The organism is Methylophaga sp. UBA2012 (assembly GCF_002335235.1).
Taxonomy (GTDB): domain Bacteria; phylum Pseudomonadota; class Gammaproteobacteria; order Nitrosococcales; family Methylophagaceae; genus Methylophaga; species Methylophaga thalassica.
The window spans coordinates 1-47192 of sequence record NZ_DDCG01000012.1 but is presented as its reverse complement, the minus strand read 5'-3'; the positions used below and the strand labels follow the sequence as shown (position 1 = coordinate 47192).

Below are 47192 nucleotides of genomic sequence, written 5' to 3'. Positions count from 1 at the left end.
GTGACAACCTTACTTCCCCTAGTGAGGTATTTATGCCCTCGATTCAGCTCTACCCACATATCGTAATTCTTACTACCAATACCAAAATATCATTTATTACCCAGGCCTTTATTGTCATGCCGAATGACCGGGTAAAACAGAGTGTCCTCTGAAGGAAGGTTTGCTGATATGGAACTGATTTTCGCAACCGAGGATTTTAAGTTAAACGCGATCAGCTATCCCGGATTTCCAATCCTGCTGGATCAAAATATGGAATTCATAGAGGAAACGCATCAATTTCTTCTTCATGAATGCATTAAACGAGGTCGCGTCCAAAGCCCTCGTAGCTGGGCTGTTTATGGGCAATCCTTATATGACTATTTCGGTTTTTTAGAGGGTAATAGGTTCGATTGGAGAGAGTTTAATTATCATCGTAACCACACTATTTTGGCTGCATATCGCGACTGGTCATTAGGTGAGCTTGGACTGAATGCATCGACTGTCAATAGCCGGTTGAGGATCATCATCCGGTTTTATATCTTTGGTGTAAAGCAGGGGTGGATTGATTCACTGCCATATGACATGGAAACAATCCGGGTGCGACAGTCGAAAGGATTTCTTGCTCATACGGATGCTTCCGGTGGGCTGAAAGTGTCCCCAGACGTTATGCTTAAGACTCAGCCTACGGAAATACGAGTATTGTCTCGACAACAGGTGACGGTGCTTCTGAAAAGGATCAAAAACCCCACTCTCCTCTTAATTACGCGTCTGGCTCTAGTGACTGGTATGCGAAAAGAGGAGTTGGCGACATTCCCAGTTTCTTATGTAATTGAAACAGCTCAACATGAGATTTTCAAAGAGTTCGTTCGGGTGAAATTAGATCCCAAAACCATGAAAACAAAAGGTGGTAAAGGACGAGGGATTGATATACCGATTCGCATGATTGAAGACCTTCGTCAGTACGTGATTCACCGTCGAAGCGCTCTGGAAATTCTCAGTGGGCAAATGCAGCAGTCTTTATTTCTCAATAAACAAGGTCAACCTTGGGCAGATGGGGGCCGCGGATTTAACAACCTGTATAGGCGTTTAGGTCTTCCATTCAAAGTAACTCCGCACATACTCCGACATACCTATGCAACTCATACGCTATATGGGTTACGTGAGCGGCAAAGCCGTTTTGATCCGCTGCTCTATGTCCGCGATCGACTTGGTCATAGCTCGGTCACCACAACAGAAAAATATCTGCACCTGTTATCAGAAGTTGAAGATGATCTTATGACGAACTACCAGCAAGAAATTGACGCTCTTTTTACGTAAATGAGGACAATATAAATGCGAAAGAAGCAGTTCAAGCCTGCTTTTACTGAAACCGTGGTTCAGGATCGAGTGACAATTGATAAAGATACTCTGGAAAAGCGTCCAGCGCAGACCTTAATTGAATTTGGAGAAAGTACAATCAGTTTGCGCTACTTTGACTTTGCCTTGTTTTACGAAAAGGGTTGTGACGACATAGTATCGGCGTGCCAGCAGGTGATTGAAAGCATGGTGATCGCGAGCCGAAAAACACACGGACAAACCCTTTCAATGACGAGCATTATCACCTACTGCAATCGCGGTATGGCAACCTTCTTACCTTTCTGTTCTGCAGTGGCTCATTCACTTGAGTGCGATCTCACTTTGAAAGATATAACGCGTAACCTCATCCAAAGATTTATTCGACATCTAGCCAGCACAGAGCGCAGTGTGATCTCGCAGAGAAACATCTACACCTTCACTAAATCCGTACTGATGGAACTGAGTCGCCAAAATCTTATATCACCTGATATTTTCCCTGCTAATCCATATCCAAAAATTAATCATCAAAAAAAGGGAGAACGAGCGCTGTCAAAAAGTGAGCGGGCGCAGGTTTTCAAAGCACTCGGATTTGAACTGCAATATATTGCCAGTGGAGAAGGCTCAATGTCATTTTATGAGCTTGGCATATGCGCGTTGGCAATTGCTGCGCGGACGGGGTTGAATCCTAGCCCACTGCTAGAGTTACCTATTGACTGTCTTCAACAACACCCATTGAAACCGTCACACCGTCTTCTGGTCAGTTTCAAACGCCGTGGTAAAAATACCCATATCCAGAGCATTCGTAAAAGCGAGACCTTAGAGTTCATAGTGCCTGTCAAGGCGACTCAGGTTTCTGTAATTATCGATCTGGTACTAACACGCAACAAAGAAATTCGTAAGCAGAGTAAATATTCTCAATTTTTGTTTGTAGGTAAAAGTCGTGGAGGAAGTTCTCGTGGAGAGAACCGGCGACTTACTAACAGACTTCTGAGCTTAGCCGCCGATGAACTAATGAATAAATACAAATTGGAAGACGATGATGGAAATCCTATCAATTTGAATGTGATGCGCTTGAGGAAAACTTTTGCAAATCACATTTGGGAACTCTCAGGCCAAGATCCATTTGTTAGTGCCGCAGTGTTAGGGCATGGCATGCGTGCACACAATGATCACTATCTGGAAGCCCCGCTAGAAGCAGAGAAGCATTGGAATTTTATGGGCCAGGTGCTCGTTGAGTCTCTTTTACAGGCTGGCAATGCGACTGAGGTGGTTAAAGAGAATACCCCCGTGGCGGGATGTAGCGACAACCTGAATGGAGACCGCGCCCCCAAAAATGGTAGTCACTGTACAAGCTTCTTAAACTGTTTTATCTGTAAGAACTTCGTGGTGACAGGTGATGATCTGTATCGAGTCTATTCGCTTTACTGGTTACTTGTTCGTGAGCGTGAGCGGATTGGACTGCATAACTGGAGTCGATATTATGCACATATTATCAGGATTGTTGATCGGCAGATTGCTCCACAATTTGACGAAACGGAAGTTTTACAGGCTCGTGTAGATGCTAAGAATACCCCTCATCCATTCTGGCGAGATCCTCAGATGCTTCAGTTTGGCCTATGACGTTAGACGAAGCAAGAATTCATTGTGAAGTAACAGACTTCCTCCAGCGAGCAGACAAAGATGAGCCTGACGCTAACATGGTAGTTACTGCGAGGAGTCTAGAAGATGGGAGTCACATCCCGCTGAGCTGTTTTGGAAGCAATATCTGGGTGCTTCCTAATGCACTGTTTCCCCACTACGCTGCAGATCACGAAAAGAGGATGAATTTCGATAGAGTCCCTCTAATTTTCCAGCGTATTTTGAAAATTATGGTGCTCCGTTTTTACTTCTATGGAATAGAAGGTAGTGTTCGCCCAAGAGGGAGTACTGTTATACAGTTTTTCTCTAATGCGAGCATATTTCTCAGGTTCCTTGAGCAGCAAGGTTTTGACCGTCTCGACAGAGTGAATACACTGCTGGCTCGCCAGTATGTGGAAACCTGTCGCTCAAAAATCAACCCCCAATCGGGCAAGCCCTTGCGTCCAAACACTTTATCCAATAGGTTTTTGGCTCTCGAGATGATTCATCAACTCAGCCGCCACAGCTTTGACGTAATGGCTCATCCTTGGCCGGAATCGTCTGCTGCTTTACATTCTGGAGTTCTCGACGAAAACAGGTGGGTGGGAAAGACCCTCATTATCCCTGATGAAGTTCTATCAAACTTGTTCAGCCAAGCTTATAACTGGTTAGAAAATGCAGAAGAATTACTAGAGCATCGTAATGCTGCACATCAATTGCAGCAGGTAGGATTGTTTTCCACAAAGCTTAATATCAAACTTGCTCAGCGAGGCTATGGGGGTGGTCTTCAATCCCTTAATAAGGATATTGCCAGGCTTCTGGATGCATGCATGTTAATAATACTCATTACCAGCGGTATCCGTCTTAGTGAGTTAGCCAGCTTACGGTTTGGGTGTGCCTCCACCACAGTTGGTGATGATGGCGAACGCCATCACTGGATCAATGGTTATAGTGACAAAACTCATGAAGGTGAAACCAGTTGGCTTGTTCCGGCGATCGCGCATACTGCAATTAACCTAGCTGAGCGGATAACTAAGCCACTGTCAGAGGTGATTCAGGCCGAAATATATAGGCTTTCTGAGCATAACAAGCATTGCCCTGAATTGTCTGTGTTGAAGCAACATCAAGATATTCTGTTACTTGGGCACTCACACAAACACGATCGTATCAAAACCCTTTCCGGAGCAGGCATTCGAAGCAGACTAAACAAATTTGCCGAAATACACGGAATCGACTGGCGTTTTACCCCTCATCAGTTCAGGCGCACTTTTGCCGTTTATGCCGCTCACTCAGCGTATGGTGATTTGCGCTATTTGAGAGAGCATTTCAAACACTGGAGCCTCGACATGACTGCACTTTATGCCATTAACGAGCACCAGGATGCTGAAATTTATGATGAAATACTTGCTTCCGTGCGAAACATTAAAATCGATGTTTTAGATCATTGGCTGAATCAGGACACCCCAATCAGTGGAGGTATGGCTGAGCCAATCAAAAACTTCCGTAATCGTCAGGAAGTGCTCACAACTTATAGTGGGCGACGAGAAATGGCAGAGAAACTTTCCGGGCAGATCTCAATCCGAAGTACAGGCGTTGCGTGGTGTACGGCCGATTTCAGCGGTTGTAATGGCGGCCAAAGCGTCGATACAACACGTTGCGCGGATTGCAAACAATCAGTTATCGACGATACGAGACAGACCATATGGGAAAGCATCTATGCGCAACAGGTGGAATTACGTCAGATAGATGATATTGGCCCATCTGGACAGGAACGGGTTGAGCGTGACATCAATCGCTGTAAAAAAGTGCTCTCTGATTTAGGCGCTAACCCCGAGAGGTTAAGCCGCCATGGCTGAGTCATCTAAAGGAGAACAAACCCGAAATATCATACGCCAGGCAATTACTCGTATTGAAAAAGGTCGCCCTAAAGTTGTAAGTAAAGAGCGCAAAATGTCTGTTGCTGCCGTGGCAGAGGAAGCAGGAGTAAGTCGGGCAACCATTCATAACAACTATCCCGATATGGCAGACCGTATCCGGACAATGCTAGGTAAACAAAATCGCATACAACGCGATAAAAAACATGAAGCACTGCGATTGGAAAAGGCAAAAAATCGGCAGCTACGCACCGAAAATGCTGAGCTTCGCACTAAGATTAATGTCTTGGTTTCTAAAAATCGAGCTCTGACTGATGAACTCCACGAGACTCTTGCGATAGCAGGTTCAGCAAATGTGAGAATTTTAAAACCAAATAGCTCTACATAGCGTCAGCAGTAACGAGGCAATCCAGTTAAATAAAACGCGTTTTATGATTAGCTGCTTAATTTCGTAAAGGACAATGAAGCGACAAGATAGAAGCCTCATTGTAAGGCCCTGGTTGGTTTAAATGGTAGTAATCGTTACAAAATAGTAGTACACTTTACACTATGTCGTGGTTATTACTAATACTCTCCCTCCCCACTGAAAACGCAACGGTGCGTATGCGGGCATGGCGTGCTATTAAAGCGTTGGGGGCCGCGTCGCTGCGCGACGGTGTCTATCTATTGCCAGCTCACCCAGATCATTTAAACAAATTGGAGGCAATAGCCCACGATGTTCGCGAGACTGGTGGTGTTGCCCATGTTCTCACTACTGACGACGCGGAAGCGCATGACTTCCCATTATTATTCGATCGTTCGGATGACTATGAGACTTTGCACTCGACCATTGCAGAGCTACGGGCAACCTTGTCGCCAGAATCAGCTTTAGAAATCATGAAGGAGATGCGTAAACTGCGTAAAGGCTTCGGACGACTTTCACAGATTGACTTCTTCCCAGGCACTGCCCGTGATCGAGTTGACCGGGCGTTACAGGAACTGGAAACCGATGCCAACCGGGTTTTATCGCCTGATGAACCATTACCCGCTTCAGGCATTATCGATGTTCTCGACCCAGCCGATTACCAGAGCAGGCTCTGGGCAACGCGTCGTCGGCCTTGGGTGGACCGCCTGGCCAGCGCTTGGTTGATTAAGCAATTCATCGATCCGCAAGCGCACTTTGTGTGGTTGAACTCTCCAGACGACTGCCCCGATAACGCGCTGGGTTTCGATTTCGATGGGGCCACCTTCACCCATGTGGCTGAAAAAGTCACCTTCGAGACTTTACTGGCGAGCTTTGACCTGCGTCATGTGGCTCTACAAAGGATTGGGAAACTGGTGCACTACCTTGATGTAGGCGGCTATCAGCCACGGGAAGCCGCCGGGGTTGAGTACATATTGATGGGCCTTCGTGAGACTCTCAACGACGATGACCAACTGTTGCTGGCTGCCAAGCAGGTGTTCGACAGCCTGTACACGGCCCACACAAAAGGGGAATAGAGTATGCAGGAACATTCATCTCCTCCTGACTTGGTGGATCAAAACACCAGAGAAACAACGACAAGTAATCTCAACAAATTCGGCCACCATATTTCGTTCAGGGAAGCCGTGCACGTTTGGTTACGCATTGCCATGCTGAGCTTTGGTGGTCCTGCAGGCCAAATCGCAGTCATGCACCGCATTCTGGTGGATGAGAAACGATGGGTCAGTGAAAACAGGTTTCTTCATGCGCTCAATTACTGCATGGTTCTACCCGGCCCAGAAGCCCAACAACTCGCTACCTACATTGGCTGGCTGCTGCATGGTGTCCGGGGAGGTTTAGTCGCCGGTGGTCTATTTATACTGCCGGGCTTTTTAAGCATTCTGGTGCTCAGCGTTCTCTATGCCGGGTTTCAGGATGCAACCTGGGTGCAAGCACTGTTTTTTGGTATCAAGGCAGCCGTACTGGCGATCGTCATTCAAGCGGTTATTCGTATCGGCAAACGTGCCCTCAAAAATGCCTATATGTACACACTGGCGTCCACCGCGTTTATTGCGATCTTCTTTTTTGCAGTGCCATTTCCGATAGTGATACTGACGGCTGCTTTTATTGGTTTGTTGGGGAGGTATATAGACCCAGAACGTTTTACGATTATCAAGGGCCACGATGCCCCGGAAGAGGCTGATCGTGCGATCGACAATATGATCGATAGCGGGCAAGCAAACCATACCAAGGCAACACGTAATCGGGCATTTAAAGTGCTCGCGGTCTGGCTGCCGTTATGGTTCGCACCGCTAATTGTTTTGCTTATGACACTGGGGTATGACGATGTCTTTACTCAGATAGGACTTTTTTTCAGTAAGCTGGCAGTCGTCACCTTTGGTGGCGCATACTCAGTCTTAGCTTACATGGCGCAAGAGGCTGTACAGAATTACGGCTGGTTATCGCCTGGAGAAATGCTGGATGGCCTTGGCATGGCAGAAACGACGCCCGGTCCCCTTATTCAAGTAGTTCAATTTGTCGGTTTTATGGGTGCTTTCAGAGATGCAGGACTGCTTGATCCCATTACCGCGGGTATTCTCGCATCGCTCCTGGCGACCTGGGTCACCTTTGTTCCTTGTTTTTTGTGGATATTTCTGGGGGCACCCTATGTGGAAACGCTGCGCGGAAATAAAGCAGTTAGCGCAGCCCTGTCGGCGGTGACCGCTGCAGTAGTTGGCGTCATGCTTAATCTGGCCATCTGGTTCGCTGTACATGTGGCTTTCGATGAGGTTAATACAGTTCAGACCTTTGGTATACAGTGGTTATTACCAACATGGAACACCATTCAGATTTCCAGCATTGTGCTGGCTCTGGGAGCTTTTATTGCAATGCTGCGTTTCAAGGTGGGCATGTTGCCGGTGATTTTTGTCACTGCGCTGCTGGGTATCATTTATTACCTGTTATTTGGAGGCGCTCCAGCACCGTAAAAGGCTAACCGATGCGGTGAGTATCCGGTTCGTCAGGTTGAATCTCAAACAATTTAAAACCCAATCGAAAAACTTAATAATGGAGGATCATTATGAAAACCCATCCGCTTAAAATATTTATTATCACCGCTCTGCTGATGCAGGCACCAGTTGCTTTCGCTGATGCGCCCGGCAGTCTAGATCCAGAAATCATCAGTAAGGCTGCGGACACACAGGCGACGGTCAAACCGGACGGCGTAGTTCGCATCGGCTGGCAACGCGACGATGTGCCGGTCTTGGTAGATGGAATACGGCTCCCGACACCAGCAGGTTTGGGCAGTTGGGCTGCGTTCAAGACAGTTCCGGATGGCGGCGTGATGCTGATGGGTGACACAGTGGTATTTGAGGATGAAATCACTCCGGCAATGGATGCGGCTTTCGCCCATGGTCTCGAAATCACTGCGCTGCATAACCATTTTATATTTGATCGACCTCCTGTTTATTTTATGCATATCGGTGGTCACGAACAGAGCGCTGAAAAGCTTGCCGGAGGCGTCAAGGCCATGTGGGACGCCATAAAGAAGGTCCGCAAAAAACACGCCACACCGGTAGAGCGCTTTCCTGGCAGTGTGCCCGAAATCACCGGGGAGTATGACACAGCGTCGCTGGAAACCATATTGGGTGCCGAAGGCAGTCTCAATGGTCAGGTACTAAAATTTACTTTTGGCCGCAGTGCCACCATGCATGGCACGGAGTTTGGCGCATCAATGGGATTGGCGACCTGGGCGGCCTTCACTGGCAATAAAGATCATGCGGTCGTCGATGGGGATTTCGCCATGACCGCTGGCGAGGTTCAACCTGTTATGCATGCTCTACGCGACGCCGGTATCCATATCGTTGCTTTGCATAATCACATGATTGGCGAAACGCCGCCCTATTATTTCTTGCACTACTGGGGTAACGGCGATCCTGAGGTATTGGCACGGGGGCTTCATGCTGCATTAGAAGCTCAAAAAAACGCCGGCACAAGCCATTAAAGGAGCAAAACATCGACTTACGAATGTTTTAGCTATTAGATTCCTGATGGCATCCACGGTGTGCGGGTCATCCCTTGGCTCGTTCTGTTGCCAATACACCTGTCAGTCATGCAAGTGGTGTTCAGGCCCCAGTTACGGGGGATAGTGGATGGCTTTCTGTGTGAAGTTGCGCATAGATGATAAGTACATGGAGAAGGAATCTTCCCCCCTTTCTTGTACCTGCGCGACTGCACAGACTGGCTTGGACGAGAATACGTTGCGAGACATCTTCAATACTCGCACCGATTCTCGTAGCTGCTGAAACCGCTTCGAGACGCCTCGCATTATAAGTATCGACAAGCTTAACTTGAATTAGAAATAGTTATATGAGCATATATGTATATAAAGCAGTCAGTTAATCATATATAACATGTTGCTAAGTCAACATAAAACATGTTCATACTCAATTCTGTCGCCACGAATTTTCTGTTTCCTTACCTGGTACCCACATTCCCTAGCATCAACAACTCCACCGGAACGTCCACGCCAATTCCACTCACAACCACAGTAAAGTGTGCCCATGGAACCGTTGTGATTCTGATCGTAATAAACAAAGTTTTTAAGTTCAGACTTCGCTTCTTCAAACGTCTCTGGAGCAGCGAGTGCCTGAAAAGATAAAATTATGCCGGCAAGGAGCCAAGTGATTTTTGTTTTCATTGAATTTTCTAAATTGGTTTTCTTGTTCATGCGATAACTGTCACAACGCGACTTACTGTTGGGTTTCTGACAATTACAATTTCGATCGCCGGGGTATTATCGCGGATTAGAGCCCAAGTTTCTGTGGTCCGGTTTGGCTTTCCTTCACGTAATGGACGTTGTGGTCTTTTAATTGTCCACCTCGATGAGGTCAACATTTTTGAAAGACGACGCCAGGCTTTATCGATTGAACAAATAGACATTCGTTCACAAAATCGTTCAACGGCATGGCGCGTCAGGTGAATGTCCCCGATATGTGTTTTTATTGGTGGATCTAGGCAATCATTTGGTGAAATATCCTCCACTTCACCGTTGAATGCCTTTATCCAATCTGAACGTCTCCCAACCTTAATGGTCGCTTCTGCAAAGCGTGTTTGGAGAAAACGAGCATGAAGATGCATGTCACTATTAGTAGTTTGTAATTTTTGAGCTTTACGAATTGAACCTGAAGAGACATTCAGCTGTAGTCCCTTACCGGTTCGATTCATTCCTACATATGTTTTATGCAGCAGTACATATTTGATAGCCAGTAACTCAGCTAGCTTATATGGCTCATCGTTAAAAGCGATTACTGAAACATCTATGGCTCTCACTGGTGAAAACCTATCACCATGTTGGGTCCGGAAAAATACGCGATATTGATTTTGTGAAATTGGCTCACGTTGAACTGAAGTTTCTAGAATTGTTAGTGACATTGTTGGTTCTCCTGGTTATGGTTTTTTTGTCGAAGAGACAAAACCATCAAAACATGGATTTTCAACCAGGCAAGCATGGCTAAGGTACAGAATGAGGGTACTTGCGTGAATCAACTTCTATGTCATTCTTGTATTAAAACAGGAGAATTATATGTTCGATTTCATTCAAAACATGTCTGTATCACCAATGACAGGTGCATGGTATTACCTTATTGCCGGCATTGTATTATTTGATGATATGAAACGCATAAGATGGTACTCAATGAGTCTGTTGTGGCTTACTCTCGGTAGTTTTGACAGAGGCTTCTTAATAGAGACATCTATGCTTGGCTTTACTTTTATGCTTTCTGAGTGTTTTTTCAACACTTATTATCAACACGAAAAGGCAAAAAAGATTGCCAAGAAAATCAATAATAAGAACTGATTTTATAAATATCGAACCTTGTAACAGTATTGGTTTGTCACTAAAATATTTTTTAAAGGTTAACGTCATAAACTGATACACATTCATTATGTGACCAAGAATTAATATACGATAATCACCTATGGATAGATTTTAAATATCGCTAGCATGTAGAAGCTTGTGATTTAACGGTAACGCTATGGGTACTCCTCATGAAAGCCTACGCGCCAATTCATAGTAAGTCTTACCTAATTCAGTAATTGTGATGTATTTGTTAATGTAACTCGATGTGAAGAATGATAAAAACAAAAAAATGCCCCGTATGCGAAATGCTATTACTAAAGAGTGATAATATTGTTCAGTTTAAGGGAATAAACTTTTGGTTATGCTCTGAGCAATGCCGGGACAGATTCAATCAAAGACCAAGTTTGTACATTGGTGATCCTAAGCATGGTAAATCAGTCAAACAGCATGGTGTAAAAGTAGAGAAAAAACACACCATAAAGCTTGTATTGCCAGACAATCATGAATCTATAGATCTACTAATTCAGTATTTGAACTCGTTAATGGGGGTCATACAGGCAAGAATTAATCAAGGACAACTTGAGATTGAATACGACCTGATTCAGGTGTCTTTAGGAGAAATAGAGTCTTTCATTAAATCAACGGGCATCGCCATCGAACAATCTTGGATAGATAAAGTCCATAATGCCTTGATTCATTACAATGAGGACGGAGAACTAGATAATTTAGGCCATCCTTATAAAGACAACTGAACATTTCATTCGACAGTTTCTTTCCAAGTCAGATGTTCATATAAGCCAGTCCAGTAATAGCCAAAACTCGCTGCAAAAAGTAATTCCTCAATCGGAATATGGAGAACGAACAACCCGCTGAGTGCATCCAGATTCCAGACGCGCTCAATATACCCTGGTGAGAGACTCTCAAGCCCAAGAACAAACACCGAATAATAAATAAGAAAAAGTGCACTTCCCCATATGCTTTTTAGCGCTAGATCGGTTCTGCATAAACTATTGGCGATACCTCCCGCAACCATAGCTATTATAGCGGGGTAAATCGGATTCCACTCCCAGAGCATTAAGATTGGAAACAAAATAAATGGTGTCGTGACGGCCAGAATATGATGAGCGTGTCTCTTAGATAAACGAATAGCTAGTGGCATAGTTTGCAACTTCTGACCCGTGATTACGTTGTAAGCCACAGCACCAATTCCACCGATACCAAAACAAAAAATCAAACTTTCAATATCAAACCCCGTTTTGAGAGCTAAATTGAACATGCTCGGTGGACTCCAGTAGTCTGGAACAAATAATGGTTCGGTAAAACCAAAAAGCATTGTGATTGAGCTTGCTTTTAACATGACCGAGCGATATGTAGGTGTAATTAGGTATACAGCCAGCCATGGTATAAGAAATGCCAAAGACCAGACTAACCATACGTACTGTTCATCCATTCTGAGATAACTCCTAGAGAATAAGTCACCACGATGTATCACTTTCGAGTGATAATTTATGTGTGAAAGAAGAAATACTAATAAATAAAATTCTTTCTTACATTACAATTTTGTCAGAATTTGTGTGAATCATTACAAGTTCATTACATTGCTTCTTTTTTCTTAAGGCTGAGGTTAGTATCACACTATTAGTTGCTGGTGTATAAATGGATGTTTAGAGTTTCAAACTTATTATTTCTAATCCTTATCGTGATGGCTTACTTAGGTCAGCCGCTAATTGCTTTATCTTCCCCATGTAAAGATATGGAAATGCGTACAATGACAGAATCTTACTCAATGGGCTCTGTCCATGATGGCCATATTCAGCAAGTTCGCAGTAAAAATTTGACATCTGAATGTTGTATTATTTCCACTTGCGGCATGAACTCTTGTCTGCATCATAGTCAAGAGGCTATTACATTCTCACTTTCCCCCCAAGCGTTCAAAGTGCAAAATGCAGTCAGCCTTGCTCTTAACTTAACGAGCTTCTACTCAAACTTTGAAACAAACTCATTGTTTCGTCCTCCGATTTCACTCATTACAGTATAGATGTAGCCACTCTAGACAACTGTATAGGTCAACACTGAAATGTGTGCCACACATGTCATCATTCGTTAAAGTTTTACATATTAAGAATAGCACTTTTGGCATTTTGCCTATTAATGAATGACCTACATTAGAGCTCAATGAGTGAGATTCTTATTAATAGTAATTGATACTGCGTTAAATGAGCCTAATTCGGAATATGAGCAATGAGTAATAACAAATATTTTTTTAGTACAGAACCACTGAAAGCTTTAGTTTTGATGGCTCTGATGTTCAATTCTTTGTCTTTGACAGCCCAAGAGTTGTCTCTTGAAAAAGCGATCGAGCTTGCTCATCAGAGTGATCCTTGGATAAAAGGAAGTTATCAGAAAGAACAGGCAAATATTGCTCAGAGTATAGCAGCTGGACAGTTACCGGATCCTGTCATATCACTCGGATTAGCAAATATGCCTCTTGACAGTTTGAACTTTAATCAGGAGCCAATGACACAACTCATGGCTGGTGTCTCCCAAGTTTTCCCTCGAGGTCAAACTCTCGAGTTACAAAGACAAAAATTGGAAGATATAAGCCGACAACATCCTTTTATGCGTCAAGATAGGTATGCAAAAGTGAAACTGACAGTCACTCAATTATGGCTCGACTTGTATGAGAGCCAAGAGTCTATTCGTCTGATTGAGAACGACAGATCATTGTTTGAATACCTTGTTGAAGTTGCCGAGGTTAGTTACAGCAGTGCTTTTGGTAGAAGTCGTCAACAGGATCTAGTTAGAGCTCAACTTGAGCTGACACGCATTGAAGACCGCCTTACAGTACTCGATAAAAAAAGAAGCGAAACCCAAGAAAAACTTGCTGAATGGCTTTATGACACAGGGGCACACTGGCAAGAGATGGGCGTTTCCCAAATACTGCCAGAAATAGAACTTAAAAGTATTCACGAAGCAATCAACAATCAAGTGCAGTACGAGGCGCCTGATTTCACTGATCACCCAATGATTAGAAGCCTTGACCAGCAGATCATGGCTTCAGAAACAAATATTGTTCTGACAAAACAAAAATACAAACCGCAATTTGGCATCAATGCAAGCTATGGTTTCCGTGACGATGCACCAGGGGGGCAAGATCGCAGTGATCTATTTTCTGTTGGTATTAGCTTTGATTTACCGATTTTTACGGAAAAACGGCAAGACAAGGAAGTAGAAGCGGCAGTAAGTAGTAAGGAAGCCTTAAAAACAGATAAAACACTCGCATTACGTGCTATGAACGCTCGTTTTAATGAGGCCAGTGAAAGACTAAGTTGGCTGGAAAAACGCCAGAAACTCTACAGCGATCGTCTGTTGAAAGAGATGAACGATCAGGCTGAAGCCTCCTTAAACGCTTACACCAATGATGATGGTGACTTTGCCGAAGTCGTCCGCGCTCGTATTGCAGAACTCAATGCCAACATCGACTACCTAAATATCAACGTAGACAGGCTAAAAACAATTGCCGCATTGAATTATTTCTCAAGTTCATCTGAATACATGACATCTATTAACGGGAAACAACATGACTAGCTCATACAAAACTTTATTATTGATGCTGTTTGCAATACTGCTTACCGCAGTAATTACATACAGTGTGACGCGTGTATATTTTGAAAATAATACCGTTAGTAATAGTGAAGCCGAACAAAAGCAACCACTGTATTGGGTTGCACCGATGGATCCCAACTACCGTCGAGACAAGGCTGGTAAATCACCAATGGGTATGGATTTGATTCCTGTGTATGAAGAAAATGAAACCTCTCAGAATTCTGGTCCAGGAACAATTACCATCTCTCCAGATGTTGTGAATAATATCGGGGTTAGAATTGTTAAAGCTGAGTATGGCCCAATTCATTCAGAAATAAATACAGTCGGTTATGTTCAATATGATGAAGACAAGCTAGTTCATATTCATCCACGAGTCGAGGGTTGGGTTGACAAGCTATATGTCAAAGCAGCCGGTGATCCCATTAAAAAAGGACAACCACTTTATAAACTCTATTCACCTGAACTTGTAAACGCTCAAGAAGAGCTTGTCTTAGCGCTCAATCGAAACAATGTTCGCTTAATTAAAGCAGCTGAGGACCGCTTGAAAGCATTACAAATAGCCAACTCTGTTATTAATCAAATAAAACAAACTCGCAAGGTTCAGCAAGCCATTACGTTTTATGCTCCACAGAGCGGAGTCATCGATAACCTTAATGTGCGTGAAGGATTTTATGTCAAGCCAGGAATGAATTTAATGTCAGTAGGTGATCTCAGTACAGTCTGGGTTGAAGCTGAAATCTTTGAACGTCAAGCAGAGTTAGTCAAAGCAGGGCAAGCGGTTACCATGACCCTAGATTATATGCCTGGAACAAAGTGGATTGGAAAAGTCGACTATGTTTATCCCACATTGAATGACGAGACAAGAACAGTTCGAGTTCGTCTTCGTTTTGATAACGAAGATTATGCCCTCAAACCAAATATGTTTGCCCAAGTAACAATAGCGACCGGTGAGGAGAAAGAAAAACTAATGATCCCAATGGAGGCGCTTATCCGAACTGGCGATCAAGATCGTGTTGTTCTAGCTCTTGGGGAGGGTCAGTTTAAGTCGATTACTGTTATCGCCGGCAACATTGGCGAAAGTCATGTAGAAATCATCAATGGTCTCGAACCGGGAGAGGAAGTGGTCAGTTCTGCACAGTTTCTTCTTGACTCAGAATCCAGCAAAACTTCAGATTTCAAGCGTATGCATCATGAAGACTCAAAACCACGATCTGTGTGGGTTGAGGCCAAGATTGAGTCTGTTATGACAGAACATCATATGATCACAGCCGCTCATTCAGCAATCAGCGAGTGGGATTGGCCTGCTATGACTATGGATTTCAGTGTCAGTGAAAATATTGATCTGAGTACTCTCTCAAAAGGTACTCAATTGCACATGGAAATTACCAACTCAGATACTGAATACTACGAAATTACCGGAATTCACATTAAAGAAAGTGGTACTAGCACTGTGAATGAGGAGTCTGCCACAGAGGGTGACGTCAAATTACAATCTATAGATGATGAAAGTATGAACCATAACAAGCATCAAGAAAAAAATACTCAAATGGATAGTTCCGAAAGTTCTGAGCATTCACATCATCAACACTCAGGCATGTAGAAAGGAATACTTATGGTTGAGTCAATAATTCGCTGGTCTGTCAGTAATCGTTTTTTTGTAGTGCTTGCCACTTTGATTTTGGTCGGCGTTGGTGTGTTCTCCTTAAAAAACACACCGGTAGATGCGATTCCTGATCTTTCTGATGTTCAGGTCATTATCAAGACAAACTATCCGGGACAGGCGCCACAAGTTGTTGAGGATCAGGTCACCTACCCATTAACGACAGCAATGTTATCAGTACCGGGTGCCGTTACAGTAAGAGGGTATTCATTTTTTGGTGACTCCTATGTCTACGTAATTTTCGATGAAGATACAGATCTATACTGGGCACGCAGCCGGGTATTGGAATACCTGAGTCAGGTGGCACCTTCACTACCCGAAAATGCCAGACCACAACTGGGCCCTGATGCTACAGGTGTTGGATGGGTTTATCTTTATGCACTAATAGATAGAACCGGTCAACACGACATCAGCGAATTACGCTCATTGCAGGACTGGTTCCTGAAATACGAACTACAAACAGTACCTGGGGTATCTGAAGTTGCGGCTGTTGGTGGTATGGTCAAGCAATATCAGGTAACTGTGAATCCTGAAAAAATTCGCGCTTTTGGCATCCCTATGTCACATATCCAGACTGCCATCAAACGAGCTAATCAGGAGGTAGGTGCCTCCGTAGTAGAAATGGCTGAAGCTGAATATATGGTAAGAGCGACAGGCTATATTCAGTCCAAAACGGACTTGGCTCAAGTCCCATTGGGCGTCAATAGCCGGGGCACACCTCTTACGCTTGGTGATGTTGCAGAAATCAAGCTTGGACCACAAATGCGGAGAGGTATCGCAGAGTTTAATGGCCTCGGAGAAACTGTCGGTGGTGTAGTTGTAATGCGTTTTGGCGAGAACGCACAAAAAACCATTGAAGGTGTTAAAGATAAATTGCAGGAACTCCAGAAAGGCCTGCCAGAGGGTGTTGAACTTGTGACGGTATATGACCGTTCGGGGCTTATTGGACGTGCGGTTGATAATCTTTGGCACAAATTATTAGAAGAGTTTGCTGTTGTTGCACTGGTTTGTATGCTCTTTTTGTTCCATATCCGGTCATCACTCGTAGCTATTGTCAGTCTCCCTGTCGGTATTCTAACTGCATTTACTGTCATGCATATGCAAGGTATTAATGCCAATATTATGTCTCTGGGAGGTATTGCTATAGCCATCGGTGCGATGATCGACGGCGCTATAGTGATGATTGAGAACATGCACAAACACATGGAAAAAACGCCTCTAACCAAGGAAAACAGATGGCAAGTGGTGGCTGAGTCTGCTTCTGAAGTCGGCCCAGCATTATTCTTCAGTCTGCTAATCATTACTGTCAGCTTTGTGCCAGTCTTTACATTGGAAGCCCAAGAAGGTCGTATGTTTTCTCCGCTGGCCTTTACTAAAACCTATGCGATGGCTGCATCTGCAGCATTGGCGATTACATTAGTTCCTGTGTTGATGGGCTACTTTATTCGTGGAAAAGTGTTGCCAGAACATAGAAACCCCATTAATCGATTACTGGTAGCTTCTTACATGCCTGTTTTGAAAATGGTTTTGGCGTTTCCCAAAACGGCCATTTTCATTGCGCTACTTGCCTTGGGTTCTACCTACTGGCCTTTGCAGAACATCGGTAGTGAGTTTATCCCTCCACTTGATGAAGGCGATCTCATGTATATGCCTACTACATATCCCAGCATATCTATTGGTAATGCCCGAGAAATTCTTCAGCAAACCGACAAGTTGATTATGACCGTACCTGAAGTAGAAACTGTTTTTGGCAAAATTGGTCGAGCTGAAACAGCAACCGATCCAGCGCCACTGACCATGATTGAAACATTCATTCAGTTAAAAGACCGAAGCGAATGGCGTGAAGGTATGACAACAGAATTGCTGAAAAAAGAGCTTGATGATCTGGTCAAATTGCCCGGTCTCACCAATGCTTGGGTTATGCCGATAAAAACCCGGATTGATATGTTGGCAACAGGAATAAAAACACCGGTGGGGATCAAAGTTGCTGGCGCAGATATTTCAGTTATCCAGCAAATAGGTCAACAACTCGAAACAATATTGGCTGAGGTGCCCGGCACCGCCTCGGTCTATTCTGAACGTGTTGCCGGAGGACGTTATATTAAAGTTGATATTGATCGAGGAAAAGCCTCCCGTTTCGGCCTAAATATTGCTGATGTGCAACAGGTTGTTGCATCTGCCATTGGTGGAGTCAATGTTACCCAGACAGTAGAGGGACTTGAACGTTATCCCGTGAATATACGATACCCACAATCATATCGCGACTCTCCAGAGCAGATGGCATTATTGCCGATAGTCACAGCAAAAGGGCAAAGGATTGCTCTGGGTGATGTAGCAGAAATAAAAATTGAAAATGGTCCCCCAGCTATCAAAAGTGAGAATTCCCGCATTAATGGCTGGACATTTGTTGATATAGAAGGCGTTGATATCGGCTCCTATGTCGAGAACGCTATGGAAAAAGTTCGCGCAGAATTGGACTTGCCTGCGGGATATTCAATTCATTGGTCAGGCCAATATGAATACATGCTGCGAGCTAAAGAAAAGCTTACTTATGTTGTTCCCTTGACATTAGCGATCATTGCCATTCTCTTATTCATAAATTTTAGGAATTTTACAGAAGTAGCACTGTTAATGGGGACACTGCCTTTTGCCTTGATTGGCAGCATTTGGTTGCTTGACTTGCTGAACTTCAACTTCTCTATCGCTGTTGGAGTTGGTTTTATTGCTCTGGCGGGCGTTGCTGTTGAAATCAGCGTCATTATGTTGGTCTACCTAAATCAAGCTTGGCGAGAAGAACTTACAAAGAACTCAATTAGCACATTAAGTAACTCACTGAGTAAGACCCAGTTGAGACAAGCTGTGATCACTGGGGCGGGTCTGCGTGTGCGACCAGTAATGATGACAGCGGCGGCGGTCATCATAGGTTTGATACCCATACTATTTGGTACAGGAACTGGCTCTGAAGTAATGAGCCGAATTGCAGCGCCTATGGTGGGCGGTATGGTGAGTTCAGTAATTCTGACTTTATTGGTGCTGCCAGTCGTATTTTACTTATGGAAAGTGAGGGCTAAATGAAATCTCACGATTCACACTCGACCTTCTTTGGGCCTACAAGTAACACGAGGAGGAGTTAAATAACACTCAGGTTCAGATTTCCATTTCTATTAAATCATTTGGTCAGAGGAATATGAATATTGATTGAAGATATGAGTAAGCGAATCATTAAGTCTATGTTTCTTAATTTACTTCTCATTTGTTGACCTATGTCAAGGACACAGGTTTATAGTTTAACTAGCATGACAGTTAAACCGAAATTTAAAAGCAGCTTTGACGCTTGATAGTCAGGCAATAGGAGTAGGTCATGCTTGTTAATGAAGTGGCGAAAACATTGAACATAGGTCCTGAAACTGTACGGTTTTACACACGTATAAAATTGCTACAGCCTCAAAAGAACCGGTTTAACGGTTATCGAGAATATGACAATAAAGATATCAATCGGTTGAAGTTTATATTAGCCGCAAGACAGCTTGGTTTCTCGGTCGATGATATTCAGCAGATACTGGCCGACGCCGACAAGAAAAGGTCCCCTTGTCCCGGGGTAAGGCGTCTACTGGCTAAGCGACTGCAGGAAACAGAGCTACGTTTCAGGGAAATGCAGCAATTAAGGAAAAAGATGAAAAAAGCGCTCGCTCAATGGAAACAAATGCCCGATATGGAGCCTACAGGTCAAATGATTTGCCATTTGATAGAAGAATTTACTGTCCCATTTACGACGGAGGAAAAGTAATGAAAATACATTCAACACATCAAAGTGAAACAGCTAAGCAAGGTTGCTGCTGTACAAACAATTCCACCGTCATAACGAAGGTAGGCATTGAACAATTAGTCAGTGACTTACCAGTCAAACAATTAAAAGTTGAAGGTGCTAACTGTGGTGGCTGTGTACAGAGCATTGAAAAAGCCCTTCAATCTCTGAACGGTGTAAGCAATGCCAGCATGGATCTGGCTAGTAGTGTCGTATCAGTGTGCGGAATAGTTCAGACAGATGAACTAATTGCAACCCTGGAAAAAGCGGGATACCCAGCGACTGTTTTAGACTAACTCGGGATTTACACATGAACACACAGAATACAGAAGCCTCAGACAAGCCTGGCCAACATAGTGCTAAAAAAGATACAACCTATGTTTGTCCGATGCACCCGGAAGTAAGGTCCGAACAGCCGGGAGATTGCCCAAAATGTGGTATGCACCTTGTGCCAGAAACTGAGCTCAAATCACATCATAAGCATGCACAGCACACGGATTCAGAAACCTCTGGTAATGAATCTAATTGTTGTGGAGGGCATAAGAGTGTGTCCCAATTGCATCATCAACATGACACAGAAACCAAAAGTAAAAATGCTGTTCAGGGTAAATACGATAGTGTTCCTCAAGGCTGGAACGGCCCTGTCTATACCTGCCCAATGCATGCGGAAGTTCGTCGCACAGAGGCGGGATCGTGCCCAATATGCGGTATGGGGCTAGAGCTTGAATCTGCTGCAATGGCGGTGGATGAGCCTAATCCTGAGCTCGTTGATTTTACCAGACGCTTCTGGGTTGGTGCGGTGCTTACCATTCCGCTCCTTATCCTTACAATGAGTCCACTAATAGGACTTGGTCAGATTCGTGATCTGTTGGGAGAAAACGTATCTCTCTGGTTAGAAGTAATACTTGCAACCCCGGTTATCCTCTGGTCCGGCTGGCCTTTTTTCGTACGTGGCTGGAATTCTTTCCGCACTATGAATCTCAACATGTTCTCACTGATTGGCATGGGGGTGTCTACGGCATATCTGTATTCGATGGTCGCCATGATTACGCCGGAGATCTTTCCTTCTGGCTTTAGAGATCCAAAAACTGGACATGTAGGCGTCTATTTTGAGGCGGCAGCGGTCATCGTCACATTAGTACTACTTGGACAGATTATGGAACTGCGTGCTCGAGAGGGTACCGGTAAGGCTATTCGCGCACTTTTGGATTTGGCTGCCAAGACAGCACGCGTTATTAGGCCGGATGGCAAGGAAGAAGAAATTCCTCTTGAAGAAGTCCATGTCGGTGATCAGATCAGAGTGAGACCTGGCGATAAAGTACCCGTAGACGGAGTTGTGGTCGAAGGTCGTTCGTCAGTGGATGAAAGTATGATTTCTGGTGAACCTGTCCCCGTTGAGAAGACAGAAGGTGAAAAGTTAACCGGGGCGACAATTAATGGTACGGGTAGTTTGATTATGGAAGCGACGCGAGTTGGTTCTGACACGATGCTTGCTCAAATCGTGGAAATGGTTGCTGCAGCACAACGATCACGTGCACCGATTCAAAAATGGGCTGACATGGTCGCCGGCAAGTTCGTACCAGCTGTAATTGGCATCGCAATCATTTCTTTCATTGCTTGGTCAATCTGGGGACCAGCCCCCGCCTTATCCTATGCACTCGTATCAGCGGTAGCTGTCTTGATCATTGCTTGTCCCTGTGCGCTAGGCCTCGCTACGCCTATGTCAATTATGACGGCAACAGGGCGTGGAGCACAGGCAGGCGTATTAATCAAAAATGCTGAGGCATTAGAGCGTTTCGAGAAGGTTGATACACTAATAGTCGATAAGACAGGAACCTTAACTGAGGGTAAGCCAAAACTTGTTGCTGTAATGCCCGAAGCTGGACACGACGAAGCAGAGGTACTTCGACTGGCGGCCTCGCTTGAGCGTGGTTCAGAACATCCACTGGCTGAAGCTATCGTCAGAGGTGCTGAGGAGCGAGGAGTAGCATTAACTGAAGCAACAGACTTTGAAGCTGTCACTGGCAAGGGCGTTAAAGGTGTTGTGGACGGTAACGCTGTGGCACTCGGTAATCTCGCACTGATGACTGACATGGGCTTGCAGAATGATGAGCTCACAGGTAAAGCCAATGAACGACGTGATCAGGGTGAAACAGTGATGTTTATTGTTCTTGAAGACAAGATCGCTGGCTTAGTAAGTGTCGCAGATCCGGTCAAAGCAACGACACCAGCTGCACTGAAAACACTTCACCAACTCGGCCTGAAAATCATCATGGCAACGGGCGACAATGAACGTACAGCCAGGGCTGTAGCCACGCAACTGGGTATTGATGAAATTCGTGCAGATGTTCTGCCAGCTGATAAGGCTCGTATCATCGAAGAGCTACAGCAACAGGGGCGCAAAGTAGCTATGGCGGGTGATGGTGTCAACGATGCTCCAGCATTGGCTCAGGCTGATGTAGGTATTGCGATGGGTACAGGCGCTGATGTCGCTATTGAAAGTGCAGGATTTACTTTAGTTAAAGGTGACTTAGACGGGATAGTTCGTGCACGACGACTTGCCCACGCCACCATGAAAAATATTAGGCAAAACCTGTTTTTTGCTTTGATCTACAACTCTGCCGGTGTACCGATTGCCGCAGGGATTCTGTATCCATTCTTGGGGATTCTGATTGGACCAATTTTTGCCGCTTTTGCCATGAGTGCTTCCTCCTTGTCAGTGGTACTTAATGCGCTGAGACTCCGGCGGGCAAGAATATGAAAAATCTAGACCTCAATGGGCAAAACAACAGTGAGGGCCTGGATATGAGTATTCACAAATTTGTTGCCATTTTCTATGACGTTTATCCAAGCAATGCGAAACAGGTTCCACTACAACATGAAGTAGAAGGTTTACTTCTCACATGACACACCTGAGGTGAATTATGGACACTCAAAGACCATCATTTTGGAAAACCCCTGCCGGTTTCACCGCACTCGTTTTGATTGGTGTTGTGACTTACTTTCTTCTTATGGAACATCGCCAGCATGTCTGGCAGTTCCTGCCTTACTTGATTCTACTGGCTTGCCCTTTTTTACATCTCTTTATGCATGGCAGTCATGGGGGACATGGTGGTCATCAGCATGAAGGAGGCGAGTCTGAACAGGATGCCTATCAACGCGGACTGGAGGATGGCCGAAAAGAGCGTGAACATGATCATTAAAGGTCAGGATGAGAGAACATTACTGGAGAAAAAATATGCATGGTGAATCAGCATACGGCCTGTGGACGTTGGTTTTAATAAATTCAGCAATATTTATATTTTTTGCCTTTAGTTTTACTAAGCCAAAGACCAAAACAGACTGGCGTAGTCTGGGGGCGTTTTCAGCATTCATTATTGCACTATTCACCGAAATGTATGGGTTCCCACTAACCATCTATTTTTTGTCAGGCTGGTTGGCGGAAAAGTATCCCGGTGTAGATTTCATGTCACACGAAAATGGACATTTATTGCATACGCTACTGGGTTTTGAAGGTAACCCGCATTTTGATCCACTGCATATTGCAAGCAACGTCGTCATTATTCTTGGTTTCTTTTTACTGGCTTCTGCCTGGAGCGTATTACACCACGCCCAACAAAACAGACAACTGGCAACAACCGGCTGGTACGCAAGAATGCGTCATCCACAATACATCGCTTTTATCATGATTATGTTTGGCTTTTTGTTGCAATGGCCAACAATCCCGACGCTGGTCATGTTCCCAATTCTGGTTATTGTCTATGTCCGCTTAGCCAAACGAGAAGAGCGAATGGCACTTGATGAATTTGGCGATGAATACCGAAGCTACATGGCGAAGACACCCGGATGGTTTCCAAAATTCTAATCACGGATGAACAGGCAACAACCCCGCGTCTTATTTAACACTGGAGACGAGAAGATGACTAAGCACAGGCTGGGTATTAATCCCGGTTTTTTGACAAAACATAAGCTGGGGCTAGTTGGGCTTGAACAAACCAATAGCAGTGAGATGATTACTGAGATCGATTCATTACCATGGGTTGACGATGTCAGGCTAAATACCAATAAGCAAACGCTTAACATTGCTTACGAGGCATCTCTCCATAACATCGATGAATTGCTTGTAATTGTTGAAAAACACGGTGCGTCGATTAAAGACAGTTGGTGGAGCCAGACAAAACTTGGCTGGCAACGACAAACCGACGAAAACATAAAAAACAATGCCAAACACGAGCCCCACTGCTGTAATAAAGCACCTTCAGGTAACAAACTCAGGTAAACAGAATTGTTTTCCCAGTGCTGAGATATAGAGAGATGAGAATCTTTTTTGCATGCGTTCCAGCAGGCTCACTTAATCACTATCGGCATACTGAATTAAGGAATTAAAAATTTAGCCATGACTACATCACACTTACTGTCTATTGTTGATATGGGCATAGATACCCACCAAGAGCCTGTGGTATACATGCGAAGTGATTGCCATATCTGTCGTTCAGAAGGCTTCACCGCCAACAGCCGGGTCACGCTCCGTTTTAATGAAAACAGCGTCATTGCAACCTTGAATGTGGTTGATGGACAACTTTTGCCGTCAGGCACAGCAGGCTTATCCAGAATCGCCATGCACCGCCTGAGTGCTATTGAGGGGCAGAAGCTCATGGTCAGTCATGCCCCCGTCGTTACCTCATTGAGTCATGTACGAAAAAAAGTATTTGGCAACAAGCTCAGTGACGATGAAATTGCTGACATTATCAAAGACATCAGTGCGCACCGCTATTCTGATATAGAAATTGCCAGTTTTCTCAGTGTTTGTGCAGGAAGTCGTCTGGACGTTGATGAGATAATTGGCCTGACCCAGGCCATGGTTGAATGCGGTAAGCGCCTATCCTGGTCTGGTCAAAACATGATTCTCGATAAACACTGCATTGGGGGCCTGCCAGGTAACCGTACTACACCGCTGGTTGTTTCAATTGTCAGTGCGGCAGGGCTGGTCATTCCCAAAACATCATCAAGGGCGATCACTTCACCAGCTGGCACTGCAGACACCATGGAGACGTTGACTACCGTTAACCTTAACCTCAAAGAAATTCAGTGTGTTGTTGCTGACACTAACGCATGTCTTGCCTGGGGAGGTGCCGTTAACCTGAGCCCAGCAGACGATCTGTTAATTCGTATAGAACGTGCACTTGACCTGGACGGAGAGGGGCAACTTATCGCTTCCGTCCTTTCAAAAAAAATTGCTGCAGGTTCAACCCATGCAGTGGTTGACATTCCAGTTGGTCCCACGGCCAAGGTCCGCTCGGACAAAGAAGCCAACAGACTGGCTTCGCTGTTTACTCAGGTGGGTGCTGCTTGTGGCATCAACATCCGCTGTCTTATTACGGATGGTAGTCAACCTGTTGGTCTGGGGATCGGTCCCGTTGAAGAAGCACGGGACGTACTTTCAGTCCTACAGGGAGGCAATGATGCGCCGCTGGATCTCCGTGAGCGTGCTTTGTTCTTAGCTGCAAACCTGTTTTCTCTGTCATATCAGGAAAGTGTTGAACAAGGTCTCTTGCGAGCCACATCACTATTAGATAGCGGTAAAGCCTGGCAGCAATTTCAGCGCATAGTTCAAGCACAGGGTGGTATCAAACAGCTACCAGATGCCCGTTATCAGCATACGGAGCTCGTTCCAGAAGTCTGTTCAATCACTGAGATAGATAATCGTAAGTTAGCGCGTCTGGCAAAACTAGCTGGTGCGCCAGGCAGTCCCGCTGCCGGGGTGAGGCTGCACGCTAAAGTTGGTGACACCCTCAGTAAAGGGGAACCATTATTTACTTTATTCAGTGACAGTGAGGGAGAACGCGATTACGCACTCGCTTATTACAGTGAGCAGGGCAACCCTTTCACTATCAACTTGACTTAAAAGGCCCAGCGATCACATGCCAGCAGATTCAGTAAATCACATTCCTCCAAGTAAACAGGCAGGCATAGCACAACCCCTTGTATTTGCCATTGAGCCACATCCATTGCAACTATCACTTGCAGATCTGTTAAATGGGGAGACGGGCGAGTTCGACACAAGACAATTTCCTGATGGCGAATCGTATCTTCGTGTCCTGTCTCCAGTCGCTGGACGAAGCTGCCTGGTCATTGCCGATTTATCTCGACCAAACGCTAAGTATTTACCTTTGATCTTTCTGTTAAATACTTTGCGTGAACTTGGTGCTGCCAGTGTCGGCTTGATAGCACCTTACTTGAGCTATATGAGACAGGACCGGCGTTTCATGGAAGGCGAAGCAATAACATCAAAAATATTCGCGCAAGACCTTTCCCATCACATGGATTGGTTGGTCACTGTGGATCCTCATTTGCATCGCTATCATGCGCTGGATGAAATTTATCAGGTTCCTTCAACAGTAGTTCAAGGGGCACCGGCATTAGTTCAGTGGCTAAAAGAAAAAAAAGATTTGTTACTGATAGGACCTGACGCTGAGAGTGAGCAGTGGGTGTCTGAGATCGCTGAGCAAAGCAGTCATCCATTCGTTATTGGTACAAAAAAACGCTATGGAGATCGTAACGTCGAAATCTTTTTGCCTGATATTGACCAATACATTTCGCATACAGCAGTGATTATTGATGATGTGATTTCCAGTGGGCATACCGTTCTGGAGTGTATCAACACACTTAAATCAAAAGGCATCGCTCATATTCTATGTGCTGCTATACATGGCATTTTTGCTGAAGGTGTCGATATGGATTTGATGTCAGCTGGATTGGAATCACTGGTTACAACTAACACGATTGTTCACCATACCAACGGCATTGATATGGCACCGTTATTGGTTACCGCCGTGGAAGCTTTCTTATCAGAAACGACAATTCAGGGAGGTCAGTCATGAGAGTAACTTTTCTTGGCGGGACGGAGACAGTCACCGGTTCAAAATTTCTTGTGGAAACCGAACATAGCCGCATATTGATCGACTGCGGTCTTTTTCAGGGTTACAAATGGCTGCGGGAACGCAATTGGCAACCACTCGATCTGGAAGTCGATGAACTTGACGCAGTGATTCTCACCCATGCGCATTTGGATCATTCAGGTTATATACCCGTCCTTTTTAAACAGGGTTTCCGTGGACCGGTATTTACCCATCATGCTACCAAGAATCTATGTAGGATTTTGTTGGCTGACAGTGGTCATATTCAGGAAGAAGATGCGAGATATTACAGTAAACACAAATTAGGCAAACATGCCCATCCAGAACCACTTTATGACCGTCATACTGCTGAAAACAGTATTGAACTGTTTCAGTCCATCAACTTTGATGAACCAGTGGAAATAAAAGACTGTCGTTTTCACCTGCAACTGGCCGGACATATTCTCGGTGCGGCAAGCATTATCCTGGAAGCAGAAGGCAAACGAATAGGCTTCTCTGGCGATGTGGGCAGGTTTTCTGATGTGTTGATGAAAGCACCTCGACCTTTGCCTGCTCTTGACCATTTATTGTTGGAGTCGACATACGGAAATCGACAACATAGTGGTATCGATCCGTTCAAACAATTGGCGGATGTGGTTAGTAATGTGGCCCACCATGGCGGCGTCTTACTCATACCCGCTTTTGCCGTGGGACGAGCGCAAGCTTTACAACACATGCTTGCATCAATGATGGCTGACGAAGTTATTCCTGAAATGCCTATATATCTCGATAGCCCGATGGCGATTAAGGTTTCGGATGTTTTTTGCGAATTCAAAGACCAACACCGTCTTGATAGGGACCAATGTCATCGTATGTGTAACGTTGTCACCTATACCCGATCAGTAGAAGAATCCAAGGCACTGGCAGGGCAAACATATCCTCACATCATCATTGCGGGCAGCGGGATGGCCACTGGCGGACGCATTCTACATCATTTCAAAAGGTTGCTGGGCAACAACAAAACAACAGTATTGTTCACCGGTTATCAAGCAGGCGGAACACGGGGAGCTAAGCTTGTAGATGGTGTTGACGCAGTGAAAATTCATGGCGAGTGGATACCGGTGCGAGCTAGGATTGATTCAATATCAGGTTTGTCTGGGCATGGGGATTACATGGAATTAACCAGGTGGTTAAAAGATTCAGACTTAAAGCCAGGTACACAAATCCACTTGGTACATGGTGATAGCGAGGCACTTGAAGCTTTCCGCGTTCATCTGAACGAAAATACCCGATTTGCAGTTAATGTGGCTGAGAATAGGAGTGTTTTACATATATGATCTTTTGTAACACTAAACAATTTTTTCTTTAGTCGGGAGTGCCCCATGCAAGTAGAAACTTTAAGAGATGTATTACATTGGACAAGCGACTTTCATCAGCACCTGACAGCATGTTTAAAACATTGTGTCGACAGTAATGAAAGTGAACGAGCGAAAATGCTTCTAAAGTATTTATCAGAACATGAAGAAAAGCTTGCTCATGTGATCCATGAGTTTGAAACTAAGGGGGATGAGCATGCTTTAAACACCTGGTGTTATGAATATTTGAATAAAAACCCCATAGTTCAACATCACCATTGTGACGCGCCATTTTCTCAACTATCAACCACTGAAATTATGCGAGTGATTATCGATCAGCATAATCAAGTGATAGAACTTTATCGTTACTTGCATGATCGTGCAGATATTCCCTCGGCTCAAGAGTTGCTTGAGATGCTCAAATCCTTTGAGGAGCATGAAATGATGTTAATGGTTCAGTCTGCCAACCGTTTAGAAGATATGTAACGTAACTCTCATTACGGCGATCACATTTGGAAAAGCAGATGGATAGATGCAATTCATGCATTACGCTTCCTGATGACGCCAAGGAAGAGTTTATCGTCTTCGTTGAAGGTGATGAACTGTATGCAAGCATGCTATCTGCCATTTCAAAAGCGCAGCACTCAATACAACTGGAAACATATATCTTTGCCTATGACCAGATAGGAAAAACTTTTGTGAGTGCACTGGCAGAAAGAGCCAGAAATGGTGTTGAAGTCAGGGTGCTTGTTGATGCCGTGGGCTCATCACGCTGGTCATCACAGCAACTGATTAAAGCTTTGCGACAAAGCGGTGTGGAACTGCATTGGTTTCATACTTGGAGCTGGCAGCATCCATTACGTTATAACTGCAGGGACCACCGAAAACTGCTGGTTGTGGACAGTAAAGTAGCATTCTTAGGCGGCTTTAATATTCACAAGGAAAATTCAAAAAATTTATCCGGGGATGCACGCTGGCGAGATACACACATTCGGTTTACAGGTATAAAAGCGAACGAGGCATCACAGTTATTCGATCTTTTTTGGTCTGGGCACCTGCGAGAGGTAGTCAGCCAGCCAGCCACTGGCAGCCAGCTGTTACACAATCAAACTTTAGCTTGCCGACACCGGCTAAGATGCGAATATGCTTCAGTTTTTGAACAAGCAAAGCGCACTGTCTATATAACAACACCTTATTTTGTTCCTGATTCATACACTATTAACGAGCTCATTAAAACCTCAAACCGTGGCGTAGATGTCAAATTACTCGTTCCACGGAAAAGTGACGTCCGTATTGCATTATGGGCATCCCGAAGTCTTTACGCGCCAATGCTTGCAAGCGGTATAGAGATATACGAATTTTTACCTAGGATACTTCATGCGAAAACGGTTGTTATTGATAAAACCTGGTCGTTCATTGGTACAGCAAACCTCGACTACCGAAGCTTATTTATTAATTATGAGTTAACTCTGGTCAGTGCAAACAGGCATTTAAGCGAGACGCTCGAAGAACAATTTCTCTACGATCTCAAGGAAGCTGAAAAGGTATCTTCAGACCAGTGGTTTAAGCGTGACCTTTTAGCCAGGTTGGCTGGTTTAGTTGCTTCCATTTTGAAGCGATGGCTGTAAAGCGCTATGACATTAAACGAGATAATAACGGTGATCAAGCATCTGTGAGACTGAGATATTAGATTACTTTATACATTGAATGAGGGAATACATTATGAGTTCTGGCCGTAACGACAGCGTACGAGGATCAACTCTAGAAAAAATACATGCCTACTGGCAAGCCTGTAACTATTTGGCAGTGACAACTGCTAAAGTAATACAACAGCCGGCTCTGTCACGTTGCATCTGGGTAACGGTGCCATTCTTTGTGCTATACATAATGGTATTAGTGTTGATACATCTATGGGCTTTACTCCTGCGGTAGGCGTGATGATGGAAACCAGAAGCGGTGATCATGATCCCACCATTCCTTGATATATGTTCAGCACAGCTATGGGATGGGTCAAGATGAAGTAAATAAGAAATTAACTGCTGAATCGGGTTTAGAAGCAGTGTGTGGTTACCACAATATGCGAGAGTTCCTCAGTCGGATGCATTGTGGTGATATAGATGCAAAGCTGGCAGTTGATATGTTCGTTTACCGAGTCCGTAAAGCCATTGGTGAGTATATGGTGGTGCTTGGTCGCGTCGATGCCATTGTTTTCTCTGGCGGTATCGGGGAAAACTATCCAGAGATACGAGCACGCTGTTGTGAGGACCTTGAACAATTTGGCATACGACTGGAAGAGGTGGGGAAAAATAAGATGAAAATTAAAGCTGAACAGGTACAGATTTTGACAATGGAAAGTTTGACACATATTTTTGTTATCAAAACAAACGAAGAGTATCAGCTAGCAAAAGAAGCCGATAAGTATCTCACTAAAACCGCTTCTAACTAATGGGTCACTGACAGGAAAGTTCATTGATTATTCAAACTGTAGTGTTTCTGTGCATTGCTGCGATTCTCGCATTTAATGACAGTGTCTTTGAGCGGTTAAGATTGCCCAAAGCAGCCTTAACTTTGCTCCTAGGTATCATTATCGGGCCCGCAGTTTTAACATTGGTTCATTTGAATAAAGTCGAGCAGCTCCTTTCAGAAGGTGCCGTAATAATTATATTGCTTGCGGCCGGCTACAGTCTTAACTGGGACAGGTTTATGGCAGCCATAAAGCCTGGTCTTTTAGTTGGGTTGATGGGAGTACTACTTAGTTTGGTTTTAGGTTTCTCGGCCAGTTACCTGTTCAGGCACAACTTCGAAGAAGCCATATATGTCGGTATTGCTTTGTCTGCAACTAGTATCGGTTTGAGCGTATCGCTATTGAATTATGCAGGCAGCTTACAATCAAAGGTTGGACAAATACTGTTAGCCGCTGCTGTTGTAGACGATATTTTTGTATTATTTATATTAGCTACAGCTCATGCAGGCTTCAGTTCCGGCACTGATTCAAACGGTGTTTTGCTCTCTTTTTTGATGAGTCTTCTGATGTTATTTGCTCTGACTGTGTTGTTGAGTATCGTAGCAAGGCTAATAAATTCTTACTCGTTGAAGCTAATAAAATTTCCACGCAGAGCTTCTATTATCTTGATTGCATTTATTTCTGCAGGACTCACTGAAAAATTTGGCTTATCTCTGGTTATTGGCGGGTTCATCACTGGCGCAATTTTTTCTTTGTTTAAAAGCTCACCAACGGATTCAGATACAGTTTTTTTCAACAATTTAAGTAAAATCGCCGCGCCATTGTTTTTTTTAGCTGTAGGAATTCAGCTTACTGACATGACTATCGGAACTATTGATATGCTCTGGTACGTAAGTTTGATCTTAATTGCATCCATCTTAGGGAAAGTCATGTCACCCTTGATCATCGCGCCCCTTCTAAGCCCAAAAGAAGGTTGCTTACTAGGGTTTGCTATGCTCCCGCGCGCCGAAGTTGCAATAATTGTTGCTAGTATCGGTATGAAACAACAACACCTTTCTCATCACGCAATGGTAGCTTTAGTCATAATGACGGTAGTGACAGCAATACTAGCGTCAGTAGTAGTTCCCAAGTTGGCTAGCGTTATTTCAGCACCAAAGCCAAAAATGGACTCAACTCGAGAATGAAAGATCTAGACCAATGAATTTAATAAAGTGTTTCTCACAAACCGTCTTGGGCTCAGCTACTCAATCAAATGAAAAATAGAGGGTCATTGTATGTTGTTAATCACCTTCTCATTTATATTGGTTCTCACGGTAATCATGCATTATCAGTTTCTTAGTAATATGGCAGTGATTTTTGAGACCAAATGGTCTCAATCAACAAAATTGGTGCTGATTATTTGTGGGCTATTCATCGCTCATATTATGGAAATAATAGTTTACGCAATGGTCTACTATCACTCTGATTATATGCTGGATATGGGAGAGGCTAAAGAAAGTTTTCAACAATGGCCAGACGCTTTGTATTTCTCATTTGTGGCCTATAGTTCTCTTGGTGCCGGTGAGTTATCACTACCACAACCATTGATGCTTCTTTATGGCTTAGAAGCCATTAATGGCTTACTCTTAATTGCTTGGTCGGCATCATTTTCATTATTGGCAATGAATAGGGTGCATTTTTGTGAGTCATGTAAAACCGATGCTGAAGAGAGTTAAATCCATGTTTGTCAGCAGCGTATAAAGGGACAGTGAGACAGGAATCAGATTATGATTCAGTTTTTATACCTCCATTCGTGGCTGTTACCAACAAAATAGCCACGATGATAAGTCCTGCACCTAACCACTGTAGCTCTGTTAGTGTTTCTGAAAAAAAGTTAAGTCCCAGATACAGACCGAATACAGGAGTCAGGAAATTATATACGTTGAGCTTGTATAGAGGGGATCTGTGCATGAGCCAGAACCAAGTGACATAGGGAAGTGCGGTCCCGACCAATGCCAGCGACAGAAGGATAAGCGTGTAATTTAATTGCCAGTCTAATAAAGAAAAATCACTTGTGTTAAATGCCAGGAAAGCCAGAGGGATTGAACCAAATAATAGCTGGAGTCCCATAGCGATAAGGACATCAACCTGGCCCGCAATTTTTTTTAGCAAAACATTGCTAATAGCCACGCCGGTCGAAGCCAGAAACACATAAAGAATCCCTTGCAGTACAGTTTCCCCAGTATCAAATAGCGTGTTTGTTGAGATTATGATAATGCCGACAAAACCCACGACAGTTCCTGCCAGCGATATTTTCCCTAACTTTTCATTGAGTACATACCAACCCAACACGCCGGCAATAAGTGGCTGGGTGTTTGTTAGAACAGTCGCAAACCCGGGATTGAGTAATTTGCCAGCATAGAACATACCCCACAGGCCAAGTCCTGTTCCGCTAAACCCTATGATGCAGATATAAACCCAAATTCTGATAGTGTTGGGAAAGCGGCGATTGATGAGTAGCGCGATTGCAATAAGGACAGCACCCGCAGTGACTGCCCTCAAAAAAGCCGTTATCATCACTGGCGCAAAGGGCAGACTTAACTTGATGAGTGGGTAACAAAGCGCCCACATCAGCATTACAGCAATCGCACCGGTGTGAATACTTTTCAAACTAAAGCCCTAATCAATGAAATCATTGGCTTGTTGTTATTCACGATACTGAGTTTGATGAGCAGCCATTACAGTCATTCAATGACTGTGTGGGCTCTCCTCGCTGCCCCTAGCAGTCAGAATTTGGTACTGATCCGGAGAGAGTTCAGGCAGTTTTTTCAAGAAGGCAACAATATCCCATATACGTTGATCATCATGACCTGGAGCCCATGAGGGCATTGCCGAGGCCTTGATGCCATGCTTGATAATCCAGAAACGACGTTGATCACGTTGTTTCTCATTGAGTTTCTGAGATGATATTTTGGTTAGATCTGGAGGAGAAGGATAGAGTCCTTTTGTAAAGTCAGTTTCTGACGTAAATGGACTCAAATGACATGAAACACACATTTCGTTGTAGTCAGGTCCGCCTCTAAGTAATCTTGCTGGTGATGATAAATCATCTGGTACATGCACCTTTGCTGCAGCTTTAGCGACAGATCTCTCTCTTAGTGTTTCTAGCAACCAAAAAGTCCCTTTGTTATGTGGCACATCTGCACCAATCTGGTATAGCCCTGAGTAGATAAAAATAAATACTGCTAGAACAGCTGCCAGAATTAAAAATAATAAAGCTTTGATGAAATAAGTAAAATGTGATTGCATTGTTAATTCTCTGTTGTTAGTAATCATCTGCTGAATGAGAATTTAAAAAGGCTTTTTCTACAAACAAGATAGTGGCCATTATGCCCAGAGCAACACCCAGTATGACTGGATCGCTTAACCACTTACTAAGACTAAATCCAGCAAGCAAAACCACATTGAAACAGATGGCGATGACAGGGATGACAGGGCTGGCATTAATATCCTCACGCAGGTGCCTCAATACCCCCCATTGAATCGCCATATCCATGATCAAGTAAAGAATAATACCCAGAGAGGCAATCCGGCTCAGATCAAAAAATAGTGTTAATACCAGCCCCAGAACGACAGTATAGACAAGGGTGTGCTTTTGAATACTGCCGGGCATGCCAAAATGGCTGTGTGGGACCAGTTTCATTTCAGTCAGCATAGCCAGCATCCGTGATACAGCAAAAACACTGGCCATCAGACCGCCAGCAGTTGCCACAATGGCGATGATGACTGTGAACCAAACGCCGATTTCACCCGCGGCTGGCCTTGCTGCAGCAGCGAGGGAGTAGTCCCGCGCAGTAATTATCTCCTCAATCGTGAGATTCCCTGCCACGGACCAACCAACAAGGGCATAAATAATGATGCAAGCGGCAATAGAAATAATAATGGCCTTGCTGATATTTTTTCGCGGGTTTACTACCTCAGAACCGCTATTGGTAATTGTGGTAAAGCCTTTAAATGCTAGAACACCGAGTGCCGTGGCAGCGATGAAAGCATTCCAGTTGCCCGGTACGGCTGAAAGATTGATGTCAGATTCCAGACCTTGTCCCGATCTCAGCATGAGGTAGAGGCCTAACAAGCCGAAGACAATAATGCCAACAATTTTGACTACGCCCAGAACATAAGCCGTTCCTTGAATATATTTGTTGCTCGTTAGGTTGACCAGAAAAACGGCGACTAACAGACATGCCCCAAGCACAGGCACCCAGAAATCCGTGTTTTCAACATCAAAAAGTTGCAGGGTGTAACTACCAAAGGTTCTGGCCAGAAAACTCTGGGCGATGACCATGGAGACATACATGAGCAGGGCATGAAATGCCGTAGTCAGGGAGTGGCCATACATCTTATGCAGATACATGCCGATACCGCCTGCTGACGGGTATTTGTCAGAGACCTTGATGTAGGAGTAGGCGCTGAAACTGACGACGATAGCTGCTGCCAGAAAGGCAAAGGGAAAGGCAGATCCAGCCAATTGTGCCATCTGGCCGGTCAGTGAAAAAATCCCAGCCCCAATCATCACGCCGGTGCCCAATGCGGCGGTGCCTGTCAGAGATAAACTGTTTTTCTGATAATGCGTACTGTGATCATCGTGGTCTGACATCTGTCATCCCTATTTTTGCTGTAAATTTGTGACTAAAACCACATACGAACGCCGGCTACCAAGCCAAATTCATTGTGGTCTTTCCCCTGAGCCTGTTCCAGATCCGCAGTCTGTCCAAGGGCACTACGCCAGTAAGCGCCAATGTAGGGGGCAAACTCTCGACTTAACTCATATCGATAGCGAAGTCCCAACCTAACACTATTGATGCCGCTGGGTCGGTCATACTCCAAAGCATCAGTGAATGCCGCATTAAGTTCCAGCCTGGGTTGTAGATAGGAAACTTGTGAAAGGCGAATGTCATATTCAGCTTCAACTTTAGCTGAGACATCACCATCCTCATTAATCTGTAATGCGTTATCCATTTCAAAACGGTATGGTGCCAGACCGAACAGACTCACGACGGCATAGTGTTCAAGGTTAACATCAGACTTTAATGAGCCTCGCGCGCCCAGACCTGCCTGTAGCTCCCAAAAAGGAGAGATCAGCTTGCTGCCCAATATCTCAGTTCGCTCCAGTTCCGAGGGCTCGCCATCATTCAGCTGATTTTCGCCTTCACTTTTGAAGTACACCCGTGCTTCATCACCACCATACCAGGCCAGCATATCCCAAGTCGCCACATTGTCACCATTGTCATTTTGACTGATTTCCAGGCGGTCAATCATCAACTGTCCAGTGTAGTAGGGCTTGACAGGTTCTGGCCAGTCATCCTCGGCATGCTGAGCCATGACAGCAGATGACAACAACGCTAATGACATTGATAGCAATGCAATAAATTTCTTCATAGCAGACCTCTTAAGCAACAGAAACGACACGGAACATGCCAGCTTCCATGTGATAAAGCAGGTGACAATGGAACGCCCAGCTACCTAGCGCATCTGCACTGATTTGCAATGACACCACTTCGCTTGGTTTGACGCTGATGGTATGCTTTCTAGGCCTTGGATATTGACCATTTTCAAGCTCCATCCACATCCCATGCAGGTGGATCGGATGCTCCATCATGGTGTCATTAACGAGTATCAGCCTCAGCCTTTCGCCATAGTGAAACTCAATCGGACCATCAACCTCTGTGAACTCGATACCGTCAAAAGACCACATGTATTTTTCCATGTTGCCGGTCAGGTGTAACTCGATTTCTCTTACGGGTTCCCGTTCATCCGGCCATGGATGGGCCCCAATCAGATCCCCGTAAACCAGCACACGGTGATCAACATGCTCAAGTCCCACGCCAGGCTCATTCAGACGACTGACCGGGTTCTCGGCAATCATCGCGGCACCGGGGCCATGGCCGCCGTCCTGGTGCGTGACTTTTATTTTCGGGGCAGAGGGAAGGCCAGCATGACCTGAATGGTCGTCAGTCATCTGCTTCATATCCATGTCGGACATATTGTCCATCTGATGGGTCTGATTACCATCGGACATCGTCCCCATATCATCTTTCATGGCCATCGCTGACATATCATGGCCCATGCCCATCGCTGCCATGCCTCGTTCTGGGGTCGGTCTCAGAGCGGGCACCTCGGCTGACTGGCCCATTTCCGTGGCGAGCGTGCCGCGAACATAACCACTTCGGTCCATACTTTCGGCAAAAAGGGTATAGGGGCGGGTGTCTTTGGGTTGAACAACGACATCATAGGTCTCTGCTACACCTATTCTGAACTCATCAACAGTCACTGGCATGACGGGTTGACCATCGGCAGCTACTACAACCATCTCCAGCCCCGGAATTCTGAAATCAAAAAACGACATAGCCGAGCCGTTGATGATTCTGAGACGTACCTTTTCACCTGGTTTATAGAGTGCCGTCCAGTTAGTCTGACTGTCCCGACCGTTCATCAGATAGGTGTAGGTCGAGCCAGTGACATCTAGAATGTCCCGAGGACTCATACGCATACGGTTCCACATCGAGCGCTCTTTCCATGTTTGCTCGAATCCCTGTTTGTCTATGTCATCAAGCGTGTCAAAAATGGTGCGCTGATGGTAGTTGTAGTAGCCTTCAGCCACTTTAAGGTGTCTGAATACATCATGCGGATCTTCAAAGGTCCAGTCACTGAGCACAATCACATGTTCCCGGTCAGCACCGATATCACCATCCGCCGAGTCAATAATCAGAGGGCCCAAGTGGCCAAGTTGTTCTTGCATCCCTGAGTGACTGTGATACCAGAAAGTCCCGTGTTGTTTAACGTCAAACTCGTAATTAAAGGTCTGTCTCGGTTTGATGCCCGCATAGCTCACACCGGGCACACCATCCATATTTTCCGGCAGGATAATGCCATGCCAATGAATAGACGTGTCCTCATCAAGTGCATTCGTCACATTCAGCCTGGCACGCTGACCTTCCCTGAGTCGAATCAGTGGACCAGGCATAGAACCATTAATAGTGATGGGTCTGGTCATCTGGCCTGCAACAGTCATAGGCTGGCGCTCTACCAGCAAATCGACTGTCTCATTGCTGTCGATAATCTGCCCATAACTCCGACCCAGAGGGCTTGCCCAGGCAGGCGCCATTTTTGCCAGCAAAAGTGTCGAACTCACTTTTAACGCTGACGAGAGAAACTTTCTTCTACTTGATAGCGGTGACGTCATAATTGATAGTCATTTATTGATTAATTAGTTTCACTTACTGGTGATTATGTTGCATGTCAGATTTTTTATCTGTGGTTGAATTCTTATGATCATTTGAATGTCCCTGCATATCATGTGACATACATTTTTGCATCATTGCCTGCGTAACAGGGTCATTCATGTCCATCTTACCGTGATCCATATCTTTCATTGCAGTACAATTCGGTTCTTTACTGCTACCCATGTTTGCGTGATCTTCTTGTTCGTGTGCATAGAGACTTATAGGAACTTGGAGTGCAACAACTGACATGACTATGTGAACTAATTTTATTTTCATTTCATTTTTCCTAGTTATTTGATTTCTATTTAATAGCGAATTTTATTTCAACTTTTTTGTAGTCTACTTGTTCATTTATTACATAGACATTGCTCAAACATGACAATAATGTAATTCTCAGTCAAATATGCATCGAGTATGCTGAACTAAATATATAAGGTGCAAACATAGCATTTATTTGCTGATTTTTAGGGAAGGTGTAAATGCGCATACTCGTTGTTGAGGACGAAGCAAAAACAGGTAATTACATTAAGCAGGGATTAACCGAAGCCGGTTTTCTCGTCACGCTATCTTCAAATGGCTTGGATGGATACCACCATGCTATGACTGAGACTTTCGACTTGGTCATCTTGGATGTCATGCTGCCTGATGTTAACGGCTGGAAAATTCTTCAGGCGCTGCGTGAATCAGCTAACCAGACACCGGTGTTATTTTTAACAGCACGGGATAGTGTTAATGACAGGGTAAAAGGCTTGGAGTTGGGAGCGGATGATTATCTCGTCAAACCTTTTGCATTTGTGGAACTGTTGGCAAGGGTAAGAAGTTTGTTACGTCGCGGGACTTTGTCAAATATATTTGATCAGTTCAATATCGCTGACTTGTTAGTCGATTTGCCTTCGAGGAAGGTCAGCAGGGCAGGGAAAAAAATTACTTTGTCTCAAAAGGAATTCCTGTTGTTGGAACTATTCATCCGTAGAGAAGGTGAGGTGTTGCCAAGATCATTAATAGCCTCTGAAGTCTGGGATATGAATTTCGATAGTGATACCAATGTCATTGATGTTGCAGTAAGGCGGCTACGCGCCAAAATTGATGATGATTTCGACATTAAGTTAATACATACCATTCGTGGGATGGGGTATAAATTTGAGTATGAGACTCAAGGCAATGATAAGGGGTAAGCTGGGTCAGCTCTCGTTGACTTTAAGGTTGATGATGTTTGCTGGTACTGCAATAACGCTGAGCTTGATCTTCAGTGGTTTCTTGGTACTGAAGTCCGTCAAACACCATTTTGCAGAGCAGGACTATGAGGAATTAACTGTCGTACTTGAGAGTATTAAGCACCAATTGAACAGCATTGATGCTGATAGAGCAAAAGTTCAGAACGCTTTATCAAAAGCGATCTCAGGTCATCATGGTATTTTTTTCCGTGTTGATACTGAAAATGGAAAACCAATATTTCTTTCCAGAAACGCTGAGTTTCTTGAGCATCTTGAATATGAACAAAAACTAGAAATAGCCAGTCGAGAACAATTGAAAAAATGGCAAATCGGCAGTGGTCTTTATCGAGGATTGATTGCTGAGCTCACTGTTAATGGTCAGACATATAACGTAATAACTGCTATGGACATGGCCTTTCACAAGCAGTTTCTTGATAAATTTACAATAAAGATGTGGCTAATGATGTTAGTTATAGGCATTATCACCATAAGTGCCACTTGGTTTGTAATTTATCAGGGCCATCAACCTCTCAAGTCTCTGAGTACAAAAATCAGAAACATTCAGACAAACCGACTCAATGAGAGAATTAATTCAAATGAATTGCCTATTGAGCTCAGAGGACTTGCTCTATCATTCAACGAAATGCTGCAACATGTAGAAGAGGGGTTTGAACGTTTATCTAATTTCACATCTGATATAGCTCATGAGTTAAGGACGCCATTAACAAATATCATAACACAGAACCAAGTCATGATTGTTCAGCAACGCTCATCAGAGGAATACAGAGAGCTACTTTATTCTAACCTTGAAGAACTAGAGCGTCTTGCTAAAATGGTTAGCCAAATGCTCTGGCTGGCTCAGAGTGACAACAATCTCATCAAACCCGCTTCAAATTTTATTAATTTAAATCAAGAAATTAAAGAATTATTAGAGTTTTTTGAGGCATTAGCTTCAGAAAAAAATATCAGGCTTATTCAGGAAGGAGAAGTGCCGTGGATATATGCTGATAGAGATCTCTTACGACGTGCAATATCCAACCTTATTTCCAATGCTATTCGATATACTCCCTCTGGTAAGGAATTCCGGATCGTGTCAAGTGTCAAGCATGATGACATAATCCAGCTTGATTTCATTAATCCTGGTCAGCCAATTCCTACTAAACACCTTACAAAAGTATTCGACAGGTTTTATAGAGTGGACTCGTCTAGAAGTGATAACACAGAGGGTACAGGATTAGGATTGGCAATAACAAAATCTATAATCGAAGCACATAGAGGGAGTATTAGTATAACTTCAAATCATCAACATACAACAATCAGTTTATGTTTACCTACAACTTAAGCAAACAACAGTTAAGTGTAGAAAATATAATAATCATAAGGTATCTAGTTTATATATCGCTAGACTTAAAGAAATATTCAATCGATTGCCTAGATCTAGAGAGTAAACTAAAATATCAATATTTTCCATTATAAAAAGTACTACAACTTTCAATAGATTTTCTAATTGTCAAAGACAACTTACTTTTAATTTTTTCTGTATTATCTTTTGATATAAAGCCACCCTAATATTCCTGTAATTATTATTAGTAATGTAATTTGCTATTTAGTAAGACTTCATATTGGATATCTACTAGATATCTAAATAATATCTATTGAGTAAGTAGAGCAATTATCAAAAGAAAAGATTGTTTATTTCTTTGAAATTCGTTGTGCTTTTTCCCTTATAATCTTTTGTCTGGCATTTGCAGCTTTCATTTCTTTGATGAATTTCATTGAAGCATGCAACATAAAAATAGCATCAACTATTTTTTTCCCGTCTTTGACACTATTCATTTCATATCTCATCAAAATACCGCTTTCCACTAATTCTTCAACGGCCATTTTTAATGTTTCTATTCGTCTAGTAATGAGTTTGTGATGCATTAGCCCAGAATCACGATCTATCTCACTAAAGATGATTTTATAAGCAGGTGCATCAATTCCTGCATTAATGAACCTATCTGCTAGTCGTTTAAATAACCATCTTGCTAATGGCTGTTTAAGACTCATTGCATCTGCGTAGTTGTACTGACGATAATCAAATTTATTAATAGCTCTACTTATAAGTGATGAGAATTTTACTGCAGAAAGGGCATTACTATCTGTTCTATAAGCAGCTCTATCTTGAAGTAACTTGTCAGAGAGTATGTTTGAACTATATGCCTGCTTACCATTTACAGTGATTGTTAGACGACAGTTTTCCATGATTTCTAGTGCCTGTTTAACTTCATCATGGCTACGAACTTTTCCAAAAGCTTTAAGTTCTTTGACAATCATATTTATTGTGAATTTGCACCAAGTTTCATCTCGATCGGAGTCATGAAATCCATGTCTTTGTTGAAGGAAGATTTTACGTAAAATATCTTCAATTAATTCTTCAGACTCTGCAGGATAAAAGTCCTTTTCTTCACCACCTACTTCTATGCGTGCTGGTTTTAATTCCATTTCACAAATCTCACCAGCTGGTGATTGAAATTTTTTCCTAAGAATAGGTAAATTACCCGCTTCGTTACGCATAGCAGCTTGGATTTGTCGTGATACGCTGTATCTTGGAATGGAATCCCAAAAACTTAGTAAGTTTGATAACTGCTCTGTATCACCTGAAGGACCAAGCAAAGTAGCAAACAAATCATAGTTCTGACTGCTTTGAGGGAAAGCCGGTGCTTTATCTTGTGATTCCTGAATGTCGTCTAGAATAGAACGAGCATTTTTTTTTGTATCATTTTCGTCTTTCAACTTATTACCTGACATTCCTGTGTGATACCTTTGTCCTAAGAACTGTACTAGGAGATGATGACATAAAAAACATATGACGCAAGCCTTTATCTTCTTGAAAGAAAGATGGTCTTTTTTTATAAGAGGAGTAGAGGAGAGGAAAGGCTGATAAGATCAACATTATCAAATAGTTATGACTAATAAAATCCTCAAAACCTAGAACCTGATAATTTTTTACCACATTAAAACAACAAATAACCTCAAAACCTAGATACTGAAGTATCAACTCTCCTTGAAACCTTGAAGGTGTCTCCCGAAAACCTTGAACATTTTATTAAATTTTGGCTCTTAGAATTTAACATAATGTTGTGGATAACTAGTGCTCTCCTCAAAACCTTGAATAAAAATCCTAAGAACCTAGATGGGGAAGGATTAACTATCCCGAAAACCTAGAATGTAATGTTCCTTAAACTCTCCTGAAAACCTAGTACCCAGGCGCAAAAAGAACCCTTTAGGTACAAAATCAACTCTCCGGAAAACCTCGAACGTAGCCTTAACTATCCTGAAAACCTAGAACCCTAAATGCTAGTTAATTAAATTATCAGTGGAGGCTTTGTCCAACTCTCCGGAAAACCTCGAACGGAAATCCATATATTTCATATACTTATAAAATTGATGTGATAACTATACTTATTAACTGTCTCTGTTGCACGTTAATTTTCATATAAATCGATTTAAAATTAAGCCTTGGTCATTCTGTGAAATGAATTCGCTAAATTTCATTATCTTTGTCTTGTCTTACTCTCCGCAATTCCTAGAATCCTATCCATATAAAACAGTAGCTTAAGTAAGTCTCCTGAAAACCTTGATACCAATTCACTCTTATTTATTGCATCTGTCTAGCCACTAACTCTCCGGAAAACCTCTACCATTACTAGAGCTTTTTATGAGTAATAAAAAGAGTGTAAATACTCTAACTCTCCGCAAAACCTAGAACCTATACATATATAAATCAATGATATAGACAAGTCTCCTAAAAACCATGAACCTTTTGGTTTGTTAACTCTCCGCAAAACCTCGATATAAACTATATACAAAACAACAAGATATATAAGTCTCCTGAAAACCTAGAGGGTGATTATTTAATAACTCTCCCGGAAACCTCTATCCGGTTATTGGTGTTAATAAATGTGATTTGTATAAGAGAATCTAATGAGAAGTGTGAAGAAGATCACTACCATGCTTTGACTCAGCTGTAAGTAAGCGCTATCTTTATCTTACTGATTTTGTACCTACTATTTTTTACTAGTTAGGTATGAAGTGTTCGTTCAACACACCAACTGAACGCTCAATAACTCACCTGTAAACAGGTGCTGTCAATTAATCGTGATTATCTGTAAGCAGATGATTTACCCATAGGGGAATACATTCCCTTGTGGGCATTGTGTTCTCCTTTTTTATCTTTAAGGAGTCCACCATGACAAAAACTAACGTTCTTGAAGTAAGTTTTGAGAATTCGTCTGAGCAAACGCTGGAAGACACCATGAACGATCTGATTACATTATCAGATAGCATGACTACACCGGCTGGCAAAAAGACAATTGAGGCTGCTATTGAAGCAATTGCTGAAGAGCAACGTCGACGAGCTGCTAAACCAGTTCTTGTTTCTATTTAGGTTTCCGCTGATTATCTGCAGCAAGAGTTAACGCCCCTTTGGGCGTTAACGAATCTGCAATCTGAAAGGCAGTATCTCTATCTTTATCTATTACCAACGCTTTTATTATCTCATTAGCTTTTTCGACTTCTAATGCCTCTCGATTGCCTTGGATGATTTTCAGAGATTTCTTCTTATCTGCCATTTAGTTTCCGTAAATTTAGGGGAGCTTATGAAAGCAATACTCAATTTAACAAAACAAATGACCTGGTGCGAGTTTGCCGGATCATTATTTGGACTGATAGGTGCGTTTGTTCTGGCCAGACAGGACCAGGGATCAGAAGCTGGGTTTATATTCTTTTTAATCTCAAACCTATTCTTTATACATTTTTCTATAACTAATCGTTATTTCGCTTTACTCGCTATGCAAATTGGCTTCACAGCAACAAGCTTGATGGGCATTTACAACGGTTTTATTCTCTAATTACTCAATCCATACTTTAAAGAAGTATCAGACTGAGCCCTCATGGGGCTCAGCCACTTCAGTATAGCTTTGTTCAGTCTTTAAATAGCATGGCATTATTGCTGACCTGCTTGTTTGAGAATGGCAGCATGGCACTTAAGGTTGGCGAGCACACCTTCAACACCAATTTCTGGTCTGTTTTTCATTAGTTGAGCCAAAATAAGCCCGCGAATCTCAAAAATATCACTTGCAGAGATTGGTACAGCAATTTGGTTGTAATCTTTTGCCGACATATTTAGAAAATAGTTCTTTCCCTGGTTTTCGATCATCAATCGCTTTGTATTGTCAGCGCCATAGTTCGAGAGTTCAACTTTCTTCAATAAGCCAAACATGACAGCAGCGACATTGGGTAAATCACTCCGAGTAATTTGGATTCTTAGCTTTTTATTCCAATCGTATTTGCGAGGAGCTACTGACACAGCACCATCGATAGCAATAGTGTCATCTTCATCACGAGTCTTGTCATAAGCAAAATAGAGAGCGGCTTTACTACCATAGACATGATGGCCAACAAACTCTACCGGTGCAGTTTGTTTTTGAGACTGTTCATCATTTGTATTGTGATGGGTAGGGTGATTATTGTCAGCCTTATCTTCAGAGTCCATTTGCTGATCAGAATATTGAGGTCGAAAGTGATTCATTGGACGTTGATCGAGGTTGTTTTGAGATGGGGCTGAATCCACTAAATCCTGATGCTGAGATTCGTTTATTACAAAAACTAAGCCAGGCTGCTCTTTATAGTGAGCCAGTATTGTAATCAGATCATCACGTGCTTTTGGATTAGATGTGCAATGTGCAAGAGCTTTAGCAAATTGAGCTACCTGACTGACGAAATGTAAACCTTTATCAGTCACTCGCATCTTTATACCTACGGTTTTCAGGATCTGATTTGTATTTTCAACAGTGAGAGATGACATAGACGCTTCCTGTAATAATTTACTATTACATGCATATTATAACACAATCACAGTAACGCAACTCTACAACTAAGCCTTCTCTTTCTGCCTTGAAATATAGGTTTTCCTCCGCTGTATAAATCCTTTTGTTTTTTATTTTTTTATATTCTTTTTTTACTATCTATTTATGTCTATTTAACGCTACGTGGGGCATTCATAGTAGTTGATATTTGATGAATAAATGTATGACCGTCTAGCAAAGACTTAATACGATCACGGTTGGCTATGCAGGCTAGAAAGGTGTGTTTTATTCGGAAAGAGTATAAAGCTTGTTATACGGTGGTTGTGTTATATTATGCATTATATAAATTATTCTAAAAGGCTATTTATGACTATGGCGCCAGAGATAATGAGTCTTATTGAGCGTTTTGAAGAGATATATCTACCATTGCGAGAACTGCAGCATGCACTAGCAGAGTTTGTCCGTGTAGATAATGAATATCCATATTGGGCTCATCTGGATGCGAGTAGAGAGCTAGTCGCATCACATATCGAATCTATGGAGTACCAGGATGATGATTCCAAAGCGGGGAGTACTTCGTCTATGCCTGCTGTTTTGGGCGTACCCTATGGAATGCTCTACGAAGTACGTGCAATTAATGAAATGAGAGAAAACCTTATGGCTTTTCTCCGTGAATCCGACAAAGAGACTACTCCTGAGGGACTTCGACTGAGCAAGTATTTGTTAGAGAAAGCAGGATTACATCGTTTTAATCGTAAAACTGCTGGTCGGACGTTTCGCGTACTTGATAACAAGCCCGAATCTATCAGTTTTATCTGGTCGCAATCAAGATCAACACATAAACTGTCGCGAGATGAGGCCATAGAGGTCGCTAATCGTAAAATTGCAAAAGTGCGTGATCAAAAAGAGCTTCAAATTTTAAAATCTGAGCATGCTAGGTTAATGGAATTACCCGAAGATGAAATTCTGGCCAGAGTTTATGTGACAACCGCCCAACCCAAAATGAATATAATCATTCAAGGTAAGCGTATGCCGGTCACGACTGCTCATTTACCTTTATTCTATCCAGCTGATAGCGATGAACAACTACCTATCATCATCCCATTAGCAGAACAATGGGAAGACAGACCACGTATCAGGCGTAGTGATGCTACGTTATGTGAAACGGCTTACTGCCCATTATTAAATATCTATCGTTATCTACCCGAGGATAAGCTTAGGAAAAAGAAAAAATGACAGGGACTCTTCAAACTTTTACATGGCTTACAGCAGTAATTGTTACCGGGATTTGTTTCTCTAACCTAGCTGATACACTAAATCAACCCAGTCCTAAGGAATTTTTACTAATTTCTAACGGCTGTATTGCTGAGCAGAATCTTCGTCATGGTAAGTGTCCGAAATTATTACTATTTGGCGTAGATGCTTCTTTATATCTCTACAATCCTAGCTATAAGGCCATAATCAGTGAATCTCCTAATGACTTTTCAAATATTGTTCAAATGAGAGAGCATATGGTGCAAGAGACTCATAAATTTGCTGAACAAAAAGGCATTATGTTGTCTGACAGTTATACTTCTCACTGGCCTAAGCCCTAATTAAAAACGTAACATGGAGGTTCATTTTGCTAGAAAGCAATGTCATTAAACTGGCAAAAGCTAGACTTGAGGCTTTAAAAGTACTTGCCGCTGATCACATTGAGTTTCAGGACGTATTCAGTTTATACAGTGAAATTAAAGGGCTGGTGGACCTTCGATATATGAATCCAACCCACCTTTCTGATGATGCAATCAATGAATTAATATTGATAGACAATCTCGCCAGCCTGACGATGAGAAACGTTAATCCTGCAGCGATAAAAGTCAGAACAGAACAAGGCGCCCGACTTGATGAATATATGACTATGAACGAGCGTGAACTTATCGATCTCATATTTAAACACGGGGGCCGCTTTAACAATCAGGACGCCATCTCTGTTGCAATTCACCGTGGACTACTCGACGACGTATTAAGTGAGCGTCTCGCTTACGAACAAGTAGCCAAAAGAGAAGTTGAGGCGAGCATGAGTGTACTTCATGATTGAGTTCTTTTTGGTGAAAAACTAACAAAAGCTGTACTAGTTCGGGCTTGATGTGATAGTTATCCGTTTTAGATAAACGTGTCTGTCAGATTAAATTTGAGCTAAATTCTTTTTTACCCAAATTAATTCCCTATCGTCCAAGGTTGCCATTGGTGTATGACCATTACATATTTTGGGTGTCCGGATTTAGTGCATGATTTTACTCTGCATTAGAATGAGGCAAGCAAAAATACCATCGGATTATCTGGTTATGGCTTCGACCTACTGCTTATGCGCACTCCCTTTGCCGATTCCAGCAAGAACCCCACAAGCCCCAACTTCCCGGCCATCGCTACAACCCGCTCTCAGCGAGACAAGTTGTTTCTCAAGCTCTTGCAGAGCAGTTATTTGCGACC

General features: G+C 43.3%; 47 protein-coding genes and 1 pseudogene. 35 read left to right on the top strand and 13 right to left on the bottom strand.

Annotated elements, in window-relative coordinates:
• The first annotated feature begins 168 nt into the window (after positions 1 to 168).
• The 7 genes from B2248_RS09650 to B2248_RS09620 all read left to right on the top strand — a co-directional run bounded on the left by B2248_RS09650 (position 169) and on the right by B2248_RS09620 (position 8749).
• On the top strand, positions 169 to 1296 hold the full coding sequence (locus B2248_RS09650) for a tyrosine-type recombinase/integrase (protein WP_273270789.1): 1128 nt from the start codon (positions 169 to 171) through the stop codon (positions 1294 to 1296).
• A 15-nt stretch (positions 1297 to 1311) separates the two neighbouring features.
• On the top strand, positions 1312 to 2934 hold the full coding sequence (locus B2248_RS09645; RefSeq protein ID WP_273270787.1) for a hypothetical protein: 1623 nt from the start codon (positions 1312 to 1314) through the stop codon (positions 2932 to 2934).
• The gene (locus B2248_RS09640; protein WP_286722910.1) at positions 2931 to 4787 is read left to right on the top strand and encodes a tyrosine-type recombinase/integrase; all 1857 of its coding nucleotides are present in this window, start codon (positions 2931 to 2933) and stop codon (positions 4785 to 4787) included. Before B2248_RS09645 ends, B2248_RS09640 begins: the two co-directional genes overlap by 4 nt.
• Positions 4780 to 5193, top strand: a complete 414-nt coding sequence (locus B2248_RS09635) for a TetR family transcriptional regulator (protein WP_226069797.1) — start codon at positions 4780 to 4782, stop codon at positions 5191 to 5193. The genes B2248_RS09640 and B2248_RS09635 overlap by 8 nt, the downstream gene beginning before the upstream one ends.
• A 161-nt stretch (positions 5194 to 5354) precedes the next feature.
• Entirely contained in the window at positions 5355 to 6284 is a 930-nt protein-coding gene (locus B2248_RS09630) for a chromate resistance protein ChrB domain-containing protein (RefSeq protein WP_226069796.1), read from the top strand.
• Positions 6285 to 6287: 3 nt separating this feature from the next.
• Positions 6288 to 7733, top strand: coding sequence for a chromate efflux transporter (gene chrA / locus B2248_RS09625; RefSeq protein ID WP_273182831.1), 1446 nt, complete (start codon positions 6288 to 6290; stop codon positions 7731 to 7733).
• A gap of 92 nt (positions 7734 to 7825) precedes the next feature.
• Entirely contained in the window at positions 7826 to 8749 is a 924-nt protein-coding gene (locus B2248_RS09620) for a DUF1259 domain-containing protein (protein ID WP_226069794.1), read from the top strand.
• 420 nt (positions 8750 to 9169) lie between these two features.
• On the opposite strand, the gene B2248_RS09615 is transcribed toward B2248_RS09620, so the two are convergent.
• Both B2248_RS09615 and B2248_RS09610 read right to left on the bottom strand, forming a co-directional pair.
• On the bottom strand, positions 9170 to 9475 hold the full coding sequence (locus tag B2248_RS09615) for a hypothetical protein (protein WP_273182825.1): 306 nt from the start codon (positions 9473 to 9475) through the stop codon (positions 9170 to 9172).
• The gene (locus tag B2248_RS09610) at positions 9472 to 10179 is read right to left on the bottom strand and encodes a hypothetical protein (RefSeq protein WP_273182823.1); all 708 of its coding nucleotides are present in this window, start codon (positions 10177 to 10179) and stop codon (positions 9472 to 9474) included. Before B2248_RS09610 ends, B2248_RS09615 begins: the two co-directional genes overlap by 4 nt.
• Positions 10180 to 10330: 151 nt before the next feature.
• Between B2248_RS09610 and B2248_RS09605 the strand changes: the two genes are divergently transcribed.
• Entirely contained in the window at positions 10331 to 10603 is a 273-nt protein-coding gene (locus B2248_RS09605) for a hypothetical protein (RefSeq protein ID WP_273182820.1), read from the top strand.
• A 407-nt stretch (positions 10604 to 11010) separates the two neighbouring features.
• Positions 11011 to 11358, top strand: coding sequence for a hypothetical protein (locus B2248_RS09600; RefSeq protein ID WP_007146144.1), 348 nt, complete (start codon positions 11011 to 11013; stop codon positions 11356 to 11358).
• 5 nt (positions 11359 to 11363) lie between these two features.
• Here B2248_RS09600 and B2248_RS09595 read toward each other — a convergent pair whose 3' ends face one another.
• The gene (locus tag B2248_RS09595) at positions 11364 to 12056 is read right to left on the bottom strand and encodes a lycopene cyclase domain-containing protein (RefSeq protein WP_007146145.1); all 693 of its coding nucleotides are present in this window, start codon (positions 12054 to 12056) and stop codon (positions 11364 to 11366) included.
• 791 nt (positions 12057 to 12847) lie between these two features.
• Between B2248_RS09595 and B2248_RS09590 the strand changes: the two genes are divergently transcribed.
• The 19 genes from B2248_RS09590 (at position 12848) to B2248_RS09500 (ending at position 32107) form a co-directional block, all read left to right on the top strand.
• Positions 12848 to 14194, top strand: a complete 1347-nt coding sequence (locus B2248_RS09590) for a TolC family protein (protein WP_007146147.1) — start codon at positions 12848 to 12850, stop codon at positions 14192 to 14194.
• A complete protein-coding gene (locus B2248_RS09585; RefSeq protein WP_007146148.1) occupies positions 14187 to 15812 on the top strand; it encodes an efflux RND transporter periplasmic adaptor subunit in 1626 nt (541 codons plus the stop codon). Before B2248_RS09590 ends, B2248_RS09585 begins: the two co-directional genes overlap by 8 nt.
• A gap of 12 nt (positions 15813 to 15824) precedes the next feature.
• Complete coding sequence (locus B2248_RS09580; RefSeq protein WP_007146149.1) at positions 15825 to 18947, top strand: efflux RND transporter permease subunit; 3123 nt, start codon at positions 15825 to 15827, stop codon at positions 18945 to 18947.
• 286 nt (positions 18948 to 19233) lie between these two features.
• Positions 19234 to 19659 carry a MerR family transcriptional regulator gene (locus tag B2248_RS09575; RefSeq protein WP_040576535.1) on the top strand — a complete coding sequence of 142 codons (426 nt, stop codon included), beginning with the start codon at positions 19234 to 19236 and terminating at the stop codon, positions 19657 to 19659.
• Complete coding sequence (locus B2248_RS09570) at positions 19659 to 19973, top strand: heavy-metal-associated domain-containing protein (RefSeq protein ID WP_007146151.1); 315 nt, start codon at positions 19659 to 19661, stop codon at positions 19971 to 19973. Before B2248_RS09575 ends, B2248_RS09570 begins: the two co-directional genes overlap by 1 nt.
• 14 nt (positions 19974 to 19987) lie before the next feature.
• On the top strand, positions 19988 to 22438 hold the full coding sequence (locus tag B2248_RS09565; RefSeq protein ID WP_040576536.1) for a copper-transporting P-type ATPase: 2451 nt from the start codon (positions 19988 to 19990) through the stop codon (positions 22436 to 22438).
• Complete coding sequence (locus B2248_RS09560) at positions 22435 to 22584, top strand: hypothetical protein (protein WP_007146153.1); 150 nt, start codon at positions 22435 to 22437, stop codon at positions 22582 to 22584. Before B2248_RS09565 ends, B2248_RS09560 begins: the two co-directional genes overlap by 4 nt.
• 17 nt (positions 22585 to 22601) lie before the next feature.
• On the top strand, positions 22602 to 22880 hold the full coding sequence (locus B2248_RS09555; RefSeq protein WP_007146154.1) for a DUF2933 domain-containing protein: 279 nt from the start codon (positions 22602 to 22604) through the stop codon (positions 22878 to 22880).
• A 35-nt stretch (positions 22881 to 22915) separates the two neighbouring features.
• Positions 22916 to 23542: a methyltransferase family protein gene (locus B2248_RS09550; protein WP_007146155.1), complete on the top strand. Its 627-nt coding sequence runs from the start codon at positions 22916 to 22918 to the stop codon at positions 23540 to 23542.
• Positions 23543 to 23596: 54 nt separating this feature from the next.
• Positions 23597 to 23956: a hypothetical protein gene (locus B2248_RS09545; RefSeq protein ID WP_007146156.1), complete on the top strand. Its 360-nt coding sequence runs from the start codon at positions 23597 to 23599 to the stop codon at positions 23954 to 23956.
• A gap of 117 nt (positions 23957 to 24073) precedes the next feature.
• The gene (locus B2248_RS09540; protein ID WP_273182815.1) at positions 24074 to 25582 is read left to right on the top strand and encodes a thymidine phosphorylase family protein; all 1509 of its coding nucleotides are present in this window, start codon (positions 24074 to 24076) and stop codon (positions 25580 to 25582) included.
• A gap of 16 nt (positions 25583 to 25598) precedes the next feature.
• A complete protein-coding gene (locus tag B2248_RS09535) occupies positions 25599 to 26558 on the top strand; it encodes a ribose-phosphate diphosphokinase (RefSeq protein WP_273182812.1) in 960 nt (319 codons plus the stop codon).
• Complete coding sequence (locus B2248_RS09530; RefSeq protein WP_273182811.1) at positions 26555 to 27910, top strand: MBL fold metallo-hydrolase RNA specificity domain-containing protein; 1356 nt, start codon at positions 26555 to 26557, stop codon at positions 27908 to 27910. The genes B2248_RS09535 and B2248_RS09530 overlap by 4 nt, the downstream gene beginning before the upstream one ends.
• 45 nt (positions 27911 to 27955) lie before the next feature.
• Positions 27956 to 28414: an ATPase gene (locus B2248_RS09525; protein WP_273182808.1), complete on the top strand. Its 459-nt coding sequence runs from the start codon at positions 27956 to 27958 to the stop codon at positions 28412 to 28414.
• Between the two features lie 38 nt (positions 28415 to 28452).
• Entirely contained in the window at positions 28453 to 29556 is a 1104-nt protein-coding gene (locus tag B2248_RS09520; RefSeq protein WP_273182806.1) for a phospholipase D-like domain-containing protein, read from the top strand.
• Between the two features lie 219 nt (positions 29557 to 29775).
• A complete protein-coding gene (locus B2248_RS09515; RefSeq protein WP_007146163.1) occupies positions 29776 to 29910 on the top strand; it encodes an acetate/propionate family kinase in 135 nt (44 codons plus the stop codon).
• A 23-nt stretch (positions 29911 to 29933) separates the two neighbouring features.
• On the top strand, positions 29934 to 30374 hold the full coding sequence (locus B2248_RS09510; RefSeq protein WP_007146164.1) for an acetate kinase: 441 nt from the start codon (positions 29934 to 29936) through the stop codon (positions 30372 to 30374).
• A gap of 23 nt (positions 30375 to 30397) precedes the next feature.
• Entirely contained in the window at positions 30398 to 31576 is a 1179-nt protein-coding gene (locus B2248_RS09505) for a cation:proton antiporter (RefSeq protein WP_273182802.1), read from the top strand.
• A gap of 90 nt (positions 31577 to 31666) precedes the next feature.
• Positions 31667 to 32107 (top strand): ion channel, encoded by a 441-nt coding sequence (locus tag B2248_RS09500; protein WP_273182800.1) that lies wholly within the window; start codon positions 31667 to 31669, stop codon positions 32105 to 32107.
• 49 nt (positions 32108 to 32156) lie between these two features.
• On the opposite strand, the gene B2248_RS09495 is transcribed toward B2248_RS09500, so the two are convergent.
• The 6 genes from B2248_RS09495 to B2248_RS09470 all read right to left on the bottom strand — a co-directional run bounded on the left by B2248_RS09495 (position 32157) and on the right by B2248_RS09470 (position 37930).
• Positions 32157 to 33041 (bottom strand): DMT family transporter, encoded by an 885-nt coding sequence (locus tag B2248_RS09495; protein ID WP_273182798.1) that lies wholly within the window; start codon positions 33039 to 33041, stop codon positions 32157 to 32159.
• Positions 33042 to 33119: 78 nt separating this feature from the next.
• Positions 33120 to 33680: a c-type cytochrome gene (locus B2248_RS09490; RefSeq protein WP_273182797.1), complete on the bottom strand. Its 561-nt coding sequence runs from the start codon at positions 33678 to 33680 to the stop codon at positions 33120 to 33122.
• A gap of 16 nt (positions 33681 to 33696) precedes the next feature.
• The gene (locus B2248_RS09485) at positions 33697 to 35028 is read right to left on the bottom strand and encodes an APC family permease (protein WP_273182795.1); all 1332 of its coding nucleotides are present in this window, start codon (positions 35026 to 35028) and stop codon (positions 33697 to 33699) included.
• Between the two features lie 32 nt (positions 35029 to 35060).
• The gene (locus B2248_RS09480) at positions 35061 to 35810 is read right to left on the bottom strand and encodes a copper resistance protein B (RefSeq protein WP_007146170.1); all 750 of its coding nucleotides are present in this window, start codon (positions 35808 to 35810) and stop codon (positions 35061 to 35063) included.
• Positions 35811 to 35820: 10 nt separating this feature from the next.
• Positions 35821 to 37614 (bottom strand): copper resistance system multicopper oxidase, encoded by a 1794-nt coding sequence (locus B2248_RS09475; protein WP_273182793.1) that lies wholly within the window; start codon positions 37612 to 37614, stop codon positions 35821 to 35823.
• A gap of 34 nt (positions 37615 to 37648) precedes the next feature.
• Positions 37649 to 37930, bottom strand: coding sequence for a hypothetical protein (locus tag B2248_RS09470; protein ID WP_040576540.1), 282 nt, complete (start codon positions 37928 to 37930; stop codon positions 37649 to 37651).
• A 203-nt stretch (positions 37931 to 38133) separates the two neighbouring features.
• Here B2248_RS09470 and B2248_RS09465 point away from each other — a divergent pair, with 203 nt between their 5' ends.
• A complete protein-coding gene (locus B2248_RS09465; RefSeq protein ID WP_007146173.1) occupies positions 38134 to 38829 on the top strand; it encodes a heavy metal response regulator transcription factor in 696 nt (231 codons plus the stop codon).
• A complete protein-coding gene (locus B2248_RS09460) occupies positions 38801 to 40210 on the top strand; it encodes a heavy metal sensor histidine kinase (RefSeq protein WP_007146174.1) in 1410 nt (469 codons plus the stop codon). The genes B2248_RS09465 and B2248_RS09460 overlap by 29 nt, the downstream gene beginning before the upstream one ends.
• Before the next feature lie 350 nt (positions 40211 to 40560).
• Here B2248_RS09460 and B2248_RS09455 read toward each other — a convergent pair whose 3' ends face one another.
• Positions 40561 to 41661, bottom strand: a complete 1101-nt coding sequence (locus tag B2248_RS09455) for a hypothetical protein (protein ID WP_273182789.1) — start codon at positions 41659 to 41661, stop codon at positions 40561 to 40563.
• Between the two features lie 1441 nt (positions 41662 to 43102).
• Between B2248_RS09455 and B2248_RS09450 the strand changes: the two genes are divergently transcribed.
• Positions 43103 to 43300 carry a hypothetical protein gene (locus B2248_RS09450; protein WP_007146176.1) on the top strand — a complete coding sequence of 66 codons (198 nt, stop codon included), beginning with the start codon at positions 43103 to 43105 and terminating at the stop codon, positions 43298 to 43300.
• On the opposite strand, the gene B2248_RS09445 is transcribed toward B2248_RS09450, so the two are convergent.
• Positions 43293 to 43484, bottom strand: a complete 192-nt coding sequence (locus B2248_RS09445; protein ID WP_007146177.1) for a hypothetical protein — start codon at positions 43482 to 43484, stop codon at positions 43293 to 43295. The two genes, B2248_RS09450 and B2248_RS09445, sit on opposite strands and share 8 nt — an antisense overlap.
• A gap of 27 nt (positions 43485 to 43511) precedes the next feature.
• On the opposite strand from B2248_RS09445, the gene B2248_RS09440 reads away from it, so the two are divergent.
• Positions 43512 to 43763: a nicotinamide mononucleotide transporter gene (locus B2248_RS09440; RefSeq protein WP_007146178.1), complete on the top strand. Its 252-nt coding sequence runs from the start codon at positions 43512 to 43514 to the stop codon at positions 43761 to 43763.
• 95 nt (positions 43764 to 43858) lie between these two features.
• Here the strand turns inward: B2248_RS09440 and B2248_RS09435 are convergent, their stop codons facing one another.
• Positions 43859 to 44719 (bottom strand): hypothetical protein, encoded by an 861-nt coding sequence (locus B2248_RS09435; protein ID WP_007146179.1) that lies wholly within the window; start codon positions 44717 to 44719, stop codon positions 43859 to 43861.
• Between the two features lie 388 nt (positions 44720 to 45107).
• Here B2248_RS09435 and B2248_RS09430 point away from each other — a divergent pair, with 388 nt between their 5' ends.
• The 3 genes from B2248_RS09430 to B2248_RS09420 are packed head-to-tail and all read left to right on the top strand — an operon-like array spanning position 45108 to position 46800.
• On the top strand, positions 45108 to 45956 hold the full coding sequence (locus B2248_RS09430; protein ID WP_040576542.1) for a DNA replication terminus site-binding protein: 849 nt from the start codon (positions 45108 to 45110) through the stop codon (positions 45954 to 45956).
• Complete coding sequence (locus B2248_RS09425; RefSeq protein WP_007146181.1) at positions 45953 to 46315, top strand: hypothetical protein; 363 nt, start codon at positions 45953 to 45955, stop codon at positions 46313 to 46315. The genes B2248_RS09430 and B2248_RS09425 overlap by 4 nt, the downstream gene beginning before the upstream one ends.
• A 26-nt stretch (positions 46316 to 46341) precedes the next feature.
• Complete coding sequence (locus B2248_RS09420) at positions 46342 to 46800, top strand: hypothetical protein (RefSeq protein WP_007146182.1); 459 nt, start codon at positions 46342 to 46344, stop codon at positions 46798 to 46800.
• A gap of 258 nt (positions 46801 to 47058) precedes the next feature.
• On the opposite strand, the pseudogene B2248_RS09415 reads toward B2248_RS09420, so the two are convergent.
• A pseudogene (locus tag B2248_RS09415) lies at positions 47059 to 47192 on the bottom strand (Cd(II)/Pb(II)-responsive transcriptional regulator); the annotation flags it as partial.

Coding starts and splice junctions, on each gene's coding strand:
- B2248_RS09635 (WP_226069797.1), top strand. CDS start 4,780: ATGGCTGAGTCATCTAAAGGAGAACAAACCCGAAATATCATACGCCAG.
- B2248_RS09545 (WP_007146156.1), top strand. CDS start 23,597: ATGACTAAGCACAGGCTGGGTATTAATCCCGGTTTTTTGACAAAACAT.
- B2248_RS09455 (WP_273182789.1), bottom strand. CDS start 41,661: ATGTCAGGTAATAAGTTGAAAGACGAAAATGATACAAAAAAAAATGCT.
- B2248_RS09460 (WP_007146174.1), top strand. CDS start 38,801: ATGAGACTCAAGGCAATGATAAGGGGTAAGCTGGGTCAGCTCTCGTTG.
- B2248_RS09595 (WP_007146145.1), bottom strand. CDS start 12,056: ATGGATGAACAGTACGTATGGTTAGTCTGGTCTTTGGCATTTCTTATA.
- B2248_RS09650 (WP_273270789.1), top strand. CDS start 169: ATGGAACTGATTTTCGCAACCGAGGATTTTAAGTTAAACGCGATCAGC.
- B2248_RS09465 (WP_007146173.1), top strand. CDS start 38,134: ATGCGCATACTCGTTGTTGAGGACGAAGCAAAAACAGGTAATTACATT.
- B2248_RS09540 (WP_273182815.1), top strand. CDS start 24,074: ATGACTACATCACACTTACTGTCTATTGTTGATATGGGCATAGATACC.
- B2248_RS09425 (WP_007146181.1), top strand. CDS start 45,953: ATGACAGGGACTCTTCAAACTTTTACATGGCTTACAGCAGTAATTGTT.
- B2248_RS09645 (WP_273270787.1), top strand. CDS start 1,312: ATGCGAAAGAAGCAGTTCAAGCCTGCTTTTACTGAAACCGTGGTTCAG.
- B2248_RS09535 (WP_273182812.1), top strand. CDS start 25,599: ATGCCAGCAGATTCAGTAAATCACATTCCTCCAAGTAAACAGGCAGGC.
- B2248_RS09445 (WP_007146177.1), bottom strand. CDS start 43,484: ATGGCAGATAAGAAGAAATCTCTGAAAATCATCCAAGGCAATCGAGAG.
- B2248_RS09450 (WP_007146176.1), top strand. CDS start 43,103: ATGACAAAAACTAACGTTCTTGAAGTAAGTTTTGAGAATTCGTCTGAG.
- B2248_RS09605 (WP_273182820.1), top strand. CDS start 10,331: ATGTTCGATTTCATTCAAAACATGTCTGTATCACCAATGACAGGTGCA.
- B2248_RS09520 (WP_273182806.1), top strand. CDS start 28,453: ATGGATAGATGCAATTCATGCATTACGCTTCCTGATGACGCCAAGGAA.
- B2248_RS09475 (WP_273182793.1), bottom strand. CDS start 37,614: ATGACGTCACCGCTATCAAGTAGAAGAAAGTTTCTCTCGTCAGCGTTA.
- B2248_RS09490 (WP_273182797.1), bottom strand. CDS start 33,680: ATGCAATCACATTTTACTTATTTCATCAAAGCTTTATTATTTTTAATT.
- B2248_RS09590 (WP_007146147.1), top strand. CDS start 12,848: ATGAGTAATAACAAATATTTTTTTAGTACAGAACCACTGAAAGCTTTA.
- B2248_RS09615 (WP_273182825.1), bottom strand. CDS start 9,475: ATGAACAAGAAAACCAATTTAGAAAATTCAATGAAAACAAAAATCACT.
- B2248_RS09440 (WP_007146178.1), top strand. CDS start 43,512: ATGAAAGCAATACTCAATTTAACAAAACAAATGACCTGGTGCGAGTTT.
- B2248_RS09470 (WP_040576540.1), bottom strand. CDS start 37,930: ATGAAAATAAAATTAGTTCACATAGTCATGTCAGTTGTTGCACTCCAA.
- B2248_RS09435 (WP_007146179.1), bottom strand. CDS start 44,719: ATGTCATCTCTCACTGTTGAAAATACAAATCAGATCCTGAAAACCGTA.
- B2248_RS09620 (WP_226069794.1), top strand. CDS start 7,826: ATGAAAACCCATCCGCTTAAAATATTTATTATCACCGCTCTGCTGATG.
- B2248_RS09585 (WP_007146148.1), top strand. CDS start 14,187: ATGACTAGCTCATACAAAACTTTATTATTGATGCTGTTTGCAATACTG.
- B2248_RS09565 (WP_040576536.1), top strand. CDS start 19,988: ATGAACACACAGAATACAGAAGCCTCAGACAAGCCTGGCCAACATAGT.
- B2248_RS09630 (WP_226069796.1), top strand. CDS start 5,355: ATGTCGTGGTTATTACTAATACTCTCCCTCCCCACTGAAAACGCAACG.
- B2248_RS09570 (WP_007146151.1), top strand. CDS start 19,659: ATGAAAATACATTCAACACATCAAAGTGAAACAGCTAAGCAAGGTTGC.
- B2248_RS09640 (WP_286722910.1), top strand. CDS start 2,931: ATGACGTTAGACGAAGCAAGAATTCATTGTGAAGTAACAGACTTCCTC.
- B2248_RS09510 (WP_007146164.1), top strand. CDS start 29,934: ATGGGTCAAGATGAAGTAAATAAGAAATTAACTGCTGAATCGGGTTTA.
- B2248_RS09550 (WP_007146155.1), top strand. CDS start 22,916: ATGCATGGTGAATCAGCATACGGCCTGTGGACGTTGGTTTTAATAAAT.
- B2248_RS09430 (WP_040576542.1), top strand. CDS start 45,108: ATGAGTCTTATTGAGCGTTTTGAAGAGATATATCTACCATTGCGAGAA.
- B2248_RS09555 (WP_007146154.1), top strand. CDS start 22,602: ATGGACACTCAAAGACCATCATTTTGGAAAACCCCTGCCGGTTTCACC.
- B2248_RS09485 (WP_273182795.1), bottom strand. CDS start 35,028: ATGTCAGACCACGATGATCACAGTACGCATTATCAGAAAAACAGTTTA.
- chrA (WP_273182831.1), top strand. CDS start 6,288: ATGCAGGAACATTCATCTCCTCCTGACTTGGTGGATCAAAACACCAGA.
- B2248_RS09525 (WP_273182808.1), top strand. CDS start 27,956: ATGCAAGTAGAAACTTTAAGAGATGTATTACATTGGACAAGCGACTTT.
- B2248_RS09500 (WP_273182800.1), top strand. CDS start 31,667: ATGTTGTTAATCACCTTCTCATTTATATTGGTTCTCACGGTAATCATG.
- B2248_RS09530 (WP_273182811.1), top strand. CDS start 26,555: ATGAGAGTAACTTTTCTTGGCGGGACGGAGACAGTCACCGGTTCAAAA.
- B2248_RS09480 (WP_007146170.1), bottom strand. CDS start 35,810: ATGAAGAAATTTATTGCATTGCTATCAATGTCATTAGCGTTGTTGTCA.
- B2248_RS09580 (WP_007146149.1), top strand. CDS start 15,825: ATGGTTGAGTCAATAATTCGCTGGTCTGTCAGTAATCGTTTTTTTGTA.
- B2248_RS09575 (WP_040576535.1), top strand. CDS start 19,234: ATGCTTGTTAATGAAGTGGCGAAAACATTGAACATAGGTCCTGAAACT.
- B2248_RS09610 (WP_273182823.1), bottom strand. CDS start 10,179: ATGTCACTAACAATTCTAGAAACTTCAGTTCAACGTGAGCCAATTTCA.
- B2248_RS09560 (WP_007146153.1), top strand. CDS start 22,435: ATGAAAAATCTAGACCTCAATGGGCAAAACAACAGTGAGGGCCTGGAT.